57 protein-coding genes and 3 pseudogenes are annotated in these 54,400 nt (G+C 38.9%); 15 read left to right on the forward strand and 45 right to left on the reverse strand.

From position 1 onward, the window contains the following. The 24 genes and pseudogenes from H592_RS23700 to rpsJ all read right to left on the reverse strand — a co-directional run. Nucleotides 1-80: pseudogene (locus tag H592_RS23700) on the reverse strand (30S ribosomal protein S13); the annotation flags it as partial. A 135-nt stretch (nucleotides 81-215) separates the two neighbouring features. Next, nucleotides 216-329 carry a 50S ribosomal protein L36 gene (rpmJ, locus tag H592_RS0113895; RefSeq protein WP_011770886.1) on the reverse strand — a complete coding sequence of 38 codons (114 nt, stop codon included), beginning with the start codon at nucleotides 327-329 and terminating at the stop codon, nucleotides 216-218. Nucleotides 330-369: 40 nt separating this feature from the next. Then, complete coding sequence (gene secY / locus H592_RS0113900) at nucleotides 370-1,698, reverse strand: preprotein translocase subunit SecY (protein ID WP_028869296.1); 1,329 nt, start codon at nucleotides 1,696-1,698, stop codon at nucleotides 370-372. 6 nt (nucleotides 1,699-1,704) lie between these two features. Then, complete coding sequence (gene rplO / locus H592_RS0113905; RefSeq protein ID WP_028869297.1) at nucleotides 1,705-2,139, reverse strand: 50S ribosomal protein L15; 435 nt, start codon at nucleotides 2,137-2,139, stop codon at nucleotides 1,705-1,707. A gap of 2 nt (nucleotides 2,140-2,141) precedes the next feature. After that, a complete protein-coding gene (gene rpmD, locus H592_RS0113910) occupies nucleotides 2,142-2,324 on the reverse strand; it encodes a 50S ribosomal protein L30 (protein ID WP_025563066.1) in 183 nt (60 codons plus the stop codon). Nucleotides 2,325-2,330: 6 nt separating this feature from the next. Then, complete coding sequence (gene rpsE / locus H592_RS0113915) at nucleotides 2,331-2,831, reverse strand: 30S ribosomal protein S5 (protein WP_025563067.1); 501 nt, start codon at nucleotides 2,829-2,831, stop codon at nucleotides 2,331-2,333. A gap of 11 nt (nucleotides 2,832-2,842) precedes the next feature. Further along, nucleotides 2,843-3,193: a 50S ribosomal protein L18 gene (gene rplR, locus H592_RS0113920; RefSeq protein WP_025563068.1), complete on the reverse strand. Its 351-nt coding sequence runs from the start codon at nucleotides 3,191-3,193 to the stop codon at nucleotides 2,843-2,845. A gap of 11 nt (nucleotides 3,194-3,204) precedes the next feature. Then, nucleotides 3,205-3,738 carry a 50S ribosomal protein L6 gene (gene rplF / locus H592_RS0113925; protein ID WP_028869298.1) on the reverse strand — a complete coding sequence of 178 codons (534 nt, stop codon included), beginning with the start codon at nucleotides 3,736-3,738 and terminating at the stop codon, nucleotides 3,205-3,207. Between the two features lie 10 nt (nucleotides 3,739-3,748). Continuing rightward, the gene (gene rpsH / locus H592_RS0113930; protein ID WP_028869299.1) at nucleotides 3,749-4,141 is read right to left on the reverse strand and encodes a 30S ribosomal protein S8; all 393 of its coding nucleotides are present in this window, start codon (nucleotides 4,139-4,141) and stop codon (nucleotides 3,749-3,751) included. Nucleotides 4,142-4,166: 25 nt separating this feature from the next. Next, nucleotides 4,167-4,472: a 30S ribosomal protein S14 gene (gene rpsN / locus H592_RS0113935; protein WP_028869300.1), complete on the reverse strand. Its 306-nt coding sequence runs from the start codon at nucleotides 4,470-4,472 to the stop codon at nucleotides 4,167-4,169. A gap of 11 nt (nucleotides 4,473-4,483) precedes the next feature. Further along, a complete protein-coding gene (rplE, locus tag H592_RS0113940) occupies nucleotides 4,484-5,023 on the reverse strand; it encodes a 50S ribosomal protein L5 (RefSeq protein WP_025563072.1) in 540 nt (179 codons plus the stop codon). Nucleotides 5,024-5,035: 12 nt separating this feature from the next. Further along, complete coding sequence (rplX, locus tag H592_RS0113945; protein WP_028869301.1) at nucleotides 5,036-5,350, reverse strand: 50S ribosomal protein L24; 315 nt, start codon at nucleotides 5,348-5,350, stop codon at nucleotides 5,036-5,038. Nucleotides 5,351-5,360: 10 nt separating this feature from the next. Then, a complete protein-coding gene (rplN, locus tag H592_RS0113950; protein ID WP_025563074.1) occupies nucleotides 5,361-5,729 on the reverse strand; it encodes a 50S ribosomal protein L14 in 369 nt (122 codons plus the stop codon). Nucleotides 5,730-5,902: 173 nt separating this feature from the next. Continuing rightward, the gene (gene rpsQ, locus H592_RS0113955; protein WP_028869302.1) at nucleotides 5,903-6,154 is read right to left on the reverse strand and encodes a 30S ribosomal protein S17; all 252 of its coding nucleotides are present in this window, start codon (nucleotides 6,152-6,154) and stop codon (nucleotides 5,903-5,905) included. Further along, a complete protein-coding gene (rpmC, locus tag H592_RS0113960) occupies nucleotides 6,154-6,345 on the reverse strand; it encodes a 50S ribosomal protein L29 (protein WP_028869303.1) in 192 nt (63 codons plus the stop codon). Before rpmC ends, rpsQ begins: the two co-directional genes overlap by 1 nt. Then, nucleotides 6,345-6,755, reverse strand: coding sequence for a 50S ribosomal protein L16 (rplP, locus tag H592_RS0113965; RefSeq protein WP_025563077.1), 411 nt, complete (start codon nucleotides 6,753-6,755; stop codon nucleotides 6,345-6,347). Before rplP ends, rpmC begins: the two co-directional genes overlap by 1 nt. 12 nt (nucleotides 6,756-6,767) lie before the next feature. Next, nucleotides 6,768-7,457, reverse strand: a complete 690-nt coding sequence (rpsC, locus tag H592_RS0113970) for a 30S ribosomal protein S3 (RefSeq protein ID WP_025563078.1) — start codon at nucleotides 7,455-7,457, stop codon at nucleotides 6,768-6,770. A 3-nt stretch (nucleotides 7,458-7,460) separates the two neighbouring features. Then, entirely contained in the window at nucleotides 7,461-7,796 is a 336-nt protein-coding gene (gene rplV / locus H592_RS0113975; protein WP_025563079.1) for a 50S ribosomal protein L22, read from the reverse strand. A gap of 8 nt (nucleotides 7,797-7,804) precedes the next feature. Further along, nucleotides 7,805-8,080, reverse strand: coding sequence for a 30S ribosomal protein S19 (gene rpsS / locus H592_RS0113980; protein ID WP_028869304.1), 276 nt, complete (start codon nucleotides 8,078-8,080; stop codon nucleotides 7,805-7,807). A gap of 14 nt (nucleotides 8,081-8,094) precedes the next feature. Then, entirely contained in the window at nucleotides 8,095-8,922 is an 828-nt protein-coding gene (gene rplB, locus H592_RS0113985) for a 50S ribosomal protein L2 (RefSeq protein ID WP_028869305.1), read from the reverse strand. A 12-nt stretch (nucleotides 8,923-8,934) separates the two neighbouring features. Next, nucleotides 8,935-9,234: a 50S ribosomal protein L23 gene (gene rplW, locus H592_RS0113990; protein WP_028869306.1), complete on the reverse strand. Its 300-nt coding sequence runs from the start codon at nucleotides 9,232-9,234 to the stop codon at nucleotides 8,935-8,937. Next, nucleotides 9,231-9,836: a 50S ribosomal protein L4 gene (gene rplD / locus H592_RS0113995; protein ID WP_028869307.1), complete on the reverse strand. Its 606-nt coding sequence runs from the start codon at nucleotides 9,834-9,836 to the stop codon at nucleotides 9,231-9,233. Before rplD ends, rplW begins: the two co-directional genes overlap by 4 nt. Before the next feature lie 14 nt (nucleotides 9,837-9,850). Next, complete coding sequence (gene rplC, locus H592_RS0114000; protein ID WP_028869308.1) at nucleotides 9,851-10,489, reverse strand: 50S ribosomal protein L3; 639 nt, start codon at nucleotides 10,487-10,489, stop codon at nucleotides 9,851-9,853. A 15-nt stretch (nucleotides 10,490-10,504) separates the two neighbouring features. Then, the gene (rpsJ, locus tag H592_RS0114005; protein ID WP_025563085.1) at nucleotides 10,505-10,816 is read right to left on the reverse strand and encodes a 30S ribosomal protein S10; all 312 of its coding nucleotides are present in this window, start codon (nucleotides 10,814-10,816) and stop codon (nucleotides 10,505-10,507) included. Between the two features lie 390 nt (nucleotides 10,817-11,206). Here rpsJ and H592_RS22405 point away from each other — a divergent pair, with 390 nt between their 5' ends. Genes H592_RS22405 through H592_RS0114020 form a run of 3 tightly spaced genes read left to right on the forward strand, consistent with a single transcriptional unit; the run spans nucleotide 11,207 to nucleotide 14,247 of the window. Beyond that, on the forward strand, nucleotides 11,207-13,264 hold the full coding sequence (locus H592_RS22405; protein WP_051369183.1) for a GNAT family N-acetyltransferase: 2,058 nt from the start codon (nucleotides 11,207-11,209) through the stop codon (nucleotides 13,262-13,264). After that, entirely contained in the window at nucleotides 13,251-13,943 is a 693-nt protein-coding gene (locus H592_RS0114015) for a pseudouridine synthase (protein ID WP_028869309.1), read from the forward strand. The genes H592_RS22405 and H592_RS0114015 overlap by 14 nt, the downstream gene beginning before the upstream one ends. After that, nucleotides 13,930-14,247: an MGMT family protein gene (locus tag H592_RS0114020; RefSeq protein WP_028869310.1), complete on the forward strand. Its 318-nt coding sequence runs from the start codon at nucleotides 13,930-13,932 to the stop codon at nucleotides 14,245-14,247. Before H592_RS0114015 ends, H592_RS0114020 begins: the two co-directional genes overlap by 14 nt. Before the next feature lie 21 nt (nucleotides 14,248-14,268). On the opposite strand, the gene H592_RS0114025 is transcribed toward H592_RS0114020, so the two are convergent. The 5 genes from H592_RS0114025 to H592_RS0114045 form a co-directional block, all read right to left on the reverse strand. Next, a complete protein-coding gene (locus tag H592_RS0114025; RefSeq protein ID WP_028869311.1) occupies nucleotides 14,269-16,458 on the reverse strand; it encodes an alpha/beta fold hydrolase in 2,190 nt (729 codons plus the stop codon). A gap of 5 nt (nucleotides 16,459-16,463) precedes the next feature. Next, complete coding sequence (locus H592_RS0114030) at nucleotides 16,464-18,353, reverse strand: acyl-CoA dehydrogenase family protein (RefSeq protein WP_028869312.1); 1,890 nt, start codon at nucleotides 18,351-18,353, stop codon at nucleotides 16,464-16,466. Between the two features lie 227 nt (nucleotides 18,354-18,580). After that, nucleotides 18,581-20,713, reverse strand: coding sequence for a 3-hydroxyacyl-CoA dehydrogenase NAD-binding domain-containing protein (locus H592_RS0114035; protein ID WP_028869313.1), 2,133 nt, complete (start codon nucleotides 20,711-20,713; stop codon nucleotides 18,581-18,583). Continuing rightward, nucleotides 20,713-22,002 (reverse strand): thiolase family protein, encoded by a 1,290-nt coding sequence (locus tag H592_RS0114040; protein ID WP_028869314.1) that lies wholly within the window; start codon nucleotides 22,000-22,002, stop codon nucleotides 20,713-20,715. The genes H592_RS0114035 and H592_RS0114040 overlap by 1 nt, the downstream gene beginning before the upstream one ends. Before the next feature lie 401 nt (nucleotides 22,003-22,403). Next, nucleotides 22,404-23,606, reverse strand: coding sequence for a class I SAM-dependent methyltransferase (locus H592_RS0114045; RefSeq protein WP_028869315.1), 1,203 nt, complete (start codon nucleotides 23,604-23,606; stop codon nucleotides 22,404-22,406). Nucleotides 23,607-24,090: 484 nt separating this feature from the next. Between H592_RS0114045 and H592_RS0114050 the strand changes: the two genes are divergently transcribed. Next, complete coding sequence (locus H592_RS0114050; RefSeq protein WP_028869316.1) at nucleotides 24,091-26,211, forward strand: methyl-accepting chemotaxis protein; 2,121 nt, start codon at nucleotides 24,091-24,093, stop codon at nucleotides 26,209-26,211. A 271-nt stretch (nucleotides 26,212-26,482) separates the two neighbouring features. Here H592_RS0114050 and H592_RS0114055 read toward each other — a convergent pair whose 3' ends face one another. The 4 genes from H592_RS0114055 to H592_RS0114080 form a co-directional block, all read right to left on the reverse strand. Continuing rightward, the gene (locus tag H592_RS0114055; protein ID WP_028869317.1) at nucleotides 26,483-29,596 is read right to left on the reverse strand and encodes an efflux RND transporter permease subunit; all 3,114 of its coding nucleotides are present in this window, start codon (nucleotides 29,594-29,596) and stop codon (nucleotides 26,483-26,485) included. Next, the gene (locus H592_RS0114060; RefSeq protein ID WP_245600431.1) at nucleotides 29,593-30,927 is read right to left on the reverse strand and encodes an efflux RND transporter periplasmic adaptor subunit; all 1,335 of its coding nucleotides are present in this window, start codon (nucleotides 30,925-30,927) and stop codon (nucleotides 29,593-29,595) included. Before H592_RS0114060 ends, H592_RS0114055 begins: the two co-directional genes overlap by 4 nt. Before the next feature lie 205 nt (nucleotides 30,928-31,132). After that, nucleotides 31,133-31,585, reverse strand: a complete 453-nt coding sequence (locus H592_RS23340; protein ID WP_028869320.1) for a TetR/AcrR family transcriptional regulator — start codon at nucleotides 31,583-31,585, stop codon at nucleotides 31,133-31,135. Nucleotides 31,586-32,150: 565 nt separating this feature from the next. Continuing rightward, on the reverse strand, nucleotides 32,151-32,705 hold the full coding sequence (locus H592_RS0114080) for a pyridoxamine 5'-phosphate oxidase family protein (protein WP_037071882.1): 555 nt from the start codon (nucleotides 32,703-32,705) through the stop codon (nucleotides 32,151-32,153). Nucleotides 32,706-33,035: 330 nt separating this feature from the next. On the opposite strand from H592_RS0114080, the gene H592_RS0114085 reads away from it, so the two are divergent. The 4 genes from H592_RS0114085 (at nucleotide 33,036) to H592_RS0114100 (ending at nucleotide 36,268) form a co-directional block, all read left to right on the forward strand. Then, nucleotides 33,036-33,830 (forward strand): energy transducer TonB, encoded by a 795-nt coding sequence (locus H592_RS0114085; protein WP_037071883.1) that lies wholly within the window; start codon nucleotides 33,036-33,038, stop codon nucleotides 33,828-33,830. 2 nt (nucleotides 33,831-33,832) lie between these two features. Beyond that, a complete protein-coding gene (locus H592_RS0114090; RefSeq protein ID WP_028869323.1) occupies nucleotides 33,833-34,519 on the forward strand; it encodes a MotA/TolQ/ExbB proton channel family protein in 687 nt (228 codons plus the stop codon). Further along, nucleotides 34,516-34,941, forward strand: a complete 426-nt coding sequence (locus H592_RS0114095; RefSeq protein WP_028869324.1) for an ExbD/TolR family protein — start codon at nucleotides 34,516-34,518, stop codon at nucleotides 34,939-34,941. Before H592_RS0114090 ends, H592_RS0114095 begins: the two co-directional genes overlap by 4 nt. A 523-nt stretch (nucleotides 34,942-35,464) precedes the next feature. Then, entirely contained in the window at nucleotides 35,465-36,268 is an 804-nt protein-coding gene (locus H592_RS0114100; protein ID WP_051369184.1) for a hypothetical protein, read from the forward strand. A gap of 64 nt (nucleotides 36,269-36,332) precedes the next feature. On the opposite strand, the gene H592_RS0114105 is transcribed toward H592_RS0114100, so the two are convergent. Further along, nucleotides 36,333-37,214, reverse strand: coding sequence for a DMT family transporter (locus tag H592_RS0114105; RefSeq protein WP_028869326.1), 882 nt, complete (start codon nucleotides 37,212-37,214; stop codon nucleotides 36,333-36,335). A 315-nt stretch (nucleotides 37,215-37,529) separates the two neighbouring features. On the opposite strand from H592_RS0114105, the gene H592_RS0114110 reads away from it, so the two are divergent. From H592_RS0114110 to H592_RS0114120, 3 genes are all read left to right on the forward strand, one after another. Next, entirely contained in the window at nucleotides 37,530-37,772 is a 243-nt protein-coding gene (locus tag H592_RS0114110) for a hypothetical protein (protein WP_028869327.1), read from the forward strand. A 145-nt stretch (nucleotides 37,773-37,917) separates the two neighbouring features. Further along, nucleotides 37,918-38,226: a PTS fructose transporter subunit IIB gene (locus tag H592_RS0114115; protein WP_028869328.1), complete on the forward strand. Its 309-nt coding sequence runs from the start codon at nucleotides 37,918-37,920 to the stop codon at nucleotides 38,224-38,226. A 5-nt stretch (nucleotides 38,227-38,231) separates the two neighbouring features. Continuing rightward, on the forward strand, nucleotides 38,232-39,062 hold the full coding sequence (locus H592_RS0114120; protein ID WP_028869329.1) for a PTS sugar transporter subunit IIA: 831 nt from the start codon (nucleotides 38,232-38,234) through the stop codon (nucleotides 39,060-39,062). Between the two features lie 40 nt (nucleotides 39,063-39,102). Here H592_RS0114120 and H592_RS0114125 read toward each other — a convergent pair whose 3' ends face one another. Beyond that, nucleotides 39,103-39,969, reverse strand: a complete 867-nt coding sequence (locus H592_RS0114125; RefSeq protein ID WP_028869330.1) for a helix-turn-helix transcriptional regulator — start codon at nucleotides 39,967-39,969, stop codon at nucleotides 39,103-39,105. 231 nt (nucleotides 39,970-40,200) lie between these two features. On the opposite strand from H592_RS0114125, the gene H592_RS0114130 reads away from it, so the two are divergent. Further along, on the forward strand, nucleotides 40,201-42,108 hold the full coding sequence (locus tag H592_RS0114130; protein ID WP_028869331.1) for a PTS fructose transporter subunit IIABC: 1,908 nt from the start codon (nucleotides 40,201-40,203) through the stop codon (nucleotides 42,106-42,108). A 123-nt stretch (nucleotides 42,109-42,231) separates the two neighbouring features. On the opposite strand, the gene H592_RS0114135 is transcribed toward H592_RS0114130, so the two are convergent. From H592_RS0114135 to H592_RS0114160, 6 genes are all read right to left on the reverse strand, one after another. Next, a complete protein-coding gene (locus H592_RS0114135) occupies nucleotides 42,232-43,218 on the reverse strand; it encodes a Gfo/Idh/MocA family protein (protein ID WP_028869332.1) in 987 nt (328 codons plus the stop codon). Between the two features lie 188 nt (nucleotides 43,219-43,406). Further along, nucleotides 43,407-43,913, reverse strand: a complete 507-nt coding sequence (locus H592_RS22415; RefSeq protein WP_051369185.1) for a DUF1294 domain-containing protein — start codon at nucleotides 43,911-43,913, stop codon at nucleotides 43,407-43,409. 11 nt (nucleotides 43,914-43,924) lie between these two features. Next, nucleotides 43,925-44,278, reverse strand: coding sequence for a DUF4870 family protein (locus H592_RS0114145; RefSeq protein ID WP_028869333.1), 354 nt, complete (start codon nucleotides 44,276-44,278; stop codon nucleotides 43,925-43,927). Nucleotides 44,279-44,552: 274 nt separating this feature from the next. After that, complete coding sequence (locus H592_RS0114150; protein ID WP_037071884.1) at nucleotides 44,553-45,356, reverse strand: MetQ/NlpA family ABC transporter substrate-binding protein; 804 nt, start codon at nucleotides 45,354-45,356, stop codon at nucleotides 44,553-44,555. Nucleotides 45,357-45,612: 256 nt separating this feature from the next. Next, entirely contained in the window at nucleotides 45,613-46,206 is a 594-nt protein-coding gene (gene msrA, locus H592_RS0114155) for a peptide-methionine (S)-S-oxide reductase MsrA (RefSeq protein ID WP_028869335.1), read from the reverse strand. A 456-nt stretch (nucleotides 46,207-46,662) separates the two neighbouring features. After that, nucleotides 46,663-47,565 (reverse strand): LysR family transcriptional regulator, encoded by a 903-nt coding sequence (locus tag H592_RS0114160; RefSeq protein ID WP_028869336.1) that lies wholly within the window; start codon nucleotides 47,563-47,565, stop codon nucleotides 46,663-46,665. 132 nt (nucleotides 47,566-47,697) lie between these two features. Here H592_RS0114160 and H592_RS22420 point away from each other — a divergent pair. Next, a pseudogene (locus tag H592_RS22420) lies at nucleotides 47,698-48,033 on the forward strand (NAD(P)H-dependent oxidoreductase); the annotation flags it as partial. 215 nt (nucleotides 48,034-48,248) lie between these two features. Here the strand turns inward: H592_RS22420 and H592_RS0114170 are convergent. Then, complete coding sequence (locus H592_RS0114170; protein WP_028869337.1) at nucleotides 48,249-49,286, reverse strand: IS110 family RNA-guided transposase; 1,038 nt, start codon at nucleotides 49,284-49,286, stop codon at nucleotides 48,249-48,251. A gap of 19 nt (nucleotides 49,287-49,305) precedes the next feature. Here H592_RS0114170 and H592_RS22425 point away from each other — a divergent pair, with 19 nt between their 5' ends. Beyond that, the gene (locus H592_RS22425; protein ID WP_051369186.1) at nucleotides 49,306-49,554 is read left to right on the forward strand and encodes a hypothetical protein; all 249 of its coding nucleotides are present in this window, start codon (nucleotides 49,306-49,308) and stop codon (nucleotides 49,552-49,554) included. A gap of 166 nt (nucleotides 49,555-49,720) precedes the next feature. On the opposite strand, the gene H592_RS0114180 is transcribed toward H592_RS22425, so the two are convergent. The 3 genes from H592_RS0114180 to H592_RS23345 form a co-directional block, all read right to left on the reverse strand. After that, nucleotides 49,721-50,380 carry a PEP-CTERM domain protein gene (locus H592_RS0114180; protein WP_028869338.1) on the reverse strand — a complete coding sequence of 220 codons (660 nt, stop codon included), beginning with the start codon at nucleotides 50,378-50,380 and terminating at the stop codon, nucleotides 49,721-49,723. Nucleotides 50,381-51,181: 801 nt separating this feature from the next. After that, the gene (locus H592_RS0114185; protein WP_028869339.1) at nucleotides 51,182-52,447 is read right to left on the reverse strand and encodes a hypothetical protein; all 1,266 of its coding nucleotides are present in this window, start codon (nucleotides 52,445-52,447) and stop codon (nucleotides 51,182-51,184) included. Nucleotide 52,448: 1 nt separating this feature from the next. Next, on the reverse strand, nucleotides 52,449-54,074 hold the full coding sequence (locus H592_RS23345) for a hypothetical protein (RefSeq protein WP_028869340.1): 1,626 nt from the start codon (nucleotides 54,072-54,074) through the stop codon (nucleotides 52,449-52,451). Between the two features lie 145 nt (nucleotides 54,075-54,219). Here H592_RS23345 and H592_RS24935 point away from each other — a divergent pair. Further along, a pseudogene (locus H592_RS24935) lies at nucleotides 54,220-54,400 on the forward strand (IS630 family transposase); the annotation flags it as partial.

The raw sequence follows: 54,400 nt of genomic DNA on the forward strand, positions 1-54,400 counted from the left end.
TTGCCAATGCCAAAAATAGCAGTTAATGCGATAACTGCATGCTTATGATCAGGAACGTTAATGCCAGCGATACGGGCCACTATGCACTCCTTAAAGTTAACGATTCATTTGTGAAAAGCCCGGTAGGATACTCGACAAATGATAAATTAGCAAACAAAACACAGCTTAGATGAAAAATTCACCTAAGCTGCTAATATATCCAAAATCTCTGTAGATTAGCCTTGGCGTTGTTTATGCTTTGGCTCTACGCAGATAACTCGCACCACACCGTGGCGTTTGATAACTTTGCAGTTACGACAGATTTTTTTAACGGATGCACGAACTTTCATTGCAACACTCCGTAGTTAGTATAACTATCAAGCTAGAAAATTATTTTCCGTAGTCTTTCAAGTTAGCTTTTTTCAAGACAGAATCATATTGATTAGACATCAAATGAGTCTGCACCTGTGCCATAAAGTCCATGATAACAACAACAATAATTAATAACGACGTACCACCGAAGTAGAACTGCGTATTCATTGCAACCATCATAAACTCGGGAATCAAACAGATAAAGGTAATATATAACGCACCAGCTAATGTTAGACGCGTCATCACTTTATCAATGTAACGTGATGTTTGTTCTCCTGGACGGATTCCTGGGATAAAGGCACCGCTTTTCTTCAAATTATCTGCAGTTTCACGTGGATTAAACGTAAGTGCAGTATAAAAGAAGCAAAAGAAGATAATAGCAGCAGCATATAACATCATATGCAACGGTTGTCCTGGCTGTAACGCCAAAGAAACATCCGATAACCAGCTTAAACCTTCAGTCTGACCAAACCACTGGGCAATAGTACCAGGGAATAAGATAACACTCGAAGCAAAAATTGCAGGAATTACACCAGCCATATTTAATTTTAATGGCAAGTGAGTGCTTTGAGCAGCAAAAACCTTACGGCCTTGTTGGCGTTTTGCGTAGTTAACAACGATACGTCGCTGACCACGTTCAACAAATACTACAAACGCAGTAGTTGCAAAAACGATAACAATTAATGCTAATAACACTAGAAGGTGAATTTCACCTTGTCGAGCTTGCTCAGCAGTTTGCCCGATTGCCGATGGCAACCCGGCAATAATACCTACAAATATAATGATAGAAATACCATTACCAATACCGCGCTCAGTTATTTGCTCACCTAGCCACATAAGGAACATAGTTCCAGTCACTAAACTAACAACTGCCGTGATGTAAAAGCTCAGACCTGCATTTTCAACAAGTCCGGGCATCATCGTAGGCAAACCGGTTGCAATACCAATTGCTTGGAACGTACCTAATACCAAAGTACCGTAACGTGTGTACTGGTTAATCTTACGACGACCAGACTCACCCTCTTTCTTTAGCTCAGCTAAAGGAGGATGAACTACCGTAAGCAGTTGGATAATAATAGACGCAGAAATATACGGCATAATACCCAATGCAAAGATAGAAGCACGCTCAAGCGCACCACCAGAGAACATGTTAAACATTTCTATGATGGTACCCTTTTGCTGTTGGAAAAGATCAGCTAGGACAGCGGCGTCAATACCAGGAATTGGAACAAAAGAGCCCGCACGGAACACTAATATAGCGCCTAAAACAAATAGTAAACGAGTTTTAAGTTCGCTTAAATTGCTTCCTTGTGCCGCTTTTGAATCTAATCCTGGTTTCTTAGCCATTACCTATTATTCCTCGATTTTTCCGCCTGCCGCTTCAATTGCAGCACGCGCACCTTTCGTTACACGAAGGCCTTGTACTGTTACTGAGCGAGAGATTTCACCAGATAGAACTACTTTAGCAAACTTAGTTGTGTTTGTTAGTAGACCTGCCTGTTTCAACGTTTCAAGCGTCACAATATCGCCTTCTACTTTAGCAATTTCGTTCAAACGAACTTCACCGCTAACTAGAGATTTACGAGATGTGAAACCAAATTTTGGTAAACGTTGTTTTAATGGCATTTGACCGCCTTCAAAACCAGGACGTACAGTACCGCCTGAACGAGATTTTTGACCTTTGTGACCGCGGCCACCTGTCTTACCTAGTCCAGAACCGATACCACGGCCTACACGTTTAGCAGCAGGCTTAGAGCCAGCCGCTGGAGATAGAGTATTAAGTTTCATTATTACCCCTCAACCTTAACCATATAGTAAACTTTATTAACCATACCACGTACAGCAGGAGTATCTTGCAACTCTACTGTGTGACCGATGCGACGCAGGCCTAGACCTGTTAATGTTGCACGGTGCTTTGGTAAACGGCCAATTGCACTTTTGGTTTGAGTTACTTTAATCGTTTTAGTAGCCATGCTGAATTACCCCAGAATATCACTAACGTTTAAGCCACGCTTAGCTGCGATTTGCTCAGGAGAGTTCATGCTCTCTAGTGCATCCATCGTAGCGCGGACAACGTTAATTGGGTTAGTTGAGCCGTAAGCTTTTGATAGTACGTTCTGTACACCAACAACTTCTAACACGGCACGCATTGCACCACCTGCGATGATACCAGTACCTTCCGATGCTGGTTGCATATATACCTTAGAACCAGAATGACGGCCCTTAACAGGATGCTGCAGAGTGTTACCTTTTAATTGGATTTCGCTGATATTGCGACGTGCTTTTTCCATAGCTTTTTGAATAGCTGCTGGAACTTCACGTGCCTTACCATAGCCGAAACCAACACGACCATTACCATCACCAACAACTGTTAGTGCTGTAAAGCTAAAGATGCGACCACCTTTAACTACTTTTGAAACACGGTTTACTGCGATTAGCTTTTCGTTCAGATCACCGGTTTGAGATTCTACTTTTGACATAATCTTTACCCTTAGAACTGTAGACCAGCTTCACGAGCTGCGTCAGCTAGTGCTGCAACACGACCGTGGTATTGGAAACCGCTACGGTCAAAAGAAATTTTAGAAATCCCTTTCTCTACCGCACGCTCTGCAACTAATTTTCCAATTAGTTGAGCTGCTTCTTTATTACCACCGTTCTTAACTAGTGCAATTACTTCTTTTTCTAATGTAGAAGCGCTTGCTACGACTTGTGCGTCTGCTGTAATTACCTGCGCGTAAGTATGGCGAGGTGTACGGTTTATCACAAGACGAGTTGCACCAAGATCTTGCAATTTCTTACGTGTGCGGGTAGCACGACGAAGACGAGATGCTTTCTTATCCATAGTGTCTTACCTTACTTTTTCTTCGCTTCTTTACGACGCACGTTTTCATCAGCGTAACGAACACCTTTACCTTTATAAGGTTCTGGTGGACGGAATGCACGAATCTCTGCAGCTACTTGGCCAACTTGTTGCTTGTCAGAACCTGAGATGATGATTTCTGTTTGGCTTGGAGCCGTAGCAGAAATACCTTCTGGTAATGCATATACAACAGGATGAGAGAAACCTAAAGTTAGGTTTACATCTTGACCTTTAACTTGTGCACGGTAACCAACACCTTGAAGAAGAAGAGTCTTCTTGAAGCCTTCAGTTACACCTACAACCATATTGTTAACGTTAGCACGTGCAGTACCTGCTTGTGCCCATGCGTCTTTAACACCTTCAACAGGTACGAAAGTTAACACGCCATCTTCAAAATTAACAATAACAGCATCATTAAGAGTACGAACTAATTCGCTTTTACCACTTTTAACAGTGATCTCTTGACCATTTACTTTTACTTCTACGCCAGCAGAAACAGTAATCGGTGCCTTAGCTATACGAGACATAGATTACTCCTTAAGATACGTAACAGATGATCTCACCGCCGATGCTTGCATTACGCGCAGCTCGGTCAGTCATAACACCTTGAGAAGTTGAAACGATCGCAATACCTAAACCAGCCATAACCTTAGGAAGATCATTTGCACCTTTATAGATACGAAGACCTGGACGGCTTACTCGTTTGATAGTATCGATTACTTTTTTGCCTTCGAAGTACTTTAAAGTAACTTCTAATTCAGGCTTTGTGTCACCAGCAACAGCGAAATCTGCAACATAACCTTCTGCTTTAAGCACAGTTGCAATTGCAACTTTTTGCTTAGAAGAAGGCATCTTAACAGATACTTTGCTTGCTGCTTGACCGTTACGAATACGCGTTAGCATATCCGAAATAGGATCTTGCATGCTCATAACTATTTACTCCGTGATTAATTGATTACCAGCTGGCTTTTTTCAGGCCAGGGATTTCTCCGCGCATCATATGCTCACGAACCTTAATACGGCTCATGCCAAATTTACGAAGATAACCATGTGGACGACCAGTAACGTTACAACGATTACGTTGACGTACTGAACTTGAATCACGAGGTAGCGATTGAAGTTCTAACACTGCATTCCAACGATCTTCGTCAGATGTATTTACATTGTTAATTGTTGCTTTTAATGCTGCACGCTTTTCAGCGAACTTAGCAACTAACTTCTCACGTTTTACTTCACGCGCTTTCATTGATTGTTTAGCCATTTTCTAACTCCTTACTTACGGAATGGGAAGTTGAACGCAGACAAAAGTGCGCGTGCTTCTTCGTCAGACTTAGCTGAAGTAGTAATTGTGATATCTAAACCACGTACTTTATCAACTTTATCGTAATCGATTTCAGGGAAAATGATTTGCTCACGAACACCCATAGAGTAGTTACCACGACCATCGAATGACTTAGCATTCAGGCCACGGAAATCACGTACGCGTGGGATAGCGATTGTTACCAAACGCTCAAAGAAATCCCACATACGTGCACCACGTAGTGTTACTTTACAACCAATCGGGTAGCCTTCACGAATTTTGAAGCCTGCCACAGAGCGGCGTGCTTTAGTGATCATTGGCTTTTGACCTGAGATTGCTGCCATATCTGACGCAGCGTGCTCTAGGACTTTTTTATCAGCCAGTGCTTCACCAACACCCATATTAAGGGTGATTTTCTCTATTCGAGGGACTTGCATGACAGACGTATAGTCGAATTGCTTTTGCAAATCAGACACCACGTTGTCTTTATAGAAATCATGCAGTTTCGCCATCGTAAACTCCAGTTACTTCACAAGTTCATTATTAGATTTGAAGAAACGTACTTTTTGTCCGTCTTCTAGTCTAAAACCAACACGATCTGCTTTACTCGTTGCCGAGTTGTAGATCGCAACATTTGATACTTCGATCGGTGCATTCTGTTCAATGATACCGCCAGTTACACCCGCTTGTGGGTTTGGCTTTTGGTGTTTCTTTTGAACATTTACACCTTCAATAATTACTTTACCGTTCGCTAAAACTTGAGAAATTTTCCCAGTTTTACCTTTATCTTTACCGGCAATAACAATTACTTCATCGTCACGTTTTATTTTTGCTGCCATTTTCGGTTCCTTACAGTACTTCTGGCGCCAGTGAAACTATCTTCATGAAATTTTCATTTCGAAGCTCACGGGTTACAGGGCCAAAGATACGTGTACCGACTGGCTGGTTGTTTGCATTCAAGATAACCGCAGCGTTGCGATCAAAACGAATAACAGAACCATCGGGACGACGTACACCTTTTCTGGTACGCACTACCACAGCTGAATGAACATCACCTTTTTTAATTTTTCCACGAGGAATTGCTTCCTTCACAGAAACTTTGATGATGTCACCGATTGCTGCATAACGGCGATGCGAGCCACCAAGGACCTTAATACACATTACGCGTCGAGCGCCACTATTGTCGGCGACATCTAGCACACTTTGCATTTGGATCATTATAGTGCTCCGCTATTTACTATTGATACTCTCTAATGAGTCGTGTTCCCATATTTTCAGGGAGCGGCATCATACCACCAACTTTATTAGAAAGATAGTCTAAAAAAACGGCACTCAAAAAATGAGCACCGCTTAGCTTATGTAATCAAATTTAACTTACTGAAAACAGTAGGTTATGCTTTGGTTACGATTTGTGCCAATGTCCAAGACTTAGTCTTAGATAAAGGACGACATTCACTTACTAGTACAATATCACCTTCATTACATTGGTTTGTTTCATCATGTGCATGTAGCTTTGTAGTACGCTTCATGAATTTACCGTATAACGGGTGCTTCACTTTACGTTCAACAGCTACAACGATAGATTTATCCATCTTTGCACTGATTACTTTACCTTGAAGAGTACGAGTGTTTTTTTCGCTCATTACGCACCTGCCTTCTGATTTAATACTGTCTTAACACGGGCAATGTCACGACGCACTTGTTTGATTGAGTGCGGCTTTTCTAACTGACCTGTGTTTAACTGCATACGTAAGTTAAATTGCTCACGTAATAAGTTTAGAAGTTCAGCATTAAGCTCTTCAACGCTTTTTTCTTTAAGTTCGTTAGCTTTCATTACATCACCTTACGAGTTACGAAAGTTGTTGCCACTGGCAATTTAGCTGCTGCAAGAGCAAACGCTTCACGAGCTAATGCTTCTGGAACACCTTCCATTTCATAAAGAACTTTACCTGGCTGAGTTTGAGCAACCCAATATTCCACGTTACCTTTACCTTTACCTTGGCGCACTTCTAACGGTTTGCTGGTAATCGGCTTATCAGGAAACACACGGATCCAGATTTTACCTTGACGTTTAACATGACGAGTCATTGCACGACGTGCTGCTTCGATTTGACGAGCAGTAATTCGACCACGACCAGTTGCTTTTAGTCCAAATTCGCCAAAGCTGACTTCCGCACCTTTAGAAAGACCACGGTTGCGGCCTTTCATCATTTTACGGAACTTCATACGTTTTGGTTGCATCATAGCGTATTTCTCCTACTTACCGCGACCTTTGCGTTTTGGTTTAGCTGGCGCTTCTTCTTGTTGAAGTGGTAAACCACCAAGAATTTCGCCTTTAAAGATCCAAACCTTAACACCAATGATACCGTAAACAGTCAATGCTTCTGATGTTGAGTAATCAATATCGGCACGAAGAGTATGTAGAGGTACACGACCTTCACGATACCATTCGTCACGAGCGATTTCTGCACCACCAAGACGACCACTAACTTGAACTTTGATACCTTTAGCGCCTAGACGCATAGCATTTTGTACCGCACGCTTCATAGCACGACGGAACATAACACGACGCTCTAACTGAGAAGAGATTGAATCTGCTACTAGTTTTGCGTCAAGTTCAGGTTTACGAACTTCTGAGATATTGATTTGAGCTGGAACGCCCGCCATTTTAGCAATAGCTGTGCGTAGCAATTCAACATCTTCGCCTTTTTTACCAATTACAACACCAGGACGAGCTGTGTGAATAGTCACACGTACGCTTTTCGCTGGACGTTCAATAGTAATTTTAGACAAAGAAGCATTTTTCAATTTCTCTGTTAAGAATTTACGGATTTGAAAATCACTGTATAAGTTATCTGCAAAATCTTTTTTGCCTGCATACCAAGTAGAGCTAAATGCTTTAGTGATACCTAGGCGAATACCGTTAGGATGAACTTTCTGTCCCATTGTTTAACCCCTGTCTGATACCACTACTGTGATATGGCAAGAACGCTTCATGATACGATCGGCACGGCCTTTCGCACGCGGCATGATACGCTTCATTGTTGGACCTTCGTCAACACAAATTTTTGTGATAACTAGCTCATCAACATCAGCGCCTTCATTATGCTCGGCGTTTGCAATTGCAGAATCTACAACTTTCTTAATCAAAACAGCGGCTTTCTTAGGGCTGTATGATAAAAGTTCTAGTGCTTTTTCTACTGGAAGACCACGTACTTGGTCTGCTACCAGGCGCGCTTTCTGAGCCGAAGAACGAGCATATAAATGTTTAGCTAAAGCTTCCATAATTACCTCTATTTCTTCGCTTTCTTGTCCGCGGTATGACCACGGTAAGTGCGCGTTGGTGCAAATTCACCCAGTTTGTGACCGATCATTTCATCAGTTACAAATACTGGCACGTGTTGACGCCCGTTATGGACAGCGATAGTTAGACCAATCATATCAGGAATGATCATAGAGCGACGAGACCAAGTCTTAATAGGCTTTTTCTCGTTACTGTCAACCGCTTTCTCTACCTTCTTCAGCAAGTGTAGGTCAATAAAAGGACCCTTCTTGAGAGAACGTGGCATGGCGATACCTCTACTTATTTCTTATTGCGACGACGAACAATATACTGATCAGTTTTCTTGTTCTTACGAGTTTTGTAACCCTTAGTTGGAACACCCCAAGGAGAAACAGGATGACGACCGCCACTTGTTTTACCTTCACCACCACCATGTGGGTGATCTACTGGGTTCATTACAACACCACGAACGGTAGGACGAACACCACGCCAACGCGTAGCACCAGCTTTACCTAATTGGCGTAGCATATGTTCTGCATTACCAACTTCACCGATTGTTGCACGACACTCAGCAGGGATTTTACGCATTTCACCACTACGTAAACGTAGAGTAACGTAAGCACCATCACGAGCTATAATTTGGCTGTATGAACCAGCAGAACGTGCAATTTGTGCACCTTTAGCGGGTTTCATTTCTACAGCATGTACTGTAGTACCTACTGGGATATTACGCATCGGTAAGCAGTTACCTGCTTTAATTGATGCATCTTCACCAGATTGGATCATATCACCAGCAACCATGCCTTTAGGGGCAAGGATGTAGCGACGTTCACCATCAGCATAAAGTACTAGTGCGATATTTGCACTACGGTTTGGATCATATTCCAAACGCTCTACTTTTGCCGGGATACCATCTTTATTACGTTTAAAATCAACTAAACGATAGTGTTGTTTATGACCACCACCGATATGTCGAACCGTAATACGACCGCCATTATTACGACCACCAGATTTAGATTTTGACTCTAAAAGTGGAGCGTATGGCTTGCCTTTATGCAGATCGTTATTTACCACTTTAACTAAGTGGCGACGACCTGGAGACGTAGGCTTACATTTTACAATAGCCATAAAATAATTCCTCTACTCAGCGCCATCGAAACTGATATCTGCACCTTCAGCCAGAGTAACGTATGCTTTTTTCCAGTCGCTACGGCGACCCATACGTTGACCTGAACGCTTGGTTTTACCCTTCACGTTTAGTGTGCGAACACCAGTAACTTCAACATCAAATAACTTCTGAACTGCCGCTTTGACTTCTGCTTTAGTCGCAGTACCTGCAACTTTGAACACCATAGTGTTATGGTTTTCAGCAGATAAAGTTCCCTTTTCAGAGACATGCGGGGCTAGAATAACTTGCAGTAAACGTGCTTCACTGATCATGCTAGGCTCTCCTCAATCTTTTTCACTGCATCAGCAGTTACTAAAACTTTATCAAACGCGATTAGGCTAACTGGGTCAATGCCTTGCACATCACGAACGTCAACTTTGTACAAGTTGCGCGCTGCTAAGAATAGATTTTCATCTAATTCTTCAGTGATGATTAATACATCTTTAAGATCCAGGTCTTTTAATTTAGCTGCAAGCTCTTTAGTTTTCGGAGCCTCAACAGTAAATTTCTCGACAACGATTAGACGATCCTGACGAACTAACTCAGAAAGAATACTTCTCACTGCACCACGATACATTTTTTTGTTAACTTTCTGGCTATGGTCCTGTGGACGAGCTGCAAAAGTTACACCACCACCAACCCAAATTGGGCTGCGGATTGTACCTGCACGTGCGCGGCCAGTACCCTTTTGACGCCATGGCTTTTTACCACCACCGCGAACTTCACTACGGGTTTTCTGAGCGCGAGTACCTTGACGAGCACCAGCTGCATATGCAACGACTACCTGATGTACAAGGGCTTCGTTGTATTCACGTCCAAAGGTAGTGTCAGAAACTTCAAGAGCACTTTGTGCATCTTTCAATACCAATTCCATTACTAACTCCTCGGCTATGCTTTAACAGCAGGTTTGATGAATACGTCGCCATTTTTCGCACCAGCTACTGCACCTTTAACGAGCAGTAAGTTGCGTTCAATGTCTACGCGTACAACTTCAAGGTTTTGAGTCGTAACACGCTCAGCACCCATGTGACCAGCCATTTTCTTGCCTTTAAATACGCGTCCAGGTGTTTGACATTGGCCAATTGAACCTGGAGCACGGTGGCTAATAGAGTTACCGTGAGTCGCATCTTGCATAGAGAAATTCCAACGCTTAACAGCACCTTGGAAACCTTTACCTTTAGATTGACCAGTAACATCTACTTTGTTTATTTCGTTGAACAACTCAACGCTTAGCTCAGCACCAACTTGAATATCTGCACCTTCGTCTTGACCAAGGCGGAATTCCCATAAACCACGACCTGCTTCTACACCTGCTTTCGCAAAGTGACCAGCTTCAGGCTTGTTTACACGGCTTGCTTTTTTAGAGCCAGCAGTTACTTGAATAGCTTGGTAGCCATCAGTATCAAGTGATTTAACTTGAGTAACACGGTTAGGTGAACATTCTAGAACTGTAACTGGAATAGAGACACCATCTTCAGTGAAGATGCGAGTCATACCAACTTTACGACCTACTAGACCGATTGTCATTGCGATAACTCCTCTCTAACCCAAACTGATTTGAACATCAACGCCAGCAGCTAAATCTAGCTTCATTAGTGCGTCAACAGTCTTTTCAGTTGGTTCTACGATATCAATCAAGCGCTTGTGAGTACGAATCTCATACTGATCACGTGCATCTTTATTTACATGCGGTGATGTCAGTACTGTGAAACGCTCTTTACGAGTAGGTAGTGGAATAGGACCACGTACCTGAGCACCTGTGCGCTTTGCAGTTTCAACGATCTCCGCCGTTGATTGATCGATCAATTTATGATCAAAAGCTTTAAGGCGGATACGGATTCTTTGGTTCTGCATGGACCAAAACTCCTAGTTAAAAATACAACATACAAATATACACCTGACAACCTATCCTAGATAGACCTCAAGTGTATATTCAAACTAGTAGCTCCCCAATTGGGAGACATTTTTGATAACCAATGATTCTGTTTTACAACAAAATCTGGCTATGGGTTAAAAAAACCCACCTGCCATATTGGCAAGTGGGCGTATAATACATTAACTACTTACTAAAGCAAGCAGTTATTGCCTATTTGTTTAAAAAACATTCAAAAGGATCTGTCTGACATTATTTGTACTTGGATCCAAGGTTAAAGCGGTGGTTGCTAGTATTAACACTCTCTTTTTATGTTACATTTTATGCTTATCGTGCAATCCATACTCATTTTATTGTTATTAGGATCTCCTGTGTCGGCTGCCATTAACTTTTACCAACAACGTAAACATATAGCAGAAAAATCTGCGCACAGACAGTTATGCTGCTTACAGGGGAGCGAGCTCTGGTGTCAGCAACAAGCTCTGAGTATTATCAAGCATAGCGCCCTTCCCTATCGATGGTGTGGAGAAGCCCCTTCATCTGTTACATGCAGTGATGCTAAATCACTGCTAGGCCAAGATGTGTGCTTATTAATTTTGAATATGCACAAAACATTTGATGCCAATATGTTTGCGGCTGCTGAAGGCTCTGTCTGTGCAGGGTCGGTTATTGTTTTATTACTTCCAGAGCAACAAAGTGAAATAGATTGTTTTTCTCATTACATGCAACAACAGCTTAAACGACATCAATTTCCAATATTGTTAGAAAATCAATCTATAGCAAATACACAGCCACAAGTCGGAACTGCAAAACCTTCCTCACTATTACTACAACATTTAGATATACCAGAGCAACAACTCGCGATACACAAAATTATCAAAACCGTTACAGGGCATCGTAAACGTCCTTTAGTATTAACGGCAAATAGAGGAAGAGGAAAATCTGCAGCGCTTGGTATGGCGGCAGCGAAATTAATTAATCAAGGCTTAATGAAGATTATTGTTTGTGCACCGAGTAAACAAGCTGTAACTACTTTATACAAACACGCTAAATTAACCATTAATGAAGCAAATAATTTACAACGATTACAATTCATGGCACCTGATGCATTGAATATAGAACAGCCAGCATGTGACTTATTGATCATCGATGAAGCAGCAGCTATCCCCATTAAACTGTTAGCTCAGTTTGCACAACGCTATTCTCGTGTTGTATTTGCCACGACTCAATTTGGTTACGAAGGTTCGGGGAGAGGATTTGCACTACGCTTTCTACAACAATTAAAGCTTATTTCACCACAGTATCGAACTTTCCAGCTTGAACAGCCTGTGCGTTGGGCCAAAGATGATCCAGTAGAAGCTTTTACTTTGAGTAGTTTATGTTTGATGGAATCGACTCTGGCAATGCATATATTAGAGTCCCAACAGAAAACTCAAATCCGTGTGCTCAAAAAAACTGAATTACTGCAATCAGGTACATTATTAAATCAAATTTTTTCGCTGTTGGTTAATGCCCATTATCAAACCAAACCTTCTGACTTAGTAGCTTTGTTAAACGATCAAGATTTAACACTGATTGTAATGCAACAAGAAGATAAAATATTAGCAGTGGCTTTAGTCAAACATGAAGGAGGGCTTGATAACATTACTAGCGAACAAATTTATCAAGGCAAGCGCCGTCCTGTTGGGCACTTAATCGCGCAATCACTGACTTTCCATAGCGGATTCGAACTTGCTGCTACTCAACGTTTCGCTCGTATACAGCGCATTGCTGTACAACCCGATCTGCAGCAACAATCCTTTGGTAGCCAATTATTAAACTGGATAGTTGATTGGGCAACAACGCACGCATTTGATCACCTATCCGCTAGTTTTGCTGGAAGCGACTATTTACTGCGTTTTTGGTTAAAAAATCAGTTACAAGTATTACGCATTGGCACCCGCAAAGATAAAAGTAGCGGACAACACTCATTGATGGTTAATTTACCTTTAAGTCAGCAAGGTGAAGAATTACATCATCAAATACAGACTGACTTCCATAAACAGGTTAAAGTACAACTTAGTCGACAACTTAACCAATTAGACGCATCCTTAGTGGCAATTTTATGGCCACAAATAGTAGTAACCAAGTCAATTCAGAATATAAAGCAATCATTATCAGCTTATATTAATGCGCATCGCGGTTATGAGAATGTTGAATACCTTTTAATTGAGTTATTACATACTACGTCGCTAAAGGGTTTAACTCAGCAACAACAAAGGTGTGTGATTGAAAAAATTATTCAAAATCACAGTTGGCAAAGTATCGTCCAAACACATCAATTTAGCGGACAAAAACAGGCGCAAACTTTTTTAAAAAACTGTATCTGCGATTTACTTACAAAAACCACGACGACCGAAGAGAATACACAATATAATGAGACTCGATAAATTTATCTGTGAATCAACAGAATTAACACGTAGCGAAGCAAAAAGTGCAATCCGTAAAGGCTTGATCAGTAATCAAACAGGCACATTACGTAGTGGCTCTTATAAAGTAGATGCTAACGATATTATTGAGCTTAAAGGCAAAGTGCTCACAATCCGAGGGTTTCGCTACATTATGCTTAATAAACCGCAAGGATATATTAGCTCTAATGTTGATGAACAAATGCCAAGCTTATTAAACCTAATCGATATAGAAAAAAAGCAGAATGTGTTTATTGCCGGACGATTAGATGCTGATACAACGGGCTTAATTCTAATCACAGATGATGGTCAATGGTCGCACCAAGTTACTAGCCCACGTAAAAAATGTGAGAAACGTTACCGCATAACGCTACAAGACCCAATCAACGATGAAGCCGTTGCTTTATTTGCAGAAGGTATTCAATTAAAAAGTGAAACGAATCCTTGTTTACCAGCAAAACTACAAGTGCTTTCAGATCATGAGGTGTTGTTAACCATCAGTGAAGGGAAATACCATCAAGTAAAACGTATGTTTGCTGCGGTAGGCAACTTTGTGACAACCTTACACAGAGAACAAATAGGCAATGTAGAATTGGATCATAACCTAGCACTCGGTGAGTCTCGTTTTTTAACGGAGCAAGAGGTCAATGGATTCAAATAAGCCTTTTAACCAACAATGCTATGACCTGCTACGCCAAATACCAAAAGGCAAGGTGGTCACTTATGCAGATATTGCACATCGTCTAGGTGGCAAAGCTTATCAAGCAGTCGGTAATGCAATGGCTAATAATCCTGATGTCATTATTGTGCCTTGTCATCGTGTAGTTAATAGTAACGGTGCTATAGGAAAGTATGCATTAGGTACAGAAAAGAAAATAACTTTATTGCAAGAAGAAGGTGTTGAACTTGATACTGATAACGGCAAAGTACTTAATTTAGACAAGCAACGTCATACTTTTTTATAAAGTCTAAATACCTCACTTAACCTAATAATAGGGCTCTGTTACTTTTTTAATAAAGTCCAATAGAGGCCTATACACTTCTTCTGCCCGCTTCCCTCTTACAATAACGTGATGATCCGTATTGATCCTGTGTAATTGCTTATCTTTACTCAATACTTTTTCTATTATTTCCTCCGCACCATCCACATCAATAGTTGGGTCGTTGCTTCCTTGAATAACTAATAATGGTAAAATAACGCGTTCTAAATGCTCTCTACAACTATCCTGCAATAAAAGTAGTTGCCTCAACCCTGCAATGTATATTCGGTCGTAATTACTATCAGAACATTCAGGCTCATTGTCTACCCATTTGATAGTGCCAGTTTCCATGGAAAAGCTGCTTAACATATTATTCCAGCTATCTAATAAAGAAGAAAAGAACACTGATTTTTGTTTTAAGACTAATGCCGGATTAATTGCCACTACCCCGGCAATATTATCGACATTTGCACAGCTTTTAATCAACGCCAATAAAGCGCCCGCTGAAAAACCAACGACAACAACCTTTTGATGATAATGAGATAAAACAGCATAGCCACGATTAACAGATTCTAACCAACCTTTAACCGTACAATTTCGCATCTCTTTGGATAACGTACCATGACCACTTAAACGTACCAAATATACTCCATAACCTAATTCATTAAGTTTTTGTCCCAAGGCTTCCATCTCTTTTGGTGAGGCTAAAAAACCATGAATTAAGATGATCCCAGGTTGGTTGGCTTTACCCGATAAATATTGGGGTTTACCAATATCACGACTTTTTGTATGTAAACGGTCAAAAGACCGCATACGTTCATCTTCAAATAAGCAACAATCTGTTTTCAATACTTGAGCTGACACTTGCAAAGATAATTTTTTAGGTGATGTCGCAATCAGTCGCTTTATATGCTTCACATATTTAGTCATTACTTCAAATTCATTAGCAAGCACACTAACGGTACTTTCGATACGCATGCGATGAAAAGAGTAAGGCATCGCAAATTTTTCATGATTAACCATGATTTGTCCATTTTCGATAGTCGCGGCTTGTTCATTCAACACTAATTTAATGATTAACTCATAGGGGCCATAGCGTTCACCAGACACAAGGTTGATCACCCCTTCCGATAAACTTTGATGAACACGGCGCTGTTTGTTCTCTTTAATATTAATAATGGCAAGATAGATAACTTTTTTGAAGTCAGACTCTTTGATCCCCTGCGCCGGAACAAAACGTAATGCTGTTGCTACTAGATGATCCATATTAATAGTCAGGCTACTGTACACCCTTAACATAAACTCATTAGTTAATCGGTGGCGCATTGCTCCCATTAAATAATCCATGCGTTTAGCAGGAGAAATAAAAGGACTGAGTAATGCAAAGAAGCGTCGGTATGGTTTAGTAAAGCGTCGTAAATCAATTGCGTGCCCAAAGGAGATCGAAATATCACACTCTTCCAGAATAATGTTGCCCTCTACTAAAAGCTCTTCTTCCACAAAATCAGGAATATCCTTGAAAAAAAGCTGAGCCCCCGAAGATAACAAGTTTTTACCTGGCCGAAGTGGGTAATAACTAATATTAACCGGTACAATATGTAAATCTAAGGGAGACAGGTCCGACGGGCCATGCAAGCTATAGGTTTCTTGATAGTAACTAATTAATGTTTCGTTATTATCTATAATTGCCTTTTTATAATCCTCTTTTTTAAGAAAGGTTTGTAACGCTAACATTGCAGCACCAGTGTGCGGGGCACGTGCCGTTGCATCGGATATTTGCATCGACAAACGCCCTTTATCCACTACTTTTTTATTTTTAACCATCGCACCTTCAGGATAAATAACCCAATTATAAGTACCACGCATTAACTCTGAGATGATTTTTTCATTACGCCCGGGTAAATTTAAAGGCAGCGCACCAACAGACTCTAAAATACTGCCAAACTTACCTACAAATAACGAGCTGTCAGCAAGCGAGTGCACCATTTGCCCGTTAAACTTATACAACGCCTGTGGTAGCAAGGCCGTTTCCATACGCGTAAAGTGATTAACAACAAACAGAGTAGGGTTATTACTTAGGTACTCAACCCCCTCCGCAGAAACAGAAGACTTGGTAAATTTTTCAATAATTTGGATCAACCATCCTGATAACAAAAAAGAAGAACTAGGTTTTTCCAATGTAGGACGATCGCGCATAGCAATTATTCTCCCTCAGCAATAGGGTAAATACCAGCTTCCAACCATTGATACTGTTCACTCAAAATATCTTCAGCAATTGCTTTAGCGGTGCTACGCTGTGGAGTAGATAATGCTTTAAAATGCGCTTCTACCCTTTCCGTTGCCAGCACACAATGGTGATCCGCTAATGCAGTCGCATTTTCATGACCGAGCGCAACTTGGTTTTTTGCATAGGAGCAAGTTACTGCCATTGCAAACAATTCACAACCAATGGTCATTAAGTGACCTAGCGTTTCTTGGCGCAACTCAAGTTTTTCACGATGTAACAACATCTGTTCAAATAGAACACGCGCTAAACGGTGTGAGCTACGTTGGCAATAATTAACATGTTCGGCTAAAGTGCCACTGAGAGTAAATTGTGTAATAAACTCTTTATTAATGATTTGTGATGGGTACCAAGAGGCATATTCTTTAAACAGTTTAAAAGCAGCATCACGCTTAGTAGTGAAATCAGCGCCTGGTTTAATAAGGTCAGAAGCCAAAGTTAAGTGCGTATCTAACGCTTCACGGCTTAAAAATAACTCCATAACATCAGTGGTGCCTTCAATAATACGATTAATACGACAATCACGTAACATGCGCTCCACTGGGAAAGGTAACTCTCCGCGGGCTTTTAATGAACTGGCTTTTTCATAACCTCTACCGCCAAACATTTGCACCGTTTCGTCCATCACACTCCATGCCATTTCACTACAAAATAGCTTCGCCATTGCAGCTTCCATACGAATATCCACATCGCCCTTATCAGCCATAAAACTGGTTATCCAAGTAACGCCTTCCATCGCAAAAGTAGTCGCCGCGATATAGGCAATACGATTTGAACCTTTCTCATGCTTTGCAATAGGCGAGCCCCATTGCACACGCTTTCCTCCCCAACGACGAGTCATATTTAAACACTGCTTGGCCATACCAGTACTCGCAGCGGGAATCGTTAAACGACCGGTATTTAGGGTTGCTAATGCTATTTTTAGTCCTTGCCCTTCCTCTAAAATTCTATCTTCCACAGCGACTTCCACGTTTTTAAATTCAATTAAGCCATTTTGAATACCGCGGATACCCATGAAATCACAACGATGTTTGATAGTGATCCCAGAACTTTTTCCTTTTACGATAAAAGCAGAGATTTGCTTAACCTCTTTTCCATCAACTATTTTAGGCGCCGTGCAGGCCATCACAACCAAATAATCCGCAATCAATCCATTGGTACACCAGAGTTTTTCACCGTTAATAAGATAATGGGTTCCGGCGGCATTTAAGGTGGCGGTTGTTTCCATTTGTGCAGGATCGGAGCCTACACTAGGCTCAGTTAAGGCAAATGCAGAGATAGCACCATCTTTAAAAAGCGGTAAAAAACGTTGTTTTTGCTCTTCTGTTCCAAATAATTTAATCGGTTGTGGCACACCGATACTTTGGTGGGCTGAAACGAGCACAGCGGTAGATCCACAATGACTGGCGATAGCCATAAGTACACGATTGTAGTTAACTTGCGATAGACCTAAACCGCCATACTGTTTAGGGATTTTCATAGAAAACACCCCTATTCCAGCCAGAGCTTGCATCGCTTCGGTGGGGATAGTACGCGTTTCATCAACCAAATCAGCATCTAAAGTATCGGCTAACACTATGCCTACTTTTTCTACCAATTGATCGCCAACTAATTTATCTTCTGCGGTTTGAGTTGGGAAAGGGAAAATAGCATCAGATTTAAACTCCCCCATAAATAAGGATTTAGCAAAACTAGGGTGCTGCCACACAGATTCACGTGCCGCTTCGGTAAGGTTTAACGATGAGGCTTTTTCATCGCTCATCTTAGAGGTATCAATCACTACTTTTTTATCTTCAGGAAAACTCATAATAGCTCCTTAACTAACTACTTACTATCCAGCCAATCAAATAGTGGAACAATTTTATCGCTTACAATGAGTTATTAGCTCTTTATTCAACTAACTCACTCAAGTAATGGCTGTTAATCCATTAATAATAGTGGGGTAACAGCCATTACTATTTACTCATGAATCCAAGTAATAAGTGCAATCGTTTCTCTACTTAAACCTAAAATATATTTCAACATTAAATAAACTTAATGATAGAAACCATGCCCCTGTTCGACACATTTCAACAGATAAGGAGCAACTTCGTAACGGTTCCCTACTTGTTGATGTAATTTCTGTAAGCGTTTCACCACTTCATCACAACCAATGCTATCTGCCCAACGGCATAAACCGCCTCGCCACGCTGGAAAGCCAGTTCCCATTATCATGGCAAGATCTAATTGTCCCGCATTAGTCACGATATCCTCATCAAGACATCGAGCAGCTTCATTGACCATCACTAACATCAAACGATCAATTATGTCTTGATCGCTAAAGTCTTGACTGTCAGCGACACAATCTGCTTGATACAATAATTCGTTAACTTCTATCTGTTTATTTTTATAATGATAAAAACCTCGCCCCCCTTTTTTACCCGATAATTTCAACTTATCATGTATATGTTCCAGTACAGGGGCCACCGTCATCCGCTCTCCAAAACCGTCTTGTAAAATGGCAGCGACTTTATAACCAACGTCAATGCCCACTTCATCGGCTAATTGGAAGGGGCCCATCGGCATACCAAAACTATTAATCGCCAAATCCACCTTTTCAATATCAGCTCCTTCCTGTAATAAATAAGCAGCTTCATTTAAGTAGGGTAATAAAATACGATTAACCAAAAACCCCGGACAATCGCCAACCACTATCGGTACTTTCCCCCACGCCTTACTAATAGCAATCGCTTTGGCAATGGTTTGCTCACTGGTTTGCTGACCTTTCACGATTTCTACTAACGGCATTCGATTAACTGGGTTAAAAAAGTGCATACCACAAAACTGCTCAGGACGCGCTAACACCGAAGCCATTTCAGTGATCGATAGCGCCGAAGTATTAGAACAAAGCAAACTATCTTCAGGCAGCTCGGCCTCCGCCTCTTGTAATACCTGTTTTTTAACCGACATCACTTCAACAACGGCTTCAATGGCAACGTGTGCCCGATTAAAGCCAGTAAACTGCAATGAACCACCAATCCGATTCATTGCATAGTCAATCTCACCTTGTTTAATAAGACGTTGCTTTTGTAACTGACTAAAATAGCTGGCAGCTTGCTGATAACCGAGTTCAATAGATGCCCAGTTAATATCTTTAACACGAACCGACAACCCTTTATAACTCATTAACCAAGCAATGCCCCCGCCCATCACGCCAGCACCGATCACCGCGCCTGAAGTAGGTAATTCTACATTTTGTGGATAACTCTCAGATTGTTCTTTTTTAACTTGTTCATTGAGAAAAAATAAACCGATAAGATGTTTACAGATAGCCGTTGATGCTAAATCTGAAAAAGCCGCTAACTCTCGTTTTAAGCCTTCTTCAAAACTACATTTGTTACGATATACGTCGAGCACTGCGAGTGGTGCAGGATAAAAACCTTTGCTGGTTTTCATTACATTCTGTTGCGCCTTCTTCAGGATCAACAAGCGAGCAGGATGCGTCTGCATCGCAAAGGCAGTCACTTTTTGTAAGGGGCTTTTAGGTTGTCTTCTTTTTAATAGGCTTACTTGAAAGGATTTCTGTTTGAGGTTTTCTAAGAACTGTTCAACGTGCACATTAAATTGCGCAGATGAAACCACTTGATCAACAAGTTTTATACGATATGCCTTTTCTGCACTAACTAGCTTACCCGGCAGTATAATAGCCAGAGCCTCGGGTAACCCTATCAAACGTGGTAAACGTTGCGTGCCTCCCCAACCAGGAATAATGCCTAATTTAACTTCTGGTAAGCCTATTTTAGTTTTTGGGTTATCTGAGGCTAAACGAAAATCACAGGCTAAAGCTAACTCACAGCCACCACCAGCACATGCACCATCGATAATTGCAATCGTTGTTTGTGGTAAGGCATCGAGTCGATTAAAAATTTCTTGCCCTAAGCGTGCTTTTTCCTTAGCCATTTCAGGGCTATCAATTTTTTGTAGCTCTTGGATATCCGCCCCTGCGATAAAAATATTGTTTTTAGCGCTTTCAAAGCTAACAACTTGCTGTGGTGAAGATTTAATGTCCCCTAGCAAAGAATCTAGCTCTTGCATTACATCAGATGAGAGCTTATTAATCTTTTGATCTTGTAAATCAAAAGTAACGCGGATTAACCAATCATTTTTTTGTACGTGAATGTGTTTCATTACTCCACCTCCAACGCTAATGCAGCACCTTGCCCACCGCCAATACATAAGGTTGCTAAACCACGCTGTAACCCTTGACGTCTAAGCTCATGTAGCAGAGTTAAAATTAAACGTCCCCCGGTTGCGCCTACTGGGTGCCCTAAAGCAATAGCACCGCCATTAACGTTTAACTTGTTCGGGTCTAACTCACCCAATGCCTGCGTTCTTTGTAAATATTGTTGAGCAAATGCTTTACTCTCAAAGGCACATTGATTGGCAATCACTTGAGCCGCAAATGCTTCATTTAATTCAACCAAATCAAAATCAGAAAGTGCCAAACCTGATTTATCTAATAACTTAGCAGTAGCATAGGCAGGACCTAAGCCCATTCTATTTCCTGCTAATCCGGCATAACTATAATCAGTTAAATAACCTAATGGTGTTAATCCCATGGCTTTTGCCTTCGATTCAGCCATCACAGTAAACGCAACCGCACCATCGGTAATAGGACACGCATTCCCAACCGTAACACTCCCAGCTAGGCGGTCGAAATAAGGGCGTAGCTTAGCCAGAGCGGCAAGGGTTTGATTATCACGAGGGCCATTATCTAAATGCTGCATATGCTGATACTTAGGCGCAATTGCAACGCTAATAATTTCATCGGCGAATTTGCCAGATTGTTGCGCTTTTATCGCTTGTTGATGGCTATTTAAAGCAAATTGATCTTGTTGTTCACGCGTAATAGCGAATTCTTTAGCAAGCACCTCTGCCGTTTGCCCCATGTTTAAGCCACAAACAGGGTCGGTTAAACCTTGTTCAATACCAATCACAGGCTTCAGAAAAGATAAACGAAATTGAGATAGGAGTTTGAGTTTTGCAATCGGTGTTTTAGCAAACATCATTTGCATCATGAACTTAGTCATTTTAGGGCTATACAGAAGTGGCACGCTAGACATAGATTCACTGCCACCAACCAATGCGGTGTCAATTTCTCCAGCCAATATTTTATTGGCAGCAGTAGTCATAGATTCCATGCCTGAGGCACAATTGCGATTGACGGTATATGCACTAGTGGAAACAGGAAACCCGCCCTGTAATGCAATCACTCGGGCAATGTTCGCCGCATGACCTGGTTGAGCAACGTTGCCCATGATCACTTCATCAATATCCGCATAGTCTAGTACCGAGTTGGCCATCACCTCGCGGACAACAACCGCCCCTAATTGATCTGCCTGCATGCCTTTGAATTCCGTACCGGCTTTACAGAATGGGCTACGCCAACCTTCAATAATCGCGAGTCTTTCTTTCATTAACCACCTCCAGCATTATTTCTATGCTTTAAAACAGCCATAAAAATAATAAAAATGCTTTCCTGAAGGAGTCAATAAACACCCTCAGGGCATAAAAATTAACAATTCACAGTAACTTTAAAAATGGTAAAAAGATGAGCATGATGTTGTAAATAGTAAGTATTTCATGACCACTTGCTTATATTACATACGATCCTCAGTATAAAGATGCTTTATTTTTGAGCAAGGCAAATACAATAAGGTCCATCGAATTCGCGAGGGGCATCGCATAAGTTACCTTTAAAAGGAGAAAAATAGCATTAAGAGCCATAAAATACAGGAGGTTATTATATCGCTCTTATGATATGAAATATTGAGGAGTGTGATCTTAAAAGTAAGCTCTCATGTTCACTTAAAGCTATTTAACTTTGAATTAAGCTTTCATTAAGCAAGCTTTCTAAGCAATGTTCTTGGATCCCATAATAGGTTTTTATATTAGTAATCTGAGTTAAAATTTTAGCTTGTTCTTTGGCATTAGTTGATGGCTTTTTGATCGCTAAAATCATCTTATTTTTGTTGGTATGCTCTAAACTAATAAACTCAAATACTTTAGTAGTATAACCATTAGCCTCTAATAATAGAGCCCTTAACGAATCAGTTACCATTTCTGCTTGCTGACCTAAATGCACACCATATTGTAACATTGGTTGAAATAATTCCGGGCTTTGCATTTGTGGGCGGATCTGTTTATGACAACATGGCGAACACATAATGATACTGGCGTTGGCACGGATCCCATAATGAATGGCATAATCAGTAGCAATATCACAGGCATGCAATGCAATCATGACATCAGTTTGTTTAGGCGCATGGGTTTTTACATCACCACACACAAAATCCAACCCCTGATGATCTAATGTTGCCGCAGTTTGATTACATAAATCAGCTAAAGCTTGACGTAACTCTACCCCTGTAACTTGTGCGTCATTTTGTAATGTATGGCGCAAATAATCATGAATAGCAAAGGTTAAGTAACCTTTGCCAGATCCAAAATCAACAACGTTAAGTGCTGTGCTTGTATCCCTTGGAGAAACCTCCAATGCTTGGCTAAAAATTTCAATAAACTTATTGATTTGCTTCCACTTATTAGACATAGCAGGGATCAATTTTTGGTTTTTATCAGTGACTTTTAGTGCTGTTAAAAAAGGACGCTGAATGTCTACATAACGATGTTTCTCACGATTATGAGTAGCTGGCGTAGCTTGTATTTGCTTGGCTCTATGTTGCGATATTTTTAACTTACCCTTTTTACTAAACTCTAATTGGATTTCTGAATCCTGCAGCGTTAGATAGGCACTTTTGAAGTCATCCCCCAAAAGTGCAGTGATCTCAAGTAGCCCATTTTGATGGTTATGATTTTTAGTAATATGGTTCGTTTGATGTTCATAGACAAAACTTAATACCGCTTCATTTTGCAAAGTAAGTGGTCGAATATTGAGCCGATTTAAGCTTTTATCTTGACCTCGATATTTGCTCAAGAGTAGCTTCACCACCCCATTACTCTCAAGTTGAGTTGACAGTAATCTATAAAAATCTTCAAGCGAATTAAGTACAGGAGCTGACATAGTAATTTCCGAGAGAGTCTAAAATAAAATAGTAAGTCGCATTCTAACAGTTAAGTGATCTTAATAATAATTTAGCTAAATCTGAACCTATTTTCAGTTTAATTTCTTAAATAAATCTATGTTGATTCGGAATACTTTTTAGATACGCTATTTTTAACTTAATAGTGTTTAATATGAGGCCTATGCCAAATGACCATAACTTAGATATTCTATCTGAGTTTACCTAGTAATAAACAAACAAAAGCAATTTTATAGCTAACACTCTCTTTTTATAACTAGTATTAGGTAATTAAGTTGATAATATCTTACTCTTGGCTTTTAATAATAAAATTATAACTGACCCAATAAGGTTTCCATAATTGTGGATCAAACATCTGTTTATTATAACGTGTTCACTCACTCTCTATAGGATAGGAAACCCAATAAAGGCTGTTTAGTTTGAAATATAGCAAATAGCCATTTTTTTAGTTTAAAAGGAATTAACATGAACTCATTATCAGTACAGTGGAAAATAACTTTGCTTTCTGGAATTTGTATTTTATTTGTAGCCATCTCATTAATCGGTTTTACCCTCGTATCTTCAACCTCTAATCAAAAAATAATACAAGTACAGAGTAGTAAATCAGTCGCTGATAAATCTGAAAGTTTGCTAATGAGTGAAGCAAATACACAAGCATCAATCGTGCAAAAATATTTAGATGAAGCGGCTTACCGTGCTGAAATGCTAGCTGAAAGTATTCTGTTTTTACAGTTAAATGCCGAAGACAACTTTACTAGCAGTGAACTATTAAGAGTATCAGTGTCGGAGCTCTTGAAACGTTCCGTACAAAACTTCGATAACATGCATGCAGCATTCACTACCTTCATTCCTGATATGCTTGATAGTGAAGATGGTAATTATATTGACGCCAGTTACGTAAGTTCAAATGATAAAGGTCGCTTTTCTCCTTATTGGTATAAAAATGATAACAATGAAGCAACCTTAAGTATCAAAACTGAAAAACAATTAAATGACAAATCCCCACTTCCTAATGGCCAAGACAAAAATAGTTGGTATACCTGCAGTATTGATAATAATCGCATGTGTATCATCGATCCTTATTTATCTAATGATGCTGGCGTAGGAAGTTTAGTAACAACGATTACTGTTCCATTGCGTAAACAAGGGGAAATTATTGGAGTAACCGGTATTGATCTTAAAATAGACATATTAAAACAGTTTGCACAACAAGCAGATCAAGCACTATTTAATGGTGCAGGCGAAGTTCAAATTGTCAGCAGTAATGCACTACTAGTTGCTGCAGATGGAAATATACCTACATTTAGCAAGCTCACTTCTCAGCCACAACTACAACAATGGTTAAGTGCGGGTGTAACACAATCTAAATGGAGTGCTGACCAACAGTTTTTAACTGTATTTATGCCTATCAAACTACATGCTATAAATTGGGGTATTATTATAACAATGCCAAAAGGTGAAGTATTAGCGGATGCACTTTCACTCAATAATTTAATTGAACAACAAGTCGCTCAAACGCTTAAAGTTCAAATTATAACAAGTATCGTTGTTACCCTTATTGGTTTAATTATTATTTGGTTTGCTGCACTTAAATTAGTTGCTCCAATTAAAAACGTTGCCCTTCGTTTAAAAGATATTGCCAGCGGTGAAGGTGACTTAACACAGCGCCTTGATGTCAGTTCAGCAGATGAGGTGGGTGAACTTGCAATATGGTTTAACCGCTTTCTAGATAAAATACAAGACACGATTAAAGATGTCATCAGTACTTCAGATGCTCTGAGCAAAACATCAAAAGAAGCAAAAAACATAGCTGAACAATCTCGAAAAGGCAGTGAATCGCAATTTAAAGAAGTTGATATGGTTGCAACCGCATCAGAGGAGATGACACAAACTTCTGCATTAGTATTAGAAAATGCAGATAAAGCGGCTGTAATGGCAAGCGAGGCTGAAAAGTTAACTCAAACTGGTCACCTTGTGGTACAGCAATCAGCAGACTCAATGCAGGAATTGGTAGAAAAAATGGCAATGGCAGTGCCGATTGCTAATGAGCTTGAGAAAAATAGTGTCAATATCAGCGATATATTATCAGTTATTGAGGGTATTTCAGCACAAACCAACTTATTAGCGCTTAACGCTGCAATTGAAGCAGCTAGAGCAGGTGAACAAGGTAGAGGTTTTGCAGTAGTCGCGGATGAAGTAAGACAATTGGCACAAAGAACTCACGACTCTATCGATCAAATAAGGGTTGTCATCGAGCAATTACAATTAGGTACTCACAGTGTCACTAATGCCATTACCGAAGGTAATCAGCTCGCTCTTGAAACGGCAACACAAGTAACTCAAGCTGTTAGCTGTTTGGGAGATATTTCATTATTTTTTGTCGATATTGAACGTATGAGTAATGAAATTGTTAATGCAGCAAGTGAACAAAATTCTGTCTCAAGTGAAGTGAATGGTAATGTTTCAAATATTCGAGACCTCAGTCAAGTGATTCTAGAGTCATCGACAGAAGCTGAAAAAATAGGCCAAGATATTGCTATATTATCTGCGCAACAACAGCAATTGATGAGGCAGTTTAAAGTCTAAATAACCTCAGTTCTGGATAAGCACAGCGATACAACACCTTATTTACGCAGATTTATTCGTTAAATAGAAACAGATTCGCGAGAATGAGGTGTGGTTGATCGCAACGCCTCTTTATCAACACTTCGAACGCTATTTTAAACTGCCTTGGTTGCATGGTGTCGACCAAGAGCAGCTTCACCTAAGTAAGACGAACTTCCCTAAACAACTGTGTAAAGTTGTGTTTAAAACGCCCCACTTCTTCCAGTTCTGTTTTTTGTAAAGGGAGCAGCAATTAATGGTCTTCACTTAAGTCTTTGTGCTTATGTATTAACCCAAAATCCGCAAGGATCGCGTACGCACTTGGAATAATAAATAGGACTAATAAAGTAGAAGTAAAAATACCAAATACAATAGAGATCACTATCGGTTTCACTATTTGCGCTTGTAAACTCGTTTCCAATAACAAAGGTAATAAGCCCGCCGCAGTGGTTAATGAGGTTAAAAATACCGCTCTAAAACGGTCTCGGCTAGCTTTCACCACAGCATCATAAACATCAGCACCTTGATCGATGTGATGTCGAATATATTGCACTAATAATATGGAATCATTAACCACAATGCCTGCTAATGATATAAATCCTAAAATTGAAGGCATTGAGAGGTTATACCCTACTAACCAATGCCCCCAGAGCACACCAATTAAGGCTAATGGAATTGCTAACATCACCACAAAGGGCTCTAAATAACTACGGAATTGGAAACTTAAAATAGCAAATAAACCAAATAGACCAATCATAAAACCTTTAAGTAATGAGCTACCTGTTTTCGCTGACTCTTTAGCCGCACCTTCAAAATCAACTTTTAAACCAGGGAATTGTTGTTGTAATTCAGGCAAATAATTAAGTCGCATGTTACTTATTACTTCATTGCCATTGGCTTTTCTATTATCGACATCAGCCATCACTGTAACAGTACGCTGACTATTAATACGTTGTATACGCACGTAGGAGCGATCACTTTGCAGCAAAGCAACAGCGCTTAATGGGATTTGCCCACCTTGATCTAACATGATTGGGAAATTGGCAAGTGTTTGTAAGTTACCCGCCTGTTGTTCATTCAATAAAACTTGTATTGCTATGTTTTCTGAGCCCACTTGGATTTCATCTGCGGTTTGCCCGAAGTACGCAGCTCGTAATTGATTGGCAATCATCTGCCCATCTACCGCATAGTTTTCCGCGCCAGGTTTAAGGGTGATAACCACCTCTTCTTTACCCGGACGCATATCATCTAAAATACCATTGATACCCGAGAATTGGCTTAAGTAACCCTGTAAAGCAACCGATGCTTGCTTTAACACGTTTAAATCTTCATGTTGTAAACGTATTTCAATATCACGCCCAGCTGGTCCCATTGCAGGTTGTTTAAAAACTAAGGACAAAGGCTCTGCCAACTCACCTGTTTGCAAACGCCAGGATTCCATAAAAGAGTTGATTAAAGTATTGCGGATTTCTGCAGATAATAGATCTAAGCGCACCGTAGCAACGTGTGCTCCAGTCTCCCCGGCATCAGCATTGGAGTTATAATGTGCAGTAATATCTTTGATTAACGATTCACCTTCCTGGTTTTCTTGCGTCGCTTGTTGTCCAGCAACTTGTGCACTTTTGATCACCTTCGCGACGATTGCTTCTGTTTGTTGCAACGTTGAGCCTGGCGGTAAAATAAGTCTCGCTTCTGCAATATCCCCATCCAACGCAGGAAATGCTAAAAACTTTAATGCCCCACCAGCGACTAATGCAAAAGAAGTTAATAGTAAACCGATCGTTATACCAATACTCAGGTAACGCCAGCGCACTACAAAGGCGACTTTATTGACTAAAGTAACATGTCGAAAGTGTTCAAATTTAGCTAAAAAGACACGTTTGAATTTAAATGTAGAATCTATTTTTTCTGGTTTAGCTAATGAATGGTTTAGGTGATTAGGTAAAATCAAAAAAGCTTCAATTAAGCTGATACTGAGCACCATGATCAATACCATCGGCACCACAGATAAGACTTTCCCCATTTGACCGTCTAACCACAATAAACTGCCAAAAATAAAAATAGTGGTCAAAAAGGAAGAGATAACACCGGGTGCCACTTTCTTAACACCTTCTATTACTGCGTCATTAACACTAAGCTTCTTTTCGATGTGTGCAGCAATCGATTCTGCGATCACAATAGCATCATCCATCAAGATCCCAATCGCCATTAACAGGCCAACTAAAGACATCACGTTGATTGATACACCAAATGCACTCATTAAAAACAAGCCACCCATAAAGGAGACAGGCAACCCTGCGGATACCCAAAATGAATAGCGTAACGAAAAGAATAACCACATCGATAAAAAGACCAAAATGATCCCTTGCCACCCATTTTTCAGCAACATCGACAGCCTATCTTGTAACAAAGATGACATATCATTAGTTAAAGTCAGCGTGATCCCTTCTGGTGCTGTTTTTTGTTCCATTTCTACAAAAGCACTAACCCGCTCTTTAATGCGTAACGCATCATCTGCTTTATTTTTTTTAATCTTTAAAATAGCCGCCGGTTTATCATTAAACAGGATTTTATTGTAATCAAACTCAAAGGCATCCTGTAACGTTGCAATATCCTTTAAACGCACCACCCCACCATCACCTAGTGAAGCAATAATCATGTTGCCTAAAGCCTGAGTAGTTGTTTTTCTTTGGTCAAAACGAAGTAATAACTCCTTATCACTTAAAGACACAGTACCCGCAGGCATTTTAACATTTTGGCGGCCAACTTTATCTGCAACCTCTGCCACCGTTAACCCTAAACGACGCATATCTTGTAAATTCAGTTGCACTTTAAACTGATGATCTGAAAACCCTGAAATACTCACCAAACTTACATCGTAGTCTAACTTTAAACGCTTTTTTAACGCTTCGGCATAAGCCTTTAAATGCGGCCAGCTTACGTCCCCAGCAACAGCGATATCAACCACTGGTTCTGCCCAATCAAGCTCTTTAACAGTGGGTGGTTCTATTTGTGTTGGAAAATCTTTAATGGCATTTATTTCAGTTTGAATATCAACTAATGAGCGGCCAACATCTGCATCATCAGCCATTTTCACTCTCAATGAAGCAGAGCCTTCTTGTGCATCACAGGTGACTTCTTCAATGCCACTTAATCCATCAACCGCATCTTCCATACGCAGGCATAAACTCTCCTCCACTTCTGCGGGAGAGGCGCCGGGATAAACAACACTGGCAATAATATAAGATGAAGAAAATTCAGGGAAAGTTTCACGCTTAATGCTACTAAGGCTACTTAAACCAAGCACAAAAAAACTTAGCATGATTAAGTTAGCTAGCGTAGGGTGGCGGGTAAAAAATTTAATCACAGAGGCGACTCCTGCTCTGACATCGCATCTTTTTGCGGTGCCTGTACTTTTAATGTCATCCCAGGGATCGCGGGCACTAAATCATTTAAAATTAACCACTCTCCTCCCTTTATATCTCCACTAATAGCAACACCTTGTTTATTTCTAAAATGCACTTGTACTTTACGCATCGCAAGCTGTTTATTCTCTTCCATTATATAAACGAGGTCACCGTGTAATGCTTTTTCTGGGATCATAAATTGCGAAGAAGCAAAACCGTGGATGTTAGCACTAACAAACATGCCTTTAGTAAGTGGAGGCTTAGCCCCTAACTGAAACTGTGTAATATCCTGCTCAACTTCTAGATAAAAACCAATCGTTGCTTGTTCAGCATTAATATTATCAGCGATACGTGTCAATTTAGCTGGCCATTGATGTTGCTTTGCACCAATTTGTAAATCTATACTGGCGTCAAAGCGAAGCTCTTCAACGTTCGGCAGCGATACTTGTGTTGGAAATGATTGAACACTGCTCATTAGGATATCTGCATCTTGCAAAGAGAGCTCAGCTTTAACTTCTACAGTGCCCAACTTATACGCTTCAAATAACACGCCACCTAATGCAACCACCTGTGCATTTTCCACATCAACATTCGCAATACGTGCATCAAAGGGCAATGTAATTTGAGTATTCAGTAATTGTCTTTGTGCATCATCTAACATGGCTTGATTAACATTCAACTCTGCTAAAGCCACTTTATTATCGTCAGGCAAAAGTTTTAACGTACTGTTTAAATCTAAAACCACGTTTTTTTGTGCCAGTAAAGTTTGTTTTTGCGTTTCCAAGTCAGAGTTAGAAATAAGATTCTTTTTCTTTAGCGATAGTTTGCGACGATACTCTTGATCAACTAATTGTAACTTCTCCTGCTCAATCGCCAAACTAGCACTGATATTTTTCTGCTGTTGCTGTAAACGTGTTAACTGAGCCTTACTGGCATTAACGTTCGCGATAGCTTGTGCTTTTTTTAACTCGTATTCAAATGGATCAATTTTTAATACCAGTGTGCCCGCCGTTAATAGGCGACCAGACTCTAGCCCTGGATGGCGGTAAATAACCTTACCATTCACTTCAGCAATCGCTTGCCAAGTCGTTTTAGGCAGAACACGCCCAAAGGCCAGAACCAAAGGTGCAGCTGGTTGTAGTTTTAATGCTTGTACCAAAACTAACCGTGCTTTATCGAAATTAGGTTGAATCGTTGGTGAAGATTTGAAAAAGATTGATAATGCTAAGATAATAATTCCGGCCAATACACCAAGGATCATTAAGCGTTTTTTATTACTGCTCATTTTCATTATTTATCACTCTCAATAGTGTTGTTTTTAGGCGTATTTAAGCAACCATACTGTAATAATTGGGCGTTTTGCTGCCCTAACTTCAACATAAATTCAGGAGTTATTTTGATACCTATCGTATTTTTTATCCGTTCAGGAATAAGAAATGGAAAAATCATCATACTGAAAAAACTAATTTGTGTGCACAGCGGGTCTACTCCGTCTTTTAGTAGTCCCAGCTGCTGCATTGAAGCAAACAAATTAATATGTTTTGGACGAAAAATTTGATCCAGAATATTTTGAAATCGATATTTTTATCGCTGATTGGGGTTGAAGCGATTTTAAACATTAACTTAGGAAAATCCGGGTTTTCACTCATTACGCGATAGTAAGTCATCATTAATAACTCACTACTTTTTTCATCAATATTTTGGTTTGCTTTGCTTAATTGTTCGGTAACAGGCGCTGCAGTCTCTTTAAGCATCGCCATAAATAAACCCAGTTTAGATTGGAAGTAATAACGAATAAGCGCACTGTCTACTTGTGCTTTTTTAGCGATTTCACGAAGTGATACTTTGTCGTAGTCCTGCTCTACGAAGAGTTCCCTCGCTGACCTGATCAGCTTAGCTCGATTATCTCTATTTTCACTTGGGCGCCCTACTTTATTCACTTGCTTCATCGTAACCTTCCGTGTGCGAATCAATATTCTTCACTTGTAGAATATAATAATGCAACAGTGATGATTGAAGCTAATAAAACAATTCTTTAAAGTGAGCGGTTTAGTGAATAAAAAGAGAATTAGTTATCCACATCACACCTAACTATACCCGTTATCAATCGAGATGCTTTATTCAGTCGTTAGCTTGGACAGCAAGGCGTAACATGATGACAATGGTTAGTCCTTATCGAATGTTGCAACGCAGAATTGCTTTTCGAGCTAATGACCCACAGGGCAAGTTGTGAGGCAAGCATGAAGTTCAAGACTAGGTGTAACTAAAAACAGTGCATAACCAAAGACAGTGCAAATAATTAACCGCGTTAATTTTCTAGGGAAGGTGTAAAAGAGAGTGTCACTTTTAAATAATGGGTATTAAAGATAAAGAGGAGGCTCACAGAGAACTTAAGGACTTAAGTCCCCTGCAAGCAAGTAACTGGGATGACGGAGTAGCCATCGATAAACGAATGATAAAAAATAAAAAAAGGTAATAGTTTATGATAGCTTAATGAAAATTAACAACTTCTCATTAAGCACTGTTATGACCTTTGTTAATACGAGTTTGATCAGCTAAATCATTAGCTAACACTTGATAAGCCTGACCAAATCCTTTCACATAAAGGCCCTGTTCTACTTTCAGCTTCACCAAATGAAAATCTGTGAATTGACTCAGCCCCTGTACCGTGTCACCTAGTCTGTTAATCATCAATTCAATTACATCTTGCCATTGTTGCGTTTCACGTGAAACGATCATGGCATCAGCATCAAAGGTTAAGCGTACCCTTGCGTATAAATTCTTAGCTTTCGATTCTTCTTCAATTAACATCAAAGAAGCATTGGGCTTGTTTAATATATTTTGTGTATGTCTAGCCAATTCCGAAATCAATACATAAAAACTCTGCTCCAAGTAAACAAAAGGCGCATAGCTCGCATTAGGTTTAGCCTTCACATCAACGGTCGCTAGTTGTAGTGTTTTTTTACCGTTTATAAAATCTAGAATTTCAGACTCTAAAAGCAGATCAGCTTGAGATTTATTTAATATTCCTTCATCTAACGCCGACTGATTTACAATTGATTGTTTCATTACATGCCACCTTAGCTGAAAATTGAATACTCCATGTACCAATGCAATATATTTTGATTGGTAACAGGTATATTACATTTTCCAATTCTGCCTAGGTACCTTTAAAAAGCAATCAACCTGCCCTCATTATGTAAAACAGTGAAACAATCTGTCTCTTTTTTATCCAAAGTACAAATAAAATCAACCATAAGATGATAACTATTATCATTACTGACGATATATCTTAATAAAAATATAAACTTAATACAAATGATAATTGATCTCATTGTTAATTTAATTGATAATGAGTCCTGTTACCGAATAGAATTTTTATATTGGAGTTATATCGTTATGTTTCGTTACCTAAGTGCTGGAATATTGTCTGTCGCGATTCATGCTTTAATTTTTGCCCCACTGTTTGATCAGCCAGTAATGGCACAACCTATGAGCCAACAATCGCAAAGTGTTAGCATTAGTTTTAGTACCCCAAAACCAACACCTAAAAAGGTTGAAACAACACCCGTTCAAACAGAAACTCCGCCAGTTCCAGTAAAAGAAGCAGCACCTACAGTAGCGAAACCCAAACCAGTGGCCAAAAAGACAGTTAAGAAGCGAATCGTTAAAGAAAAGAGCGTGACTAAAAAAGAGAAAAAGCAGGTTCCTAAAGCGACCCAAAAAGTAAAGAAGCAAGCGGCACCAGTAAAGAAACCAAAGAAAAAAATACAACAATCTAACAAACCAACCGCGACTGCGGCGGCAAAGAAAGAAACAAAACAGATAGAGCAACCAACGGCAGCACCAAAAGCAAAGCAGACAGTCAATGCGAAACAAGTTGTAAAAACTGACAATGGTTTACAGGGTAAACCGCAGCTGATACAAAAAAGTCGTTTTTTAAGTAAACCTAAACCACCTAGATATCCTCGTTTAGCAAAAAGAAAAGGGATCGAAGGCACTGTCACTTACGAGGTGTGGTTAGATGAGAAAGGTAAACAAGTTAAATTATTATTAAAAGATTCTTCAGGCGCAAGAGTACTGGATCTTGCAGCTTTAAAAGCCATTAAAAAATGGAGATTTTCACCTCATAGTGTCAACGGGAAAACTGTTGCACATCGTATTTATGTCCCTATTAGCTTTCAATTGGATTAATCATGACTTTATTTAATTTAATACAACAACAACTTGGTTTAATGACTTGGCCATTATTAATTTGCTCGATTTTAACGTTAATGATCATAAGTGAACGATTATTAAAATTATTAAGCTTTGGTTCATTAAGCAAAAAAGAAATTACACAATTATTGAAAGGCCATGACCCAAAGCAAAGCGAGCAATTACAGTCGCTTAGCGTGCAACTAAAAACAGAAAAAAATCTTGCTAAACGCGGTATCGCAATGCTTTTTTCGCATCAACACTTTAGCCAACAATTGCGTGAAGATACTGCCAGCATTTGGGTACAAGATAAGCGTCAAGAGTTACACAGCGGATTAAAGCTATTAGCCTTGATTGGCGTGATCAGCCCATTACTAGGTTTATTAGGTACCGTATTAGGTTTAATTGAGATGTTTAAAGCCATAGCTTTAACCACAGGTTCAGTCACTCCCAATGACTTGGCTGATGGATTAGGCATTGCAATGCGCACCACTGCCGCGGGTTTATTAATTGCATTACCTGCTATTTGTGGCGCACAACTATTAGGGTTATGGGCAAATAAAGTAACTTATCGTTTAGAATTTACACTTAATTTTTGTAACCTTTGGTTACAAGGTGTTAGTTTCCCTGAGCAAAAACGCACTGCAAAAACAACTATCGCAACAACGCAGGAAGTTAACTCGTGATTAGAAGTCAACGTGCCAATGATCAACAATCATTTCAAGTTGATCTCACTCCCTTACTCGATATTATTTTTATTGTGATGGTATTTTTAATGCTCTCAGCAAATATTAAATTGCAGTCATTAGAAGTTGATTTACCAACTACAGATAGCAGTGCTAGCCAAGTGGTTGATGATAAGGCGATTACCATTAATTTACTTCATCAAGCACCACACTGGGCGATTGATGGGGTTGCACACGCAGATTGGCCAACGTTCCAACAAAAGTTAATTAAAATCACACAAGAAAAACCTGCAACACAATGGGTTATTGCAGCGGATAAAACCGCTGATGTGCAATATATGGTGCAGTTACTAGGCTTTTTACAACAGCATAATATTCAAGCAACACAAATATTAATTGAAGAAGAGTCATCGCAAAATTAAAGTAATGTTTTAAAGGTATCGTATTAAAGCCATGCTATCAAAGGCACAGCATTAATGCTTCGACATGCTAACTACAATCAAAATGCATTTCTAAAAGGTTATTCAGCTACCCCTTAATTAATAAGGTAGACGAATAGCCTTTATGCATTTCAATGTTAAATCCGCCCATAAAAAATGTTAGACGTTTTAAAAGTAAACAACAAAACATATCGCTACTTTCCAACCATTTACTTCAAAGCATTAACTTCAACCTTTTAGTCATATGAAGTACCTCCATTAATCAGTTACAAAGATGAAATCACAGTCCGATCGCTAAAAATATTGAATAAGATTAAAACCTATCTCAGGGATCTGATAAATTAATCATCAGATGACACTTTGAACATTGAAATATTTTCCATGTAAAGTGACACAACGAGCATATAATAATACAAATACTAACTTTTCAATTAATTTACGTTAATATTATCGAAGTATAATCCCTTTTAATCTGGCAACGGCCGTAACTAACAAGAGACTGAAAATGACTGACAACAATAATCAAACATTAAGCAATCAAGCTTGTATCAAAGCTGCACAGGAGCTATTAGCAAGACGTAAAAATAATCATAGAGGTGAAATGTTAACGGCTGATTGTCGTCCGACGAACCTAGATGATGCACTCGCAATACAGATGACAACAGTTAAAGAAAACGGCTCTAAAATTGAGGGTTGGAAATGTTTAGTGCCATTAAACCCTGAGCAAATGGTGGTTGCACCAGTATTAGAAGGTACTGTACAACAAGGTGCAGAGTGCCTAGTCCAACCAACACAACCAGGCAAAACGTTAATTGAACCGGAAGTGGCATTTATCCTAGGCCAAGATTTACCTGCTCGAGAACAAGCTTATACTGAACAAGAAATCGATGATGCCATTGTATCTTGCCATATGGCACTAGAATTATTACAACGCCGTTACAGCCCTAATGATGACCTTGTTTTCTTTGATAATTTAGCAGATTGCCTACTTAACCAAGGTATATTTATTGGTCCTGAAATCAGTAAAGAACAAGCTTACCAAGCCTCTGAAATCAATATTGATCTCACTACCATTGCAGCCTATGGACAACCTGAAACAAAAAATTACGATGGCAAGCACCCTAACCTATCGGCACATAAACCGGTTTATTGGTTAATTAATTTCATGCGAAATAGAGGTGTCAGCTTCAAAAAAGGACAAGCTATCATCACTGGCTCTTATGCTGGTGCGATAGAAGTACCTATTGATACAACAGAAATTAAATATCAAGATCTAGGTAAATACCAAGTAACCTTTAAAGCAATTTAGATTATAGCTATTTAAATTATAGCAATGGAGTACTTGAATCTTTGCAAGTACTCCATTGCTAATGCTAATAAGCCTTGCGTAACTTCTTCTTAAATGAAAACCCTGTCACTAACACGGTACCGGTGATCACTAATATTGCCCCTAATAACGTATTTAAGCCAATCGCTTCCCCTAAGAATAAACGCCCCCATAAAATCCCAAACAACGGCACTAAAAAGGTCACCGATAATGCCGATGCAGGACCATCATCTTTCACTAATTTAAAATATAATAAATACGCAATACCTGTGCAGACAACACCAAGCACCAATACCGAAAGACTAATAGGTAAAGTAATGGGATCTCTAATAGGTATAAAAGGAAGTAATGGTAATACGAGAATCACTGATGCCCACATGCTGCCATGTGCATTTTCAAACGGTGCTACCACAGGTGCGACCTTAGTATAATTTGCAGAAAACCCATACATTAAAGCGGCTAGTAAACAGGCCGAGATAGCCAGTAGCCCCTGTTCACCAAGAGCTATTGCTTGCTGTCCAACCAATACCGAGACACCCAACATACCCACTAACAAACCTAGGCAGGCTTTTAATGGTAAACGTTCTCTTTGCCACAAACTGGCTATCACAGCGCCAAACAACGGCGCTGTTGAGTTAATAATCGCAAGAGTCGATGCATTTAAAGTTTGTGCTGCATAAGCAAACATTAGAAAAGGAAAAGCACTATTAAAGGCACCAATAATAAAAAAATGTTTAATATAAGAAATAAACTGTAATTTTCGACCAAGATAGAGGCTCATTAACAACAAAAATAATGCCGCCGCTAATACCCGCCCCTCAATTAACACCGCAGGACCTAAACTATTAGCAGTCAGACGCATAAACAAAAATGAGCCGCCCCAAATAGAGGCTAATAAAATTAATCGTAAAACACTCGCGACAGGCATAGCAGGTCCTTTAAGTAAGCTTTAATGTAATAATTTGGCTTGAAAAAGCCCATTGAAATAAGTTTTTATAACTGCAAAGGTGGCAATAATAAACAGTGCTAAACAGCACTATAGATAAATGATATATAACATATTTTACAGGTTATGCCTTGCTATTAAATATTGTAATTGCGAACTAAGTCAACGCTATCATTTAGGGTCTAGCTAAATCAGGGTACCTACTTTATTAAACGTATTTTTATTATCTATACGATTAATTTGTCAATGTGCAACAAAGCAAAGTAGACTGATGGTAACGATAAACAGGAGGACAACATGCTAATTTTTTATATTATTTGTGGGTGTTTGATTTTTGCTATATCAGGTTTCATTGTGCAATATAATCGCTTAGCGATATATCGCCGCCGTGTCATTCGACACCTTGCGAATCAAAGTTCTCGAGTCAAATCAGAGCCCGCTCATCAACCACCTATTATTTTATCTGACCAACAAGAGCAGCAAATAAAACAGTGTTTTTTAAAAGGAGTTAGCATTCCACAATGCATTGAGCAGCTTTAATAGTAACTATTTATAAGGTCTAGTGATGTTCTTCATAACTAGACCTCGACATGATTGAATAAACACCTCTCAAGCCTTAAGCTCCCAGTTAATGTTTTTTTCAAAAAATCAGTAAACCTTAATAAAATCAATTCAGGAATATAAGATGAGAATGGTGGCGGTTACTGCATGCCCAACAGGCATTGCACATACTTATATGGCAGCGGAAGCTTTAATCAAATCTGCAGCCAGTTTTGGTATCCAAATACAAGTCGAAACCCAAGGAGCAATGGGTATTGAAAATCAATTAACCCATCAAGATATTCACCAAGCAGATCTGATTCTGATTGCGTCCGATATCAACATTGAAAACGCTGAACGATTCCAACAATATCAAGTAATTAACACAACAATCGTTGAAGTCTTAACTGACCCAAATAAAGTCATTCAAGATTGTATCAAGCAAACTAGTTAATCATCATGTCAACAATACGTATTACTCTGTATTTAGGGGAAAGTGGACTTACAGCTTGGTTAATTAAGGGTATTAACCAGCGCTTACGTGACATACAAGGCGCTGCTGAGTTAATCAAAATAGATACGTTGCAGCGAGTCAATGTACAACACCAGTTAGCAGCACTTAGTCTCGCTTTTAAGCCCTTTGATCTATGCCAAATTTTTCTTATTGGGGAGAATCTACAAACCCAGGTTGAGGCACTCAAGTTATATTTACAACAATACTGTGTATTGGTGACAGATACATACACGGCAACGATTCATTCAAGCTCGCCAATGTACAATGATAACTTTCAGTTTCATCACTTCTCAGTACCCAATAAAATGAGCGCCAAACACCGTTACCACATCATGCCCTTTGCTAAGGATGCCACCATAGTCGATAAAGCACGCATCCTTAAACTGATTGCCAAAATGGCTTCAATCAAACACTATAAAAAAATAGAGGTACAACTCATACAAAGAGAGCAATTGTCTTCAACTGATATGGCAGGAGGCATTGCCCTACCGCATATAGTGAGTGAATATATTGATCAACCAATGATGATTTGCTTAACATCTAAAACAGTGATTGACTGGCAGTCGGCACATGGTGGAGTGACTCATATCGTAGCGTTACTATTACCCAAACCTTGCACTAAAGAAGCCATTTTAGCGGTGCGGCATTTAGCAGTTAACTTACTCAATGCTGATAAAAAACAATTTATTACTTATCATTATATGGGCGATCAATTACAAGCCATTTTAGCTTGTTTCATGCGGCCTACCGAACAGCCTATTGAACAATCTCCATAACCCCTTTGAGGTTATTTATCCCCCACAGCAGTAACCCGAATTAAGAAGGTCGTTGTTGATCACTGTAGATCGCCCTAAATTCACTCGGTGTACGACCTAATTTACTTTTAAAAACACGATAGAAATAGTTAACATCATTAAACCCACAACGTAATGCAACTTCGCTAAGTCGAAATGAATAGCGTGTTAACATAAATTTTGCACGCTCTAACCGTACCCATGTAATGTAATCAGCCAAACGCATGTGTCCTTGTTGACGAAATAAACGCGATAGATGATTGGGGCTAACATTGAAATGATGAGCGATATTATCGCGACTGATATGGCGATGAAAATTTTCTTGAATATAAATACAGACTCCCTGATACAAATCTTCACTGCGCCCTTGGTTAGCGGTCTCGGGAGATAGCAACATACCATGACAATAGGTCATAAGGGCCATCAATAAATGTCCTCCAGTTGGATGCTGAATTTTCTCTTTTGCTAAGGTATTTAACGCATTTAAAATATGATCCAAGGCATGGCCTGTACGAGTTTGCAGGCTATACTTTTGCACATCAAAAAAGGCTTCCTCCCCTTTGCGCTTTTGCACCAAACTAAACCCTAACTGACGCTTGCCAAATAATAAACTAAGCACACTACAGTCGCTATTCCACTCAGGTTTATTCCAACTATTAGGTGGAATATATAAAATATCTCCGGGTAATATTTTCACCTCAGTTAAACCAAATTCAGGGTCTTCAATTTGATTGATGTACTCACCAGTGATTACAAACTCCATACGAGGAAAATTGACCTGATAACTAAATGAAGGAGGTGTTGAATGGTCACTGGCAAACCACACTCGATTAAACTGCTCTATTTCAGACAACACACCTTCTAATACATTAATAAATACTTGGCTCATGGTTATTATTCACTTTTATTGTCAATGGAAAATAAGTTTAAATGTGATATCAATATAGTAACCCCTGGTATTTGTTACCGATAGAACCACCCAGTGACCCACTTCACAAAGGGATATTCAGGGTACAATAATCCAGTAAATGAATTTACTGTACACTATTTTTTATCCATAAAATATCTAACAATTACCTCCATAAACTAAAACAATATTTTACACAGAGGAGGTGCAATCATGATTACTCAAATGATTAATGAAAAGTTGATATGCTTAAATCTTAAAGCCACAACTAAAGATGAAGTACTAAATGAGATGGTCGACCTATTAGCCCAACAAGGCAAACTAAGCGACCCAGATAGCTTTTTAAAAGATGTCTATGCGCGTGAAGCAATTGATAACACAGGTTTTGAAGAAGGTGTTGCCATACCTCACGCTAAAAGCTCGGCAGTCATTGAACCAGCTGTAGCCATTGGTATTAGTAAATCTGGTATTGAATACGGTGCTGAAGATGGTAAAAATTCAACACTCTTTTTCATGATAGCTTCTCCCGATGGTGGTTTTGATCATCACATAGAAGTGTTAGCAGAACTCTCCTCTAAATTAATTGAAGATGGGTTTATTGATGCAATGCATAAAGCAACATCAACTAAACAGGCGCTCGCTTTATTATTAGAGAAAAAAGAAATAACCGATAAAGTCGCCTTGGATAAAGGCTTCATTATTGGTGTAACGGGTTGCCCAACTGGCATTGCTCACACCTATTTAGCAGCGGAAGCATTAGAAAAAGCAGCGGCACAAATGGGGTACGAAATTAAAGTAGAGACCAATGGTTCTATTGGCGTAAAAAACGCACCTACAACAGAAGAAATTGAACGCGCTGTGGCGATTGTTGTAAGTAGTGATAAGCAGGTTGATATGGCTCGCTTTGATGGTAAAAAGCTCATTCAAACCCCAGTAAAAGCGCCGATTAGTAATGGTAAAGCAGTTATTCAACAAGCATTGGATGCACCTGCTTACCAAGCTGACTCAAAAAACTCATCACAAAACAATTCCTCTGTAATTTCAGGTAGATCTAACCTTTATCGTTATTTAATGAATGGTGTATCGCATATGATCCCATTTGTGGTCACCGGCGGTTTGATGATTGCGCTATCGCTTGCTTTGGGGGGAGAGCCAACAGCTAATGGCATGCAAATCCCTGAAGGTAGTCTATGGAATCAAGTACTTAATGTAGGTGTCGTTGCCTTTACCCTTATGATCCCTATTCTGGCCGGTTACATTGCTTATGCCATTGGTGATCGCGCAGCGCTTGCTCCAGGGTTCATTGGTGGTTGGATTGCTAATAATGGTTCATTTTATGATGCTTCTGCAGGAACTGGGTTCATCGGAGCCATTGTTGCAGGTCTATTAGTGGGTTACTTTGTGCGCTTTATTGCAACACGTGAGTACCACAAAATGGTCGCGCCACTTGTACCTATTATGATAGCGCCCATTTTAGGCACCATTTTTATCGCTTCGCTATTTATTTTTGTCATTGGTGCACCTATTGCCAATTTAATGGAATGGTTAAACGCTGTTCTCACTGAAATGAGTACCGGTAATGTCATTTTATTAGGTATCGTATTGGGCGGCATGGCTGGCTTTGATATGGGCGGACCATTTAACAAAGTGGCTTTCCTATTCTCCGTAGGCATGATCGCAAGCGGTCAAACTCAGTTTATGGGTGCAATGGCGGTCGCTATTCCAATTGCTCCGCTGGGTATGGCATTAGCCACCGTGATTGGCCGTAAATTAGAAATATTTGAAGACAGTGAAATCGAAGCGGGTAAAGCAGCCGGGGCGATGGGTCTAGTTGGTATCTCTGAAGGTGCGATCCCTTTTGCAGCACAGGATCCTCTATCAGTCATTCCTGCCAACGTACTAGGCTCAATGGTCGGCGCAGTAATGGCATTCTCCTTCGGTATCACTAATAGTGTTGCTCATGGCGGTCCAGTTGTTGTATTACTTGGCGCAATGAACAAACCTGTGATGGCGATTATATGCATGGCAACGGGCACAGTCGTTACCGCTTTAGTTTGTGTAACATTGAAAAAAATGCGCATTGCACGTAAAGCAAAACAGCTGACTTCAGCAACCGCATAAAACTTAACGTATAAGCTAAATCATAAAAGGCAGATAATGTTCCCATTATCTGCCTTTTTTCGTCACTGCCAACAGCGTCTATTCTTACCGTTTATTAGAGAGTTATGTGTATCGCTAATAAACTTAATTAATTTTATCAGCCGGAAAAACAACCCCTGTTTGGCGACGGATCTCTGTTGTCATACGAGAAACACTCAATGCTCTCGCCTTGGCTTTTTCACATAATTTACCCTGTTTAATTTGCTGAGCAAAAAAGCTCGCTTCATAGGTCATGGTGTTTTCAACCTGTGCAACTTTAAACTCTTGCGCTGCTTCTCCACGACGCTGTAGGGAAATATGATCACACTCAGAAATATGCGGAACTAACATCACTCCCGCCTCTCCTTGTAACTCACTTGGTAACGTTGAATCAGAGACTTTAGAATGGCGGATCACCACTTCAAAATCAGGATAATAAAAAATAGCAGCACCATGTGCATCGACACCCGAGTCAAGTAAATGCGCACTCGCTTTTATTTTTAATGGCTCACCGAACAAAGCAACAACACTGGATACACAATAAAAACCGATATCCATAATCGAGCCGTTGGAAAAAGCAGGATTAAAGGTATTTGGATTTTCTCCATCAAGATAACGCTGATAACGAGATGAGTATTGGCAGTAGTTAATGCTGACTTTATGTAAGCGACCTAATTTAGGTAAGTGCTCAGTGATTAAAGCGAAGTTAGGTAGATATTCAGTTTTAAATGCTTCAAACAATACTACATTGTTTTTTTCAGCAACCTCAAACATATGTTCAGCTTGAGTTATATTGGAAGCCACAGGCTTTTCACAAATGACATGTTTGCCTTGCTCTAGCATCAACACACTTTGTTCGTAATGTAGTGAATTTGGGCTAGCAATATAGATGGCATCAAAGGCATCGCTTTTAGCCATTTCAGTTAAATCTGTAAAACTAACAGCTGCACGATTAAAAGGAGCTGAAAATGCCTGTGCACGCTTTGTATCTCGAGAATACACTGCTGTTAATTCAAACTCTTGAGATGCTAGCGCAGCTTCGACAAAACGTTCAGTGATCCAATTAGTACCAATAATAGCGAGACGTAACATCTTTTCTCCAGTGCTTTTCATATAAAAATTATGGTTGAATATACCATGGTCTCACCCTAATCACGTCAGCACAGTGAAAAATTTGGATTATAAGATGACATCCACCAGCTAAAAATTGCTAGCAGTAAGAAAAACGAGCGACAATAACATTGGTTAATAATAGTAACGAGCGACAAGGCAATGCCACATTATTTTATGCGGCTTTCACGAATATAAAACGTATCACTTTGTTTATAAATGTAATCATCAGTTCGAAAAGCTAATAGCAATGATAACGTTTGTTGAAGCTGTGGCTGGTGGATATGAATGATTACATGACTTTGTAATTGATGCGTGAATTGACGTAATAAAGTAGCACCTTGTACCGTATGAAGACTGGCAATCAGCGCAACATTTAGCAACAGCGTAAACATAAACACCACTCTAAAAGATTGCTTTTGGCTTTTATGGCGTAACCTTTGTTGTGCAATAATTGCACCTGGCCAACCACATAAAATAGAACAGAAGTGTAAGGTTTTTTCAGGCGTTCGCCATCGATTAAGACGCGCTGCTTTTTTATCTTTTGCATAAATGAAATAAGTCACTAGGCTAGCAACCGCAAAAACAACAAAAATGAAGAGTGGCATGTATCCAAGAAAATAAGAAACTGCTAAACCTACAATAGCCAAATATATAGGCAGGTAATGATAATTCATAAGTTCTCTAACTATGCTGTATAAGGTTTATTGGAAGTGATTTTAGCTAAGCCATTAATAATACGATAAATAGACCACACCCAAGTCACAAACAAAACAAAGTAACCCACAACAAAGAAAGCTAATATCACTCCCACTACTGACCAAGCTAATACCCACCAAAATGTACTCATAATATTGGTATAGTGATCTTCAAACAAAGTACCCCGTGCATCTTCTCTTTTAACCATTACCCAAATAGCACCGATTAACCAAAATATGCCGGTAAACATACCTAGAATCATCAAACCATAACCAATTAGCGCACTGGTTTTTGCTGCATCATCTTCAATAGATAAACTCAAGTTTGAGCGTAAATCGTTCATTTTAATCTCTTTTAATTTTTTATTTATATTAGGTCAATTCGTCTGAATAATTGATCACTTTATTAAGCGCAATGCTATTAGAGGAATCAATACTCATTGAACTCATGTTTTAAATCAGCACAGAGGTTGAAACGGTTACTTATCTTAATACGCCGTTAACATTTAAAAATGCATTACAGCATAAAAATAACACGAACAGAAGGTTAGTGACAGGAGGCAGGAATCACTGGCTTTGAAATGTTAGCCAGTGATTATTTGTGCTTATCTTGATAGGTTAAAACGCAGCTTCAATGGTACCTTTGTATGTTTTATCTAGAAATTGACGAGTTGCTTCAGATTGAAGAATCTTAACAAACTTCTTATAAGTTGCATTGTCTTTATCTTGTACACGCGCAGCAACATTCATCACAGCAAACTCCGCATCTTTCGCTTCTAAATAAATACCTTGTTCAGCAGGGTTTAAACCCGAAGACATAACGTAATTCATAGTAATAACCGATGCATCAACATCATCTAAAGTACGTGGTAATTGCGCTGCTTCCACTTCAATAAATTGAAAGTTTTTAGGATTTTCAACAATATCGTAAACCGTCGTTTTTGCACCAGAATCTGGCTTTAACGTGATCAGTTTTGCATCAGCTAATAACAGTAAACCACGACCACCATTGGTTGGATCGTTAGGAATTGAAATTTTTGCGTTGTCAGGTAAATCATTGATCGACTTGTACTTAGTCGAGTAAATACCCATACGCATTAAAATAGAATGACCGATAGAAACAATTTTTTGCTCGCTGTTACTATTAAAGTTACTCATGAAAGGTTGGTGCTGGTAACTGTTAAGATCCAGGCTACCATCGGCTAACGCAGCATTAGGCGTGATGTAATCAGAGAATATGACAACTTCAACGTTCAAACCTTGCTTAGCGGCTTCAATAGCGACAGCTTCAATAACTTCTGCATGAGGACCAACGGTTGCGCCTACTTTAATCACTTCAGTGTTTTCTTCTTGTCCACAGGCTGCTAATCCAAACGCTAAGGGTAAAAGATAAAATAACCTTGAGATTTTCTTATTAAACATTTTCAGTTCCTTTAAAATAAATGGCCGTATAGACGTCTAAATAAGATAATACAATAAAGATTATAATAGTCATAACTATTTTAACGGTGCTTGATATAACGGATGGTTATAAGTAATAGATATTATTACTTTATTTTTGCCACTAAAAACAAAAAACGGCTACTCAATTGAGTTAGCCGTTTTCTATTAATGCATTGCTTTCTATTAATTCATTGCTTTATTAACTCAAGTGCTGCTATCAGTTAGCAACATGAGATTAGCCGTGAGTAGCGCGATCACCCCAAATCTCTTTTAAGCGTTGGTCTCGGCCACAGTTCCAGCGATATGCTTTGTAACGTAGAGGACTGTTTTTATAATAATCCTGATGGTAGCTTTCGGCGCCTTTAATAGGATAAAAAGTACTGCTATCTAAGATAGGTGTTACAACTTTTTGCTTAGGGAACTCAGCAATCACTGCTTGTTGAGATTTTTCAGCCAATGCTCGCTCCTGTTCGTTTGCAACAAAAACAGCACTTAAATAACTTTCGCCTTTATCACAAAATTGCCCTCTTCCATCAAAGGGATCAATGTTTACCCAGTAATGATCTAATATCTGTTGATAGCTCACTTGCCTGGCATCATAAGTAATTTCAACGGCTTCATAATGCCCTTGATGATTGCCTCGATAAGTTGGGTTCTCTAAGGTGCCACCAGTAAAACCAGACACAACATCAGTCACTCCCGGTAATTTTTCAAAATCAGATTCCATACACCAAAAACAACCACCCGCTAATACAGCTTTATCCGCACTTGCGAATGACACATAAAAAAGCATCAATGTTGATAAAACTAATCCTAATATTTTTTTCATAGATATCTCGCCCTGCTAAATGAATAAAAAATGCTGTAGATCCGAGTAAGTAGACCTGACGTTGATAATAATTATTTCATTAATAATTAAATGATGAATTCTGAATAGGAATAAGTATTGAACTAAAGATTTGCAATAAAAGTCAACTAAAGCATAAAACCTTAATAACGAAGATGAGAAGAACGTAAACTCTCTATTTTTCTTATATTTAGAAGTGAGCAAATGAAAAGTGTCAAATAAATTTATAACTCACTCATTTCTACTTTCGAAAAAATGCAGTTTCAGTACAGAGCCAATGAGTATTGCTTTTATGGACTTAGGTTTGGCAGGGCTATACTGTTCACGAAAAAAGAAATTTAGACTAGAACAATAATAACCTTCACTGACTTATATATGAATACTTTTAAATCAATCAATGGAAAAGCTAATAATACCCTCTATCAACAAATTATTTCTCTAATCCCCTAACTCCGCTATCACAAAGTCGATAAAGCTACGTACCTTTGCTGACATATGCTTTCGGCTCGGATACACCACATAGACTCCTATTGGCGGCTTAGGCCAATCACAAAAAATCTCTACTAATTTCCCTGTTTCCACTTCATCTTTTAAGGCAAATTGTGGCACCCGAATAATGCCTTGGTCAGCAACGGCGAGGTCTATTTCTAAGGTCGCATTATTGGTCAACACATGACTTTCAACATGAACCTGAATGGTTCCTCCTTGATGATCTCGGAATGGCCAAATATTAGGTTGCTTCAAATTACTATAACTGACGATTTTATGACGATCTAAATCATAGGGGTGACTTGGAGTACCATGTTTAGCTAAATAGCGAGGAGAAGCTAATACTAAAGCTTCTGATTGACTCACCCTGCGACTAATTAAACTAGAATCTTCGAGTTGCGTAGAGGCTCTGATAACGACATCAAAACCATCGGCAATAAGGTCTACTTTTCTATCATTCAGTTCTAATTCAAGTTGGATTTTTTGATGCTTTTCAGTAAACCGACTCAAAACAGGGCTCAGGTTAGACAAACCATAGGAGATAGGACAACTTATACGTAGTTTTCCTCTAGGCTCCCCTTGATTACCACTAATACTATTTTCTGCTTGTTCGGCATCTTCAATAAGTTGCTGGCACAATTGAAAATACAATTCACCTTCCTGCGTTAAACTCAAGGATCGTGTGGTTCTATGTAACAGGCGAATACCCAAACGTGCTTCTAGCTTATTCACTTCTTTACTAATGTAAGAAGTGGAATGGCCACTACTCTCAGCGGCTAAGGTAAAACTACCTAATTTTGCTACATCAACAAAAACAACCATACCATCAAATAATTTGCTGTTATTCGCCATCACATCACCTTTTAGTTAAATAGAACACTACAAGTCATTTGGAAACAATCTATGCACAAAATGACTATTACTCAGCAAATGATAATAATTTAAAGTGTATCCATCCACTGAGAGAAAGAACAGGAATTAATAATGAAAGTACTCGCATTCGCAGCAACAAGTAGCAAAAGCTCTATTAACAAACAGCTAGCTAATTACACAGCAAAACAAATTAACAACGCACAAGTAGAGTTGTTAGATATCAACGATTATGAAATGCCACTATTTAATGAAGACCGTGAAAAAGAATTAGGACAACCAGCGCTAGCTAAAGCCTTTTATCAAAAATTGGGGGATGCTGATGTGATTGTTATCTCTTTTGCAGAGCATAACGGTTCTTATACGGCGGCTTATAAAAATTTATTTGATTGGACTTCTCGTATTGATCAAAAGCTATTCCAAAACAAACCCGTCATTATGCTGTCAACTTATGTGGACTCCCCCTTGTCAACAACAAAGTGAATAATCAAAGAATTTAATGCGAACTTATGTACGAGCTCTAAATAGAGTAGCGAACCCTGGCTCTAGGATATTTTCGCGAGCATATAATCAAGATCTTATCGACGAGTTCAAGACTCTTAGTTGACAACTGATTTAATATGCTGATTTTTATCTTCGTTATTGCATTTTATTGTAGGACCTTGTTAAGCAGCCAATAACTCTGCTTTATATTCTGTTCCTTGGCTTAGCATTGCAAAAGCAGTTCTAACCGTTTTATTTGCCAAGGCAACCGCTGCACATTTTTTACCTTTGCGTTCAATTAACCCCATGAGCCAACATTCTTTTTTAGTTTTAGGTGTTCTTTTGGCTAGGTGAGTAACAACAGCCATTGCACCTACAATTAATTGGCTACGTAATCTACCGTGCTTAACTCGACTACCAATGGCACCAAGCTTAATGATTCCACCCGATGAGTATTGTTTTGGCGTTAAACCTATGCAGGCGGATGCATCTTTGCCTCTCTTGAAAGTGCCTAATTCACCACACCCAAGTGCAACATATAGATTGATAGCATTAATGGGGCCAACGCCTTCTATTCGCAGCAACCGCTTACAATCTTCGTGTTGCTCAATAGAATGCTCTAATTGTTTATTATATTGCTCGATAATCTCTGACTGCGTAATTAGGTGACCATAAGCTACGTTGATACCAGCCCTGAATTCACAAGTGAAACCATTATCAAAATCTTCAAGTAGATTTGCTACCGCAGATTTAATACCACCGTTTCTACTTGAACAATGAATATTAAACTCAGCAAGTAAAGCAACTAATTGATTACGCAATGCCGTTTGGTGTTTGACTGCTAACTCTCTAAGTTTCAAGATAGTTTGGAGCTGTTGTTGTTTATGCGTCTTACCATTAATAAAACCAATGTCAGCCAATTGTGATGCTTGTATAATTGCAAGTGCATCATTTTTATCTGTTTTTTGGTTTTGTCTTATCGTTGATACCAATTGAGCTGAAATCAATAACGCCTTGTGACCCGCTTCAATTGCTTTTTGTTTCCAGTAATTAGACCCGCTACATGCCTCATAGATAATAGTTACAGGCTTTTGTTGAAATAACCAAAGTAAAAATTCATCAGATGTCATTTCAATATTTGAATGCACTTTTTTATTTGTATAAATACAAACTTGAATAACTCTTTTTGCTAAATCAACACCAACTATTGTACTATCCATTGAGGACTCCTTTAATATTTTGTGTGGTAACAATGATATTACTCTACACGCTAACGAAGGTGTAGAGGGAGTCCAATTATCTTCACCGGGCCCTGGTGGTGCCGCTAGCGTATTAGCATCGGCACAAGCTTCTGCACCATTTTTTGCAGCAGAGGTGAAAGGTGCCATTTCAGTACCTAGTTTCTACGATAATTTTGATCTGGAAAATGGCCAATTAACTAACCAAGACTTGGTTGATAAAATAATGAATGTCATTGCTAAGCTGTAAAACATTAACAAAACAAGACTTCACTTGTTGTAACGGGTTATTTCCTTTACAAAAATTTATAGCAGAAATGGTTCATTTGAAAACATACGATTAATCTGATAAATCACAGATTAATCGTTAATAATTTCAAATATTTAAAGAATTATAGCATGACTGTTTTATGCAGCTAAGCACGTTTTGCTGTAATACGTCGCGTCAACCCCAATCCAAACAATCCAAGGCCCAAAATAACAAATAAGCTAGGCTCTGGAATTACAACAGTACCTCCGGGTCCGATTAGCTTTGATGAGCCTGAACTAAAATTCGTCGCCCCTTTGATACTTTGTACACGCATTCCAACACGCTGGTCTTGAAACTGAGACTCAAGAAGTCCTGCAATCTTTAGGTCGAAACGGATAAATTGATTAAAGCCGCCACTCTTACCATTTTCACCAACTACAAGCCCTAAATCCCAATTATTTTCGCCTGAACCATTAATATTCACGTTTCCTCCCAATGAAGAACTCACAGCATTTTCACTAAAGCTAATCACGGGAGTGGTGCTTGCGGAATTTGCACTAATGCTGGCGGCACCAGACAGTGCACTGAAGTCCGCTAAATCGAACCACAAACCTAATATATCACCTTGTGTAAGTCCAGCATTGATAGGTGAACCAATATCTGCGGTAATCGTAACAGTATCTACTCCGTTATTTACAAAGCTCACATCGGCAAAAAAAACTCCGCCATTAGTGACATCTTCTAGGTTACTTATTGGCCCTGCTTGAGTAGCGTTACATACTCCAACTAAAACAAGAGCAGAAATTATTTGATAAAAATATTTCATATGAACAGCCCCTTTAGTTACTTACCATTAAATAGCTTTACACATAAGTATCAGCAATAAACAAGCCAAATAAATTACATCTTTTATTTCATATATTTCCAAAAAATCCAAATCTTTCATTGTAAATTTTTTCGGCAACTAAAAACCTACCAGAGCATATTATTGCTAATTACCAAGCCCCCCCATTGCGCCGAAATAAATAAGTATCAAATAGGTTGCCAATAAAGCACTAAAAAGCAAAGCTTGAATAAGCTGAAATAGGATATTTGGTTAATAAAAAGCCGAAATAAATCGGCTTTTAACATACTAATAAATGTTGGTGTACAATAAAGTTGTTAACAAACAAGATTATAACTTACTTATTTTTATGACAATAATTTTTATTAAAAATAAATAAAGTTGTTAAGTTTTTTAATGCCCCCCATTTTAACAAGAAAAAATAAGACAATAAAGTTGTTAAAAAAAAAAAATATTTTGTGTGGTAACAATGATATTACTCTACACGCTAACGAAGGTGTAGAGGGAGTCCAATTATCTTATGTCACCAGAACATCTAAAGGCTATTAAATTATCCTTAATCTAAATTTTGGACACAACTAAGCTGTATCCATTCAGAAAATGGTTCTTACCTAAGAGCCTGGTATGGTGCCCCTCCTAAATTAGGAGAGCCTTGCAATGTTGACCTATCTATCACTACTAATTTATCTCACTTTTGGAAACACAATTCGAAGAGATGTAAAACAATATTATAAGTAATACAGAGAGTCTTCTGCCAGAAATTAGGAGGAAGACTTTATTGCCTCACACATCCAGCAATTCACTATACCCAATCAAATCAAGTTGTTCATTACTCACTTTTTTTTTCTTCTGTTCTCTTAACTGCTTCTTAAGTTCAACACATAGCTCTTTAATTTCATTCATATGACCTGGTGCCGCTATACAAGGAATAGAGAAAAACGCATTACGTGGGTTAGAACTACTATAAAAGGAGATACAATACTCACCACCATGCGACTTTGTTATTGATGCCTTTAGTTTATGGTGCTCTGTTACATCTTTAACATTAAAACCTTTAAATAAATGCAGATTAATCATTAACAACAAATCGCTTACATTAGATGTTGCATCAATTAAATCCAATATATCAGCACAAGCTTGATCTTTTGCTTTAGCACAAACACCTAATGCTCCTTCGAAGAATAGCAAGTAGCTTTGCTCTTGTTTCTTAATATCATCCATTTCCACATAGCTATCTATTGCACCTTTCAATTTGTAACCATTTAATAAAAAGCTAATGACAGTATCTTTTTTCGATTCTATTTTGGACAAAAAATCACTATTATCTGGTATAGATACCGAGGTCATACGATCCTTTAGTTTGAATATTATTTCCCGTTGTCCTACATAAATTCCAATCTCTTTTTCTATACTACTTCCCAACACGTCCTCGATTATACCGATTGTTTTTTTATCTAAACAAAGCTCAATATCTAGATGGGTATTCGTATCTAGCTTTTCAAAGAATACCTCGCCATCTCTTTGCACTTTGACACTATCCCCTCCTTCTTCAGAGTTCAATAATACATTTTCAAAAGGCCGACATTTGACTTCCACTAACTTCACTAATCCAAGTACCGTATTTTTGTCATATTGCTTAGCTTTAGTATCATCCTTTGCCTTCATATATTGAAGGTGTACATCTTCTATTCCTTTACAATACCCTTTACGTAACTTCGATAGACTAGGAAAAGTCATCACTATTCGCCCTGTTTTATCTGAACTCAGCATTATATCTAACGAAGTATCAGAACTAGATAGCACGTTAAGCAGTAAATCTGCATTATGAGAAAAATACTCTTTGTCACCCATAGCATGGTCAAAACAACCTCCTTCAACTCTTAAACAACTTATCACCTGTGAGCTACCGACAACGAACGTAATTTCACCAGACTTTTTATCTAGCTCAAGCAAAAACTTCCTATATTCAGGAGACTTTTTGTCAGCCGTTTTCAATAAAAAAATCAGTTCTTGTATTTTATTCGCACCTAAAGAAATTATTGTTTCCATACTACACCTCAGTTATAAAAAATTGTCGATACATATTGATTAGCCACTGTTTTGAAATACTTGACATTTCCAACCTAACCACAAGCTTTGATTTTCCTAATAGAGCCCCCTCTACAGTAAGCTTTTCATTAGCTATAAAAATTTCACGTGTAATAAATCGCTCCTGTTTATCACTTAAAGTGCCTAAATTCTTTAACAGAATGAAATGACGATTAAAAACAGAAAATTCAGGTAGCTTAAATATTTTTTCATACCTAACAGCTGCCCTTTTTGTCATTTTCATTTCAAAAGCGCACTCTTTAATATCTAGTTTACAAAATAGCTGTTTGATTAGTTTATAAGTCGTTTTTTTGTATTGAGTAGATGGCTTGTTTCTGTAGAGTAATTGCTTAACCTGACTTAATTTCTTCCAAGTGATTGAGCGATTTATTGCGTTGGTATTTAAGGAACTTTGTATCAAAAAATCTAAATAACAATCAGAAGTGCTAGCTAGCTTTTCTATCCAAAAGGTAGTCCAACTAGGCTCTACTAAATTTGTATCGCATGCAGCTAGCCAAGATAATTTACTACCGTTATTAACCGCCATCTCATGAACCCTTCCAGAGAATAAGTTAGCACTACGATGGGAAATAGATTGTAAATCTTCTATGTCGTTACTTATGAGAATATTAACTTGCCTAGATATGTCATTTGAACCAACATTTAATCCCCACATATACCGAAGGAGCGGTTTAGAATATTGCTGTATCTGAGGCATAAAATAGTCCCAAATCCATTCATGTCCATGCAGATAACTTTTACGTGTGGTCTCAAACAAGCTATGACCAATCATATTTGCAATAACATCTAATGCGACTACTGAATTTAACTGTTCAACTCCCCGCCCTTCAAGCCAGAAAGAAAACCGATGCTTAACAAATTTTTCCTGTAATAGTGCTGACAAATATTTACAATTAACCGAAGATACATTTTTTGTAAAGAGGACAAATAACTGGTTCACCAGCACAAATGCACCGCCGTGACGTAAATGATGAAAACGACCCGATGGCCCACAAATACTTTTAATGGCACGTGTTATAGGTAAAATGTACTGCCTTTCTCTAGAAGAGATAAGCTCTTCAGAAAAACCAATCAATGGTTCTAAGTCGTGTGCCTCTTCTTTTATTTTAAGTAATAACCTTAACAACTTAGCCTGCTCAATTGGCAATTCAATGTGCGTAACTCTCGGCTTACCATCTTTAGTAGACCCTTCTTCAGTATTAGTAATCGTTAGTTGAAATAGAGTTCCTTTCGGCGATCTTAATTCAACATCTTGCATACGCAGCCTAAGAATTTCTCCACGCCTTAAACAACCATGGAAACTTAAGTTCACAGCAACCAAGCAGAACAGTTGTTGTAATTTATTTTCAGGCTCATTTTCTGATAGTAAAGACATGACTTTATTTAACTCTTTGGCAGAGACCAAATTAGCATCAACATTTTTAGGTAAATAGACTGACTGGAAGGCATTTATATCAAGTGCATCAGTAAGCTCTTGTTCAGCCATAAACCGCAAGAAATAAAACAGGTGTAATCGAACTGATTCTGATTGAGCATTTTGATAAAAACTTTCAGCCCAACTATTCAATGATTCCTCGGAGATTGCATCATCAAAACTTAGAGGATGTAAATTAAGGTACTTATCGCCATTGGTATATACCCGTGATCTTTGATAATGCTTTTCATTTGTAAAAAAAAATTGAAATTTAATTTTAAAAGATCACACTAAGGAAATGCAGATATCATTGACCGGCCAAGAGAAGCTAGCGTTAGAATCACGCCATAAAAAGTGCAGTGATAAACGGGAGTGCGACCGAATTAAAGCGATTCTATTATCGGATGAAGGTTGGTCAACGATAATGATTTCTCAGGCCCTACGAAAGCATCAATCCAGCATTGTTCGTCATTTAAATG

The sequence above is a fragment of the Psychromonas arctica DSM 14288 genome, assembly GCF_000482725.1.
Classification (GTDB): Bacteria; Pseudomonadota; Gammaproteobacteria; order Enterobacterales; family Psychromonadaceae; genus Psychromonas; species Psychromonas arctica.

Excerpts from the sequence above, each read along its gene's own strand:
- H592_RS0114020 (WP_028869310.1), top strand. The coding sequence starts at position 13,930 with ATGGATTCAAATAAGCCTTTTAACCAACAATGCTATGACCTGCTACGC.
- rplO (WP_028869297.1), bottom strand. The coding sequence starts at position 2,139 with ATGAAACTTAATACTCTATCTCCAGCGGCTGGCTCTAAGCCTGCTGCT.
- H592_RS0114120 (WP_028869329.1), top strand. The coding sequence starts at position 38,232 with ATGTCAACAATACGTATTACTCTGTATTTAGGGGAAAGTGGACTTACA.
- H592_RS0114080 (WP_037071882.1), bottom strand. The coding sequence starts at position 32,705 with ATGAAACAATCAATTGTAAATCAGTCGGCGTTAGATGAAGGAATATTA.
- H592_RS0114145 (WP_028869333.1), bottom strand. The coding sequence starts at position 44,278 with ATGAACGATTTACGCTCAAACTTGAGTTTATCTATTGAAGATGATGCA.
- rpsN (WP_028869300.1), bottom strand. The coding sequence starts at position 4,472 with ATGGCTAAACAATCAATGAAAGCGCGTGAAGTAAAACGTGAGAAGTTA.
- rpsQ (WP_028869302.1), bottom strand. The coding sequence starts at position 6,154 with ATGAGCGAAAAAAACACTCGTACTCTTCAAGGTAAAGTAATCAGTGCA.
- rplW (WP_028869306.1), bottom strand. The coding sequence starts at position 9,234 with ATGATCAGTGAAGCACGTTTACTGCAAGTTATTCTAGCCCCGCATGTC.
- H592_RS0114180 (WP_028869338.1), bottom strand. The coding sequence starts at position 50,380 with ATGAAATATTTTTATCAAATAATTTCTGCTCTTGTTTTAGTTGGAGTA.
- H592_RS0114130 (WP_028869331.1), top strand. The coding sequence starts at position 40,201 with ATGATTACTCAAATGATTAATGAAAAGTTGATATGCTTAAATCTTAAA.
- H592_RS0114125 (WP_028869330.1), bottom strand. The coding sequence starts at position 39,969 with ATGAGCCAAGTATTTATTAATGTATTAGAAGGTGTGTTGTCTGAAATA.
- rplN (WP_025563074.1), bottom strand. The coding sequence starts at position 5,729 with ATGATCCAAATGCAAAGTGTGCTAGATGTCGCCGACAATAGTGGCGCT.
- H592_RS0114035 (WP_028869313.1), bottom strand. The coding sequence starts at position 20,713 with ATGAAACACATTCACGTACAAAAAAATGATTGGTTAATCCGCGTTACT.
- msrA (WP_028869335.1), bottom strand. The coding sequence starts at position 46,206 with ATGAAAAAAATATTAGGATTAGTTTTATCAACATTGATGCTTTTTTAT.
- rplX (WP_028869301.1), bottom strand. The coding sequence starts at position 5,350 with ATGGCAGCAAAAATAAAACGTGACGATGAAGTAATTGTTATTGCCGGT.
- H592_RS0114090 (WP_028869323.1), top strand. The coding sequence starts at position 33,833 with ATGACTTTATTTAATTTAATACAACAACAACTTGGTTTAATGACTTGG.
- rpsH (WP_028869299.1), bottom strand. The coding sequence starts at position 4,141 with ATGAGCATGCAAGATCCTATTTCGGATATGCTAACGCGTATTCGTAAC.
- rpsE (WP_025563067.1), bottom strand. The coding sequence starts at position 2,831 with ATGTCAAAAGTAGAATCTCAAACCGGTGATCTGAACGAAAAGCTAATC.
- rplR (WP_025563068.1), bottom strand. The coding sequence starts at position 3,193 with ATGGATAAGAAAGCATCTCGTCTTCGTCGTGCTACCCGCACACGTAAG.
- H592_RS0114170 (WP_028869337.1), bottom strand. The coding sequence starts at position 49,286 with ATGGATAGTACAATAGTTGGTGTTGATTTAGCAAAAAGAGTTATTCAA.
- rpsS (WP_028869304.1), bottom strand. The coding sequence starts at position 8,080 with ATGCCACGTTCTCTCAAGAAGGGTCCTTTTATTGACCTACACTTGCTG.
- rplD (WP_028869307.1), bottom strand. The coding sequence starts at position 9,836 with ATGGAATTGGTATTGAAAGATGCACAAAGTGCTCTTGAAGTTTCTGAC.
- rpmC (WP_028869303.1), bottom strand. The coding sequence starts at position 6,345 with ATGAAAGCTAACGAACTTAAAGAAAAAAGCGTTGAAGAGCTTAATGCT.
- rplV (WP_025563079.1), bottom strand. The coding sequence starts at position 7,796 with ATGGAAGCTTTAGCTAAACATTTATATGCTCGTTCTTCGGCTCAGAAA.
- H592_RS0114045 (WP_028869315.1), bottom strand. The coding sequence starts at position 23,606 with ATGTCAGCTCCTGTACTTAATTCGCTTGAAGATTTTTATAGATTACTG.
- secY (WP_028869296.1), bottom strand. The coding sequence starts at position 1,698 with ATGGCTAAGAAACCAGGATTAGATTCAAAAGCGGCACAAGGAAGCAAT.
- H592_RS22415 (WP_051369185.1), bottom strand. The coding sequence starts at position 43,913 with ATGAATTATCATTACCTGCCTATATATTTGGCTATTGTAGGTTTAGCA.
- H592_RS0114060 (WP_245600431.1), bottom strand. The coding sequence starts at position 30,927 with ATGAAAATGAGCAGTAATAAAAAACGCTTAATGATCCTTGGTGTATTG.
- H592_RS0114050 (WP_028869316.1), top strand. The coding sequence starts at position 24,091 with ATGAACTCATTATCAGTACAGTGGAAAATAACTTTGCTTTCTGGAATT.
- H592_RS0114015 (WP_028869309.1), top strand. The coding sequence starts at position 13,251 with ATGAGACTCGATAAATTTATCTGTGAATCAACAGAATTAACACGTAGC.
- H592_RS0114115 (WP_028869328.1), top strand. The coding sequence starts at position 37,918 with ATGAGAATGGTGGCGGTTACTGCATGCCCAACAGGCATTGCACATACT.
- rpsC (WP_025563078.1), bottom strand. The coding sequence starts at position 7,457 with ATGGGACAGAAAGTTCATCCTAACGGTATTCGCCTAGGTATCACTAAA.
- H592_RS0114105 (WP_028869326.1), bottom strand. The coding sequence starts at position 37,214 with ATGCCTGTCGCGAGTGTTTTACGATTAATTTTATTAGCCTCTATTTGG.
- rpmJ (WP_011770886.1), bottom strand. The coding sequence starts at position 329 with ATGAAAGTTCGTGCATCCGTTAAAAAAATCTGTCGTAACTGCAAAGTT.
- rpmD (WP_025563066.1), bottom strand. The coding sequence starts at position 2,324 with ATGGCTACTAAAACGATTAAAGTAACTCAAACCAAAAGTGCAATTGGC.
- rplB (WP_028869305.1), bottom strand. The coding sequence starts at position 8,922 with ATGGCTATTGTAAAATGTAAGCCTACGTCTCCAGGTCGTCGCCACTTA.
- H592_RS0114110 (WP_028869327.1), top strand. The coding sequence starts at position 37,530 with ATGCTAATTTTTTATATTATTTGTGGGTGTTTGATTTTTGCTATATCA.
- H592_RS0114025 (WP_028869311.1), bottom strand. The coding sequence starts at position 16,458 with ATGCGCGATCGTCCTACATTGGAAAAACCTAGTTCTTCTTTTTTGTTA.
- rpsJ (WP_025563085.1), bottom strand. The coding sequence starts at position 10,816 with ATGCAGAACCAAAGAATCCGTATCCGCCTTAAAGCTTTTGATCATAAA.
- H592_RS0114150 (WP_037071884.1), bottom strand. The coding sequence starts at position 45,356 with ATGTTTAATAAGAAAATCTCAAGGTTATTTTATCTTTTACCCTTAGCG.
- H592_RS0114185 (WP_028869339.1), bottom strand. The coding sequence starts at position 52,447 with ATGGAAACAATAATTTCTTTAGGTGCGAATAAAATACAAGAACTGATT.
- H592_RS0114135 (WP_028869332.1), bottom strand. The coding sequence starts at position 43,218 with ATGTTACGTCTCGCTATTATTGGTACTAATTGGATCACTGAACGTTTT.
- H592_RS0114085 (WP_037071883.1), top strand. The coding sequence starts at position 33,036 with ATGTTTCGTTACCTAAGTGCTGGAATATTGTCTGTCGCGATTCATGCT.
- rplP (WP_025563077.1), bottom strand. The coding sequence starts at position 6,755 with ATGATGCAACCAAAACGTATGAAGTTCCGTAAAATGATGAAAGGCCGC.
- rplF (WP_028869298.1), bottom strand. The coding sequence starts at position 3,738 with ATGTCTCGTATAGCTAAGGCACCGATTACTGTTTCTGCTGGCGTAGAA.
- rplE (WP_025563072.1), bottom strand. The coding sequence starts at position 5,023 with ATGGCGAAACTGCATGATTTCTATAAAGACAACGTGGTGTCTGATTTG.
- rplC (WP_028869308.1), bottom strand. The coding sequence starts at position 10,489 with ATGACAATCGGTCTAGTAGGTCGTAAAGTTGGTATGACTCGCATCTTC.
- H592_RS0114160 (WP_028869336.1), bottom strand. The coding sequence starts at position 47,565 with ATGGCGAATAACAGCAAATTATTTGATGGTATGGTTGTTTTTGTTGAT.
- H592_RS0114040 (WP_028869314.1), bottom strand. The coding sequence starts at position 22,002 with ATGAAAGAAAGACTCGCGATTATTGAAGGTTGGCGTAGCCCATTCTGT.
- H592_RS0114030 (WP_028869312.1), bottom strand. The coding sequence starts at position 18,353 with ATGAGTTTTCCTGAAGATAAAAAAGTAGTGATTGATACCTCTAAGATG.
- H592_RS23340 (WP_028869320.1), bottom strand. The coding sequence starts at position 31,585 with ATGAAGCAAGTGAATAAAGTAGGGCGCCCAAGTGAAAATAGAGATAAT.
- H592_RS0114100 (WP_051369184.1), top strand. The coding sequence starts at position 35,465 with ATGACTGACAACAATAATCAAACATTAAGCAATCAAGCTTGTATCAAA.